The 53,745-nt window shown below is 68.0% G+C and carries 70 protein-coding genes and 3 other RNA genes (2 of these 73 only partly in view); 20 read left to right on the forward strand and 53 right to left on the reverse strand.

From position 1 onward, the window contains the following. Nucleotides 1–608 carry the 3' portion of a DUF6214 family protein gene (locus tag ACFYQA_RS22360; RefSeq protein WP_388920494.1) on the forward strand. Its footprint begins 28 nt before the window's first position, so 608 of the gene's 636 nt are visible here — the last part of the coding sequence; its start codon lies beyond the left edge, outside the window; it ends in the stop codon at nt 606–608. Here ACFYQA_RS22360 and ACFYQA_RS22365 read toward each other — a convergent pair. After that, the gene (locus ACFYQA_RS22365) at nt 600–1,268 is read right to left on the reverse strand and encodes a DUF305 domain-containing protein (RefSeq protein WP_388920497.1); all 669 of its coding nucleotides are present in this window, start codon (nt 1,266–1,268) and stop codon (nt 600–602) included. The two genes, ACFYQA_RS22360 and ACFYQA_RS22365, sit on opposite strands and share 9 nt — an antisense overlap. 190 nt (nt 1,269–1,458) lie before the next feature. Between ACFYQA_RS22365 and ACFYQA_RS22370 the strand changes: the two genes are divergently transcribed. Further along, entirely contained in the window at nt 1,459–2,961 is a 1,503-nt protein-coding gene (locus ACFYQA_RS22370) for an LVIVD repeat-containing protein (protein WP_388920500.1), read from the forward strand. On the opposite strand, the gene ACFYQA_RS22375 is transcribed toward ACFYQA_RS22370, so the two are convergent. The 4 genes from ACFYQA_RS22375 to ACFYQA_RS22390 all read right to left on the reverse strand — a co-directional run bounded on the left by ACFYQA_RS22375 (nt 2,949) and on the right by ACFYQA_RS22390 (nt 6,403). Then, the gene (locus ACFYQA_RS22375; protein WP_388920503.1) at nt 2,949–3,764 is read right to left on the reverse strand and encodes a TetR/AcrR family transcriptional regulator; all 816 of its coding nucleotides are present in this window, start codon (nt 3,762–3,764) and stop codon (nt 2,949–2,951) included. The genes ACFYQA_RS22370 and ACFYQA_RS22375 overlap by 13 nt on opposite strands. Nucleotides 3,765–3,970: 206 nt before the next feature. Beyond that, a complete protein-coding gene (locus tag ACFYQA_RS22380) occupies nt 3,971–4,657 on the reverse strand; it encodes a phosphatase PAP2 family protein (RefSeq protein WP_388920505.1) in 687 nt (228 codons plus the stop codon). A 139-nt stretch (nt 4,658–4,796) separates the two neighbouring features. Next, nucleotides 4,797–5,732: a M56 family metallopeptidase gene (locus tag ACFYQA_RS22385; protein ID WP_388920507.1), complete on the reverse strand. Its 936-nt coding sequence runs from the start codon at nt 5,730–5,732 to the stop codon at nt 4,797–4,799. A 101-nt stretch (nt 5,733–5,833) separates the two neighbouring features. Next, nucleotides 5,834–6,403, reverse strand: coding sequence for a DUF5134 domain-containing protein (locus ACFYQA_RS22390; protein WP_388920510.1), 570 nt, complete (start codon nt 6,401–6,403; stop codon nt 5,834–5,836). Between the two features lie 180 nt (nt 6,404–6,583). Between ACFYQA_RS22390 and ACFYQA_RS22395 the strand changes: the two genes are divergently transcribed. Both ACFYQA_RS22395 and ACFYQA_RS22400 read left to right on the forward strand, forming a co-directional pair. Beyond that, on the forward strand, nt 6,584–8,401 hold the full coding sequence (locus tag ACFYQA_RS22395; protein ID WP_388920513.1) for an FUSC family protein: 1,818 nt from the start codon (nt 6,584–6,586) through the stop codon (nt 8,399–8,401). Beyond that, a complete protein-coding gene (locus ACFYQA_RS22400) occupies nt 8,398–9,039 on the forward strand; it encodes a MarR family winged helix-turn-helix transcriptional regulator (protein WP_388920516.1) in 642 nt (213 codons plus the stop codon). Before ACFYQA_RS22395 ends, ACFYQA_RS22400 begins: the two co-directional genes overlap by 4 nt. 35 nt (nt 9,040–9,074) lie before the next feature. Here ACFYQA_RS22400 and ACFYQA_RS22405 read toward each other — a convergent pair whose 3' ends face one another. Continuing rightward, nucleotides 9,075–9,476: a VOC family protein gene (locus ACFYQA_RS22405; RefSeq protein WP_388920519.1), complete on the reverse strand. Its 402-nt coding sequence runs from the start codon at nt 9,474–9,476 to the stop codon at nt 9,075–9,077. A 153-nt stretch (nt 9,477–9,629) separates the two neighbouring features. On the opposite strand from ACFYQA_RS22405, the gene ACFYQA_RS22410 reads away from it, so the two are divergent. After that, entirely contained in the window at nt 9,630–10,172 is a 543-nt protein-coding gene (locus tag ACFYQA_RS22410) for a GNAT family N-acetyltransferase (RefSeq protein WP_388920522.1), read from the forward strand. 61 nt (nt 10,173–10,233) lie between these two features. Here ACFYQA_RS22410 and ACFYQA_RS22415 read toward each other — a convergent pair whose 3' ends face one another. Then, nucleotides 10,234–10,917 (reverse strand): glycerophosphodiester phosphodiesterase, encoded by a 684-nt coding sequence (locus tag ACFYQA_RS22415; RefSeq protein ID WP_386401306.1) that lies wholly within the window; start codon nt 10,915–10,917, stop codon nt 10,234–10,236. 252 nt (nt 10,918–11,169) lie between these two features. Here ACFYQA_RS22415 and ACFYQA_RS22420 point away from each other — a divergent pair, with 252 nt between their 5' ends. The 3 genes from ACFYQA_RS22420 (at nt 11,170) to ACFYQA_RS22430 (ending at nt 14,189) form a co-directional block, all read left to right on the forward strand. After that, the gene (locus tag ACFYQA_RS22420; RefSeq protein WP_388920526.1) at nt 11,170–12,588 is read left to right on the forward strand and encodes a DUF6421 family protein; all 1,419 of its coding nucleotides are present in this window, start codon (nt 11,170–11,172) and stop codon (nt 12,586–12,588) included. A gap of 87 nt (nt 12,589–12,675) precedes the next feature. Then, entirely contained in the window at nt 12,676–13,887 is a 1,212-nt protein-coding gene (locus ACFYQA_RS22425) for a helix-turn-helix domain-containing protein (protein WP_388920529.1), read from the forward strand. Nucleotides 13,888–13,976: 89 nt separating this feature from the next. After that, the gene (locus tag ACFYQA_RS22430; RefSeq protein ID WP_388920531.1) at nt 13,977–14,189 is read left to right on the forward strand and encodes a hypothetical protein; all 213 of its coding nucleotides are present in this window, start codon (nt 13,977–13,979) and stop codon (nt 14,187–14,189) included. Nucleotides 14,190–14,506: 317 nt separating this feature from the next. Here ACFYQA_RS22430 and nrdJ read toward each other — a convergent pair whose 3' ends face one another. The 19 genes from nrdJ to ACFYQA_RS22525 form a co-directional block, all read right to left on the reverse strand. Beyond that, nucleotides 14,507–16,606: a ribonucleoside-triphosphate reductase, adenosylcobalamin-dependent gene (nrdJ, locus tag ACFYQA_RS22435; protein ID WP_388920534.1), complete on the reverse strand. Its 2,100-nt coding sequence runs from the start codon at nt 16,604–16,606 to the stop codon at nt 14,507–14,509. Nucleotides 16,607–16,683: 77 nt separating this feature from the next. Then, nucleotides 16,684–17,058, reverse strand: coding sequence for a hypothetical protein (locus ACFYQA_RS22440; protein WP_388920537.1), 375 nt, complete (start codon nt 17,056–17,058; stop codon nt 16,684–16,686). Further along, nucleotides 17,055–17,438, reverse strand: coding sequence for a hypothetical protein (locus ACFYQA_RS22445; RefSeq protein WP_388920540.1), 384 nt, complete (start codon nt 17,436–17,438; stop codon nt 17,055–17,057). The genes ACFYQA_RS22440 and ACFYQA_RS22445 overlap by 4 nt, the downstream gene beginning before the upstream one ends. Beyond that, a complete protein-coding gene (locus ACFYQA_RS22450; protein WP_388920542.1) occupies nt 17,439–17,786 on the reverse strand; it encodes a hypothetical protein in 348 nt (115 codons plus the stop codon). After that, complete coding sequence (locus tag ACFYQA_RS22455) at nt 17,783–18,985, reverse strand: hypothetical protein (RefSeq protein WP_388920545.1); 1,203 nt, start codon at nt 18,983–18,985, stop codon at nt 17,783–17,785. Before ACFYQA_RS22455 ends, ACFYQA_RS22450 begins: the two co-directional genes overlap by 4 nt. Before the next feature lie 207 nt (nt 18,986–19,192). Then, nucleotides 19,193–19,399: a hypothetical protein gene (locus ACFYQA_RS22460; protein WP_388920548.1), complete on the reverse strand. Its 207-nt coding sequence runs from the start codon at nt 19,397–19,399 to the stop codon at nt 19,193–19,195. Next, the gene (locus ACFYQA_RS22465; RefSeq protein ID WP_388920551.1) at nt 19,396–19,731 is read right to left on the reverse strand and encodes a hypothetical protein; all 336 of its coding nucleotides are present in this window, start codon (nt 19,729–19,731) and stop codon (nt 19,396–19,398) included. The genes ACFYQA_RS22460 and ACFYQA_RS22465 overlap by 4 nt, the downstream gene beginning before the upstream one ends. Before the next feature lie 4 nt (nt 19,732–19,735). Then, nucleotides 19,736–20,398: a toprim domain-containing protein gene (locus tag ACFYQA_RS22470; RefSeq protein WP_388920554.1), complete on the reverse strand. Its 663-nt coding sequence runs from the start codon at nt 20,396–20,398 to the stop codon at nt 19,736–19,738. 14 nt (nt 20,399–20,412) lie between these two features. Beyond that, nucleotides 20,413–20,847: a CHC2 zinc finger domain-containing protein gene (locus ACFYQA_RS22475; protein WP_388920557.1), complete on the reverse strand. Its 435-nt coding sequence runs from the start codon at nt 20,845–20,847 to the stop codon at nt 20,413–20,415. Further along, a complete protein-coding gene (locus ACFYQA_RS22480; protein WP_388920560.1) occupies nt 20,844–20,969 on the reverse strand; it encodes a hypothetical protein in 126 nt (41 codons plus the stop codon). Before ACFYQA_RS22480 ends, ACFYQA_RS22475 begins: the two co-directional genes overlap by 4 nt. A 20-nt stretch (nt 20,970–20,989) precedes the next feature. Continuing rightward, a complete protein-coding gene (locus tag ACFYQA_RS22485; RefSeq protein ID WP_388920563.1) occupies nt 20,990–21,364 on the reverse strand; it encodes a hypothetical protein in 375 nt (124 codons plus the stop codon). 64 nt (nt 21,365–21,428) lie between these two features. Beyond that, nucleotides 21,429–22,313, reverse strand: coding sequence for an AAA family ATPase (locus ACFYQA_RS22490; protein WP_388920565.1), 885 nt, complete (start codon nt 22,311–22,313; stop codon nt 21,429–21,431). Further along, nucleotides 22,297–22,707: a deoxycytidylate deaminase gene (locus ACFYQA_RS22495; RefSeq protein ID WP_388920568.1), complete on the reverse strand. Its 411-nt coding sequence runs from the start codon at nt 22,705–22,707 to the stop codon at nt 22,297–22,299. The genes ACFYQA_RS22490 and ACFYQA_RS22495 overlap by 17 nt, the downstream gene beginning before the upstream one ends. 75 nt (nt 22,708–22,782) lie before the next feature. Then, complete coding sequence (locus ACFYQA_RS22500; protein WP_388920570.1) at nt 22,783–23,220, reverse strand: hypothetical protein; 438 nt, start codon at nt 23,218–23,220, stop codon at nt 22,783–22,785. A gap of 48 nt (nt 23,221–23,268) precedes the next feature. Further along, nucleotides 23,269–23,415 (reverse strand): hypothetical protein, encoded by a 147-nt coding sequence (locus ACFYQA_RS22505; protein WP_388920573.1) that lies wholly within the window; start codon nt 23,413–23,415, stop codon nt 23,269–23,271. Then, nucleotides 23,412–23,891, reverse strand: coding sequence for a hypothetical protein (locus tag ACFYQA_RS22510; protein WP_388920575.1), 480 nt, complete (start codon nt 23,889–23,891; stop codon nt 23,412–23,414). The genes ACFYQA_RS22505 and ACFYQA_RS22510 overlap by 4 nt, the downstream gene beginning before the upstream one ends. A 111-nt stretch (nt 23,892–24,002) precedes the next feature. Then, nucleotides 24,003–24,977 carry a hypothetical protein gene (locus ACFYQA_RS22515; protein ID WP_388920578.1) on the reverse strand — a complete coding sequence of 325 codons (975 nt, stop codon included), beginning with the start codon at nt 24,975–24,977 and terminating at the stop codon, nt 24,003–24,005. 5 nt (nt 24,978–24,982) lie between these two features. Further along, nucleotides 24,983–25,453 (reverse strand): hypothetical protein, encoded by a 471-nt coding sequence (locus ACFYQA_RS22520; RefSeq protein ID WP_388920581.1) that lies wholly within the window; start codon nt 25,451–25,453, stop codon nt 24,983–24,985. Nucleotides 25,454–25,716: 263 nt separating this feature from the next. Further along, nucleotides 25,717–26,169, reverse strand: coding sequence for a hypothetical protein (locus tag ACFYQA_RS22525; RefSeq protein WP_388920583.1), 453 nt, complete (start codon nt 26,167–26,169; stop codon nt 25,717–25,719). 131 nt (nt 26,170–26,300) lie between these two features. Between ACFYQA_RS22525 and ACFYQA_RS22530 the strand changes: the two genes are divergently transcribed. After that, nucleotides 26,301–26,654 (forward strand): hypothetical protein, encoded by a 354-nt coding sequence (locus ACFYQA_RS22530; protein WP_388920585.1) that lies wholly within the window; start codon nt 26,301–26,303, stop codon nt 26,652–26,654. 48 nt (nt 26,655–26,702) lie between these two features. Here the strand turns inward: ACFYQA_RS22530 and ACFYQA_RS22535 are convergent, their stop codons facing one another. The 27 genes from ACFYQA_RS22535 to ACFYQA_RS22665 all read right to left on the reverse strand — a co-directional run bounded on the left by ACFYQA_RS22535 (nt 26,703) and on the right by ACFYQA_RS22665 (nt 49,251). Then, on the reverse strand, nt 26,703–26,909 hold the full coding sequence (locus ACFYQA_RS22535; RefSeq protein ID WP_388920588.1) for a hypothetical protein: 207 nt from the start codon (nt 26,907–26,909) through the stop codon (nt 26,703–26,705). Between the two features lie 4 nt (nt 26,910–26,913). Then, nucleotides 26,914–27,954 (reverse strand): peptidoglycan-binding protein, encoded by a 1,041-nt coding sequence (locus tag ACFYQA_RS22540; RefSeq protein WP_388920590.1) that lies wholly within the window; start codon nt 27,952–27,954, stop codon nt 26,914–26,916. 17 nt (nt 27,955–27,971) lie between these two features. Beyond that, a complete protein-coding gene (locus tag ACFYQA_RS22545; RefSeq protein WP_388920593.1) occupies nt 27,972–28,283 on the reverse strand; it encodes a DUF2746 domain-containing protein in 312 nt (103 codons plus the stop codon). A gap of 38 nt (nt 28,284–28,321) precedes the next feature. Further along, nucleotides 28,322–29,599, reverse strand: coding sequence for a tail fiber domain-containing protein (locus ACFYQA_RS22550; RefSeq protein WP_388920595.1), 1,278 nt, complete (start codon nt 29,597–29,599; stop codon nt 28,322–28,324). A 26-nt stretch (nt 29,600–29,625) separates the two neighbouring features. Next, nucleotides 29,626–30,120 (reverse strand): hypothetical protein, encoded by a 495-nt coding sequence (locus ACFYQA_RS22555; RefSeq protein ID WP_388920598.1) that lies wholly within the window; start codon nt 30,118–30,120, stop codon nt 29,626–29,628. Between the two features lie 13 nt (nt 30,121–30,133). Beyond that, nucleotides 30,134–32,443 (reverse strand): hypothetical protein, encoded by a 2,310-nt coding sequence (locus ACFYQA_RS22560; RefSeq protein WP_388920601.1) that lies wholly within the window; start codon nt 32,441–32,443, stop codon nt 30,134–30,136. Further along, nucleotides 32,444–32,746, reverse strand: coding sequence for a hypothetical protein (locus ACFYQA_RS22565; protein ID WP_388920604.1), 303 nt, complete (start codon nt 32,744–32,746; stop codon nt 32,444–32,446). A gap of 3 nt (nt 32,747–32,749) precedes the next feature. After that, complete coding sequence (locus ACFYQA_RS22570) at nt 32,750–33,961, reverse strand: siphovirus ReqiPepy6 Gp37-like family protein (protein ID WP_388920607.1); 1,212 nt, start codon at nt 33,959–33,961, stop codon at nt 32,750–32,752. After that, nucleotides 33,962–34,816 (reverse strand): phage distal tail protein, encoded by an 855-nt coding sequence (locus ACFYQA_RS22575; protein WP_388920610.1) that lies wholly within the window; start codon nt 34,814–34,816, stop codon nt 33,962–33,964. A gap of 8 nt (nt 34,817–34,824) precedes the next feature. Beyond that, nucleotides 34,825–38,238, reverse strand: a complete 3,414-nt coding sequence (locus tag ACFYQA_RS22580; RefSeq protein WP_388920613.1) for a hypothetical protein — start codon at nt 38,236–38,238, stop codon at nt 34,825–34,827. Nucleotides 38,239–38,241: 3 nt separating this feature from the next. Next, nucleotides 38,242–38,568, reverse strand: a complete 327-nt coding sequence (locus tag ACFYQA_RS22585) for a hypothetical protein (protein ID WP_388920616.1) — start codon at nt 38,566–38,568, stop codon at nt 38,242–38,244. A gap of 80 nt (nt 38,569–38,648) precedes the next feature. Then, nucleotides 38,649–38,981 (reverse strand): phage tail assembly protein, encoded by a 333-nt coding sequence (locus tag ACFYQA_RS22590; RefSeq protein ID WP_388920619.1) that lies wholly within the window; start codon nt 38,979–38,981, stop codon nt 38,649–38,651. 123 nt (nt 38,982–39,104) lie between these two features. Continuing rightward, entirely contained in the window at nt 39,105–39,842 is a 738-nt protein-coding gene (locus ACFYQA_RS22595; RefSeq protein ID WP_388920622.1) for a hypothetical protein, read from the reverse strand. A 14-nt stretch (nt 39,843–39,856) separates the two neighbouring features. Next, complete coding sequence (locus ACFYQA_RS22600) at nt 39,857–40,354, reverse strand: hypothetical protein (RefSeq protein WP_388920625.1); 498 nt, start codon at nt 40,352–40,354, stop codon at nt 39,857–39,859. After that, the gene (locus tag ACFYQA_RS22605; protein ID WP_388920627.1) at nt 40,354–40,839 is read right to left on the reverse strand and encodes a DUF5403 family protein; all 486 of its coding nucleotides are present in this window, start codon (nt 40,837–40,839) and stop codon (nt 40,354–40,356) included. Before ACFYQA_RS22605 ends, ACFYQA_RS22600 begins: the two co-directional genes overlap by 1 nt. After that, nucleotides 40,839–41,171, reverse strand: a complete 333-nt coding sequence (locus ACFYQA_RS22610; RefSeq protein WP_388920719.1) for a phage head-tail adapter protein — start codon at nt 41,169–41,171, stop codon at nt 40,839–40,841. The genes ACFYQA_RS22605 and ACFYQA_RS22610 overlap by 1 nt, the downstream gene beginning before the upstream one ends. A gap of 5 nt (nt 41,172–41,176) precedes the next feature. Further along, complete coding sequence (locus ACFYQA_RS22615; RefSeq protein WP_388920630.1) at nt 41,177–41,653, reverse strand: hypothetical protein; 477 nt, start codon at nt 41,651–41,653, stop codon at nt 41,177–41,179. A 73-nt stretch (nt 41,654–41,726) separates the two neighbouring features. After that, complete coding sequence (locus ACFYQA_RS22620; RefSeq protein ID WP_388920633.1) at nt 41,727–42,773, reverse strand: hypothetical protein; 1,047 nt, start codon at nt 42,771–42,773, stop codon at nt 41,727–41,729. Between the two features lie 71 nt (nt 42,774–42,844). Next, nucleotides 42,845–43,372, reverse strand: a complete 528-nt coding sequence (locus ACFYQA_RS22625) for a hypothetical protein (protein ID WP_388920636.1) — start codon at nt 43,370–43,372, stop codon at nt 42,845–42,847. Between the two features lies 1 nt (nt 43,373). After that, a complete protein-coding gene (locus tag ACFYQA_RS22630) occupies nt 43,374–44,231 on the reverse strand; it encodes a hypothetical protein (protein ID WP_388920639.1) in 858 nt (285 codons plus the stop codon). Nucleotides 44,232–44,515: 284 nt separating this feature from the next. Next, complete coding sequence (locus tag ACFYQA_RS22635; protein WP_388920642.1) at nt 44,516–45,997, reverse strand: phage portal protein; 1,482 nt, start codon at nt 45,995–45,997, stop codon at nt 44,516–44,518. Nucleotides 45,998–46,030: 33 nt separating this feature from the next. Continuing rightward, on the reverse strand, nt 46,031–47,374 hold the full coding sequence (locus ACFYQA_RS22640) for a terminase (protein WP_388920645.1): 1,344 nt from the start codon (nt 47,372–47,374) through the stop codon (nt 46,031–46,033). A 16-nt stretch (nt 47,375–47,390) separates the two neighbouring features. Further along, nucleotides 47,391–47,702: a hypothetical protein gene (locus ACFYQA_RS22645; RefSeq protein ID WP_388920648.1), complete on the reverse strand. Its 312-nt coding sequence runs from the start codon at nt 47,700–47,702 to the stop codon at nt 47,391–47,393. A 28-nt stretch (nt 47,703–47,730) separates the two neighbouring features. Then, the gene (locus ACFYQA_RS22650; RefSeq protein WP_388920651.1) at nt 47,731–48,165 is read right to left on the reverse strand and encodes a hypothetical protein; all 435 of its coding nucleotides are present in this window, start codon (nt 48,163–48,165) and stop codon (nt 47,731–47,733) included. Between the two features lie 13 nt (nt 48,166–48,178). Continuing rightward, nucleotides 48,179–48,442, reverse strand: a complete 264-nt coding sequence (locus tag ACFYQA_RS22655) for a thioredoxin family protein (RefSeq protein ID WP_388920654.1) — start codon at nt 48,440–48,442, stop codon at nt 48,179–48,181. Then, nucleotides 48,439–48,669 carry a hypothetical protein gene (locus tag ACFYQA_RS22660; protein WP_388920657.1) on the reverse strand — a complete coding sequence of 77 codons (231 nt, stop codon included), beginning with the start codon at nt 48,667–48,669 and terminating at the stop codon, nt 48,439–48,441. Before ACFYQA_RS22660 ends, ACFYQA_RS22655 begins: the two co-directional genes overlap by 4 nt. 444 nt (nt 48,670–49,113) lie before the next feature. Then, on the reverse strand, nt 49,114–49,251 hold the full coding sequence (locus tag ACFYQA_RS22665) for a hypothetical protein (RefSeq protein WP_388920661.1): 138 nt from the start codon (nt 49,249–49,251) through the stop codon (nt 49,114–49,116). Between the two features lie 615 nt (nt 49,252–49,866). On the opposite strand from ACFYQA_RS22665, the gene ACFYQA_RS22670 reads away from it, so the two are divergent. The 11 genes from ACFYQA_RS22670 to ACFYQA_RS22720 all read left to right on the forward strand — a co-directional run. After that, nucleotides 49,867–50,229, forward strand: a complete 363-nt coding sequence (locus tag ACFYQA_RS22670) for a GntR family transcriptional regulator (RefSeq protein WP_388920664.1) — start codon at nt 49,867–49,869, stop codon at nt 50,227–50,229. A gap of 40 nt (nt 50,230–50,269) precedes the next feature. Further along, a complete protein-coding gene (locus ACFYQA_RS22675; RefSeq protein ID WP_388920667.1) occupies nt 50,270–50,461 on the forward strand; it encodes a hypothetical protein in 192 nt (63 codons plus the stop codon). Nucleotides 50,462–51,787: 1,326 nt separating this feature from the next. Further along, nucleotides 51,788–52,192: a hypothetical protein gene (locus tag ACFYQA_RS22680; protein WP_388920670.1), complete on the forward strand. Its 405-nt coding sequence runs from the start codon at nt 51,788–51,790 to the stop codon at nt 52,190–52,192. A gap of 37 nt (nt 52,193–52,229) precedes the next feature. Next, nucleotides 52,230–52,294: hammerhead ribozyme type II (locus ACFYQA_RS22685), an RNA gene on the forward strand. A 23-nt stretch (nt 52,295–52,317) separates the two neighbouring features. Next, nucleotides 52,318–52,533: a hypothetical protein gene (locus ACFYQA_RS22690; RefSeq protein WP_388920673.1), complete on the forward strand. Its 216-nt coding sequence runs from the start codon at nt 52,318–52,320 to the stop codon at nt 52,531–52,533. A 57-nt stretch (nt 52,534–52,590) separates the two neighbouring features. Then, nucleotides 52,591–52,863, forward strand: a complete 273-nt coding sequence (locus tag ACFYQA_RS22695; RefSeq protein ID WP_388920676.1) for a hypothetical protein — start codon at nt 52,591–52,593, stop codon at nt 52,861–52,863. Nucleotides 52,864–52,895: 32 nt separating this feature from the next. Beyond that, nucleotides 52,896–52,960, forward strand: an RNA gene (locus ACFYQA_RS22700) — hammerhead ribozyme type II. A gap of 22 nt (nt 52,961–52,982) precedes the next feature. Further along, nucleotides 52,983–53,318 (forward strand): hypothetical protein, encoded by a 336-nt coding sequence (locus ACFYQA_RS22705; RefSeq protein ID WP_388920679.1) that lies wholly within the window; start codon nt 52,983–52,985, stop codon nt 53,316–53,318. 26 nt (nt 53,319–53,344) lie between these two features. Next, nucleotides 53,345–53,409, forward strand: an RNA gene (locus tag ACFYQA_RS22710) — hammerhead ribozyme type II. A gap of 11 nt (nt 53,410–53,420) precedes the next feature. Beyond that, nucleotides 53,421–53,654: a hypothetical protein gene (locus ACFYQA_RS22715; protein ID WP_388920682.1), complete on the forward strand. Its 234-nt coding sequence runs from the start codon at nt 53,421–53,423 to the stop codon at nt 53,652–53,654. Nucleotides 53,655–53,656: 2 nt separating this feature from the next. Continuing rightward, nucleotides 53,657–53,745, forward strand: partial view of a hypothetical protein gene (locus tag ACFYQA_RS22720; RefSeq protein ID WP_388920684.1) — the beginning only. It continues 136 nt past the right edge of the window; only the first 89 of its 225 coding nucleotides appear in the window; its start codon is at nt 53,657–53,659; its stop codon lies beyond the right edge, outside the window.

Consider the following 53,745-nt stretch of genomic DNA (forward strand, 5'->3'; position numbering starts at 1 on the left):
GGGAGGGCGAGCACGCGACGCGCTGGTTCCATGTACGGCTCCTCTTCGCCGACGGGGCCGGTGTCGAGGCGCTCGCCCTGGTGTCCGGGCTCTGCGTCTGCGTCGAGGACGTACGGGCCCGGCCCGCGCTGTCACTGGAGGACCTGGCGCTCTTCGCCGACTGGATCGAGGAGCCGCTCGCACGGGCGTGCGGCGCCGAGGGCGGGCCGGGCCGGGAGGACGGGACGGCCGGCGACGGGCCGGACACCGGGGGCCGGGGCGCCATGTGCGCCCCGGCCCCCGGCCGTGAACCGGCTGCCGAGGGCGAGCCGGTGGCCGACGGCGAACCGCTCCCCGACGAGGGACCGGTCTCCGAGGGCGGCTCCGCCGTCCGGGCCCGGTCACCCGGCGCGGGAGAACGTCAAAGCCGTGCGGTCCGGCCGCGGGAGCCCGTGGGGAGACGCCTCGTGGCGCGGGAGTACCGCGCGGCCCAGGAGGAGGGCGCCGACCCGGTCCTCGCCGTGATGTGCGCGACCGGATACAGCCGGCGCGGAGCGCTCAGGGTCATCGGGCGGGCGCGTGATGCGGGCCTGCTGACTCCGCGTCACGTCCGGCGGGCGTCAGAGTAGGGAGCGCATCCGTGTGATCTCGCTCGTCTGCTGGGCGACCACGTCGTCGGCCATCTCCTCGATCCGAATGTTGTTGCCTTGCGCCTTCACATCCGTGGCCATGGTGATCGCCCCCTCGTGATGGGTGATCATCAGTGTGAGGAAGAGCTGGTCGAAGGCTTTCCCCTCGGCCGCGCGCAGGTTCTTGAGCTGGGCCGGGGTCGCCATGCCGGGCATCGTCGCGTGGTCGTGTCCGTGGTCGTGCCCGTCGGCCTTCCTGGACTTGCCGTGCGTCGTCAACCAGCCCTCCATCATCTTGATCTCCGGCTGCTGGGACGCGGCGATCCGCTCGGCCAGCTTGACGATCTTCGTCGACTCGGCGCGGTCCGGGACGAGTTCGGTCATCTCCAAGGCCTGGGAGTGGTGCTCGATCATCATGCGGGTGTAGGAGACGTCCGCGGAGTTGGGGGAGTCGTCCTCGACGCGCTGCTCCGCCGCCTCCTCGGCGGACAGGGTCCGGTTCGGTCCTCCGGGCTCGCCCGGCGCGATCACCGAAGGGCCGCTCGCGGAGGCCGACCTGGCGTCGTCCGTATCGGAGTCGCAGCCCGTGAGTCCGAGTACGGCCAGGGCGATCAGCCCGGTCGCGACGGCGGACGTGCGTGACGCACGGCGGTGGAACACGGGACCTCCTGTGGAAGGCGGGTGGCATGACACCTCGTGAGTGCTGACGACTGTCCTAGCACGCTTCCGCACGGCAGTGATCAAAAAACTTCGCTGCGAGCGTGTTGCCCACTGTTGATATGTGCATGTCCAGGACCATACTGCCGGAGCAGAACCCGTTCCGAGCCGAACGGAACAAGGGAGGAAAACAGTGATCCTGTTGAATGTTCCCCGAACCCGGCGCAGACGGCTGGGAGTTGCCGCAGCAGCCGGCGGGCTGCTCGCCGCGCTCCTGACCGCCGCGCCGGCCGCGGCGACCCCCGACCCCGGGGACGCGCCGCCCGCTTCGAAGGAGATATCGAAGAGCGCGCAGGCCGAGGCACGTGAGGCCATCGCCGCGGGCGAGATACCTGCCCAGGACGAGGTTGTCCACTCCGACAACATCCGCCACGTCGCCCACGTACCCAAGGACGCGCTGCCCGGCACCAATTCGGACCTGGCCTTCCAGGGCCGGTACGCCTTCGCCGGAAACTACGACGGCTTCACCATCTACGACATCAGCAACCCGAAGTCACCGAAGACGGTGTCACAGGTGCTGTGTCCCGGATCCCAGAACGACATCTCCGTCTCCGGTGATCTGCTCTTCCTCTCCACCGACTCCTCGCGCAGCGACAGCAGTTGCAACAGCACCACGCAGCCGGCGACCGAGAAGTCCTCGTGGGAGGGCATGAAGGTCTTCGACATCAGCAACAAGCGCAACCCGCGCTACGTCGCCGCCGTCGAGACCGCCTGCGGCTCGCACACCCACACGCTGGTGCCCGAGGGCAAGAACGTCTACGTCTACGTCTCCTCGTACTCGCCGAACGCCGCCTACCCCGACTGCCAGCCGCCGCACGACGGCATCTCCGTCATCAAGGTGCCGCGCAAGGCCCCGCACAAGGCGGCCCTGGTCGGATTCCCGGTACTGTTCCCCGGTGAGGGCCCCGACGGCGGCGGCAACCCGGGCGGGCCCACCAACCCGGGTGTCTCCAAGACCACGGGCTGCCACGACATCACCGTGCTGCCCTCCAAGGACCTGGCCGCCGGTGCCTGCATGGGCGACGGCATCCTGTTCTCCATCAAGAACCCCGAGCGCCCCAAGGTGATCGACCGGGTGCAGGACAACGTCAACTTCGCCTTCTGGCACTCCGCGACCTTCAACCAGAAGGCCAACAAGGTCGTGTTCACCGACGAGCTGGGCGGTGGCGGCGCCGCCACCTGCAACGCGGAGATCGGACCGGACCGCGGCGCGAACGGTATCTACGACATCGTGGGCAAGGGCGACAGGAGCAAGCTCGTCTTCCGCAGCTACTACAAGATCCCGCGTCACCAGGCCGACACCGAGAACTGCGTCGCCCACAACGGCTCACTGATCCCGGTCAAGGGCAAGGACCTCATGGTCCAGGCCTGGTACCAGGGCGGGGTCTCCGTCTGGGACTTCACCAACTCCTCGAAGCCGAAGGAGATCGCCTACTTCGAGCGGGGTCCGCTGAGCACCGACCGACTCGTCACCGGCGGTTCGTGGTCGGCGTACTACTACAACGGCTACATCTACTCGAACGACATCGCCAAGGGCTTCGACGTCCTGAAGATCGACGACCGGCGCACGGACCCGGCTCGCGGGGTCCATCTGCGTGAGCTCAACGCGCAGACGCAGCCGGACTACTTCGACTGAGCATCCGGCTCGGACCGACGGGCGGGCGTCGGAGACTCCGGTGCCGCCCCGGTCGCGAAGAACCGCGACACATCCGTCCGGTCCGGCGCGTCCGTGTCACCCGTGCCTTCCGAGCCGGCCGTTCCACTCGAGCGGTTCGATCCGTCCGGCCGTTCCGTGTCGCCGGAAGGGCCGGACGGGCCGCTCGCACCCGTCCCGCCGGGCACCTCGGTGTCCGGCGGGACACCCAGTTCCCGGTCGAGCCGGTACCGCTTGAACAACTCCTCGCGCAGCACCGCGACGGGCATCGGCGCACCCGGCATCAGGGCCGAGTACACGGCGCCCATCAGCAGGGCGCGCAGCATCGGATAGTCGCTGTCGACCTGCGTCGAGCCGTACCGGGCGACGGTGTCGCTCAGCAGTTCCGCCAGACGCCGCTGCTCGGGGCAGGGCAGGAAACCCTCGGCCTGCAACAGCCCGGCCATGTGCTGGCGCATCAGTACGGGCTGGTCCCGGGCCAGGCCCAGGATCGCGTCGATGGCCCGCGCCATCCGCTCCTGCCCGTCGGCGGTTCGCGGTTCGCGCTCCAGCGCCTCATCGAGCGTCCGGTGCATCAGGCGGTGCACGGCGGACTGCACCAGCTGGCGTTTCCCCGGGAAGTAGTACGACACCAGGCCCCGCGCGGAACCCGCGCGGTCGGCGATGTCGCCGAGCGTCGTCGCCTCGTAGCCGCGCTCGCTCACCAGCTCGACGGCGGCCTGGAGGAGCCGCTCCTTCGAACGTCTCCGCAATTCTTCATTGACCGAGGCGCTGCGCGGGGACATGCTGGACTCCTGCGTTGACTGGCCGACAGCCAACTATACTCAGCGCATCCGGCCGGGCCCCGCGTGGGTCCGTTCCGGGCTGCCGTCCTCCTCGGGCGGCGCGGGGGATCGCCCGAGGAGAGCGGCGCCGTCGGCGCGGGCCCGCTCGTCCAGGAGACCGGGGCTTCGGACCAGGGGGATGCCGGGGCACCGGGACCTCTCGCGGTCTAAGGATGCCGGTGCCCATGGATCCGTACCGCCACGGCCACGGCCACGATGCCGAGGAGCCAGCCGGCGAGCACGTCCGTGGGCCAGTGGACGCCGAGCCAGACGCGGGTGAGGCCGACGCCGGTGACCGAGAGCGCCGCCAGGGCCACGGCCCAGCCCCACAGGGCCCGGCCCACACCGTGCCGGCGCAGCAGCCAGAGCAGGAGGCCGAAGGTGAGGGTGGCGGTCATGGCGTGACCCGAAGGGAACGCCGCGTAGTGGGCCGTGTCCACCGGGTCCGGCCACACGGGGCGGGTGCGGCCCACCGCCGCCTTCAGGGCCTGCTGCACCATGGCCCCCACGGCGCACGTCACCACCAGCCACACCGCGGTCCACCGGGCCGCGTACCGGTACCACAGCAGCAGTGCGACCGCCCCGCACAGCAGGCGCATGCTCCATGGGTCCCAGACCCAGTCCGTCAGGACACGGGCCGTCTGCGTCAGCCCCGGTTCGTCGACCGCCCAGCGGTGGACGGCCGAGGCGATGTCATGGTCCAGGCCGGTCAGCGGGCGCCACTTCGTGGCGACCAGGATCAGCAGAAGGACCGAGCACACGGCCGGAACGCCGAGGAGAGCGGCGGACGGACGGTGCCCCGGTGGGCGGGGCGGTGCCTCGGGGGCGACGGGAAAGGTGTGGGGGGAGGGCATACAGCGATACTCGCCGACTCACGGGACTCGGAGCCAGTCCCCTCGCCCGCCGGCAGTCTCGTGGGCCCGGTCGGCCCCGTCACCACCTCACCTCCGGGCCCCCGCGCTCCCGGAGCCCCCGTGTGACGCCGGACGGGCCCTATCCCAGCGCCCTCAGCCCCGGTACGAACGCCACCAGTACCGGGATCACCGGCACCAGTGACGCCACGGCCGTCAGCCGCAGCCGGTGCCATGCCGGCAACCGGTTCGGGGGAGTCAGCAGCCGGTGCACCCGGGCCGGGACCTGACCCTGCGGGGACGGGCAGGGACCGAACACCCCGCGGTGCTCATTGAGCTCGACCAGCGCCAGGGCGGTGGTGAGCCGGCCGAAGCGGCGGGAGGCCGTGTCGTCGGCGGCGAGTTCGACCAGCCGGTACATCTCGTCGCGGAACGCGGCGAACACCGACACCTGTGGAAAGCCGTCGGCGAGCGCGGAGGAGCAGTGCTGCAGCCAGTCGTGCCGGGCCTGCGCGTGCCCCCGCTCGTGCGCGAGGACGGCGTCCAGCCGACGGCCCTTCAGCCGGCGCAGCGCGGCCGTGGTGACGACCAGCCGGGGCGGGGTGCCGGGCAGCCACCACGCGTCGGGGTGCTCGCCCTCCAGGACCACCAGCCGGCCGGCACCGGGCTCCTCGCCGGGCAGCAGCGGCGCCCGCACCAGAAGCTCGGCCCGGCGGGTCCGCCGCCGGGCGCGGGCCCGTAGGACCTCACGGACCAGCATCGCCGCGGTCCACAGCCCACCGCACGCCAGCGCGACCGCGGTGGTCGTCGCCAGGGGCCCGGCCGTGCCCAGGGCGTAGGCCTCCACGACGCCGCGCGGTGCCGTCGCGAACACGGGACGGCCGACCGCGTCCGAGGCGGCGGCCGCGCTGAACGTCATCGACAGGGCGCAGCACAGCAGAACCGCCGCGACCACGCACTGCCACACCCACAGCGCCACCACCGGCTCACGGTCCGCCCAGTCGGCCCGCGCCAGCAACCGGGGGCCGGTGACGGCGATCAGGACGCCGAGCAGCAGCAGCGCCGCGGGGAGCATCATGCGTTCAGCCTATGAGCGCGCACCACCCCCGGGTACGGCTCACCGGGGCAAAGTGACGTAGGCAACGGCCTTGCCCGTCGGCCGGCCGTCGACTGCCCGCCTCACATCGTCAACAGCATCGCCACCATGGCGATGCCCATGGACAGCCGGCACGCCCGCGCCAGCTCCGGCCGGTCGCCCCAGCCCGAGACCCCGCCGGCCCTTGGTGCAGGGTTCCCCGCCACGGCGGCCACCGGCACCAGGCGTACGCCTGTGACCAGCACGTATCCGGTGAAGTAGAGCAGCAGGACGCCGGTCAGCAGGGGTGTGCCCGAGCTCCCGTGCGGGTGCCCCTGCCCCGCTCCGGGGGAGGCGGCCATCGCCACCGCCATGTAGACCATGGCCCCGGCGCCCAGTGGATGGTGCAGATGGCGAGTGCCCGCACGGGCCGCCCACAGGGCGTGCAGCCCCGCCGTGCCGAACACCACCGCGTAGACGGGCCACGCCCACGAGGGCGGTGTGAAGGCCGCCGCCGGTACGGCCATCGCCGCCATGCCGAAGCCCATCAGCGCCTCGCCGCCCGCGGCACGGCGCTGCTCCTCGACGCTGCTGCGCATTCGCAGCAGGCAGTAGGCGCCGGTCGCCGCGCAGAGCGCGACCAGCAGCCAGCCGGACGCCGCCGGTCCGTGCACGTGAACCTCCCTCTGGGACCGCCCTCGCCGCCCGGGCGGCCCCGCTCTCCGGTCGGTCAAGGCATGCCCGCGCTCGAAGGCGTGCACGCGAGCGCACAGGGGTACACAGGGGGCATTCGGGGGAGCATCGCAGGTCACGGAGATATTTTACGAGTAAAAGATCTGGTAGTCTTGTACGTCATGAGCAGTGCGACCCCCCATCCCACCCCCACCCCTGAGACAGAGCCGGCGCGGAAGCCCCGGCGGTTCCCGCTGGTCGACGTACTGCGCGTCGGGCGGCCCTCCAACATCTGGTTCAAGCCCGCCTTCAGCGTGGTGGCCGCGGTCGCACCTCCCAGCCTGATCCTGGTCGCCCTCGGCCGGCTCGACCTCGCGGTCTACACCATGGCCGGTTCCCTGTGCGCCCTCTACGCCCACAACCGTCCGTACGCCGCCCGCGCCAAGGCGCTCGTGGGAGTGGTGCTCGGCATGGTCGGGGGCCTCGCCATCGCCCTGGTCGCCGCCTCGCTCACCAGCAACCCCGTGATCCTGGTCGGCATCGGCGCCCTGCTGGCCGCCGTGCAGAAGGTGCTGTGCGACGTCACGCGCATCGGTCCGCCCGGCAACGTGATCCTCACCTTCGTCAGCTCCGCCTCGCTGTTCGTTCCCCAGACCCTCGGACAGGTCCCCGGCCATGTCGCACTGGCCGCAGTGGCCGGGGTCTGGGCCTGGCTGGTCGGCATGGCGCCCGTACTGGTCCGGCCGCACGGCCCCGAACGCCGCGCCACCGCCGACGCCCTGAACGCCACCGCCGCGTACATCGATACCGGCGGCACCGGCGACGGCCACGCGCGGGCCCGTGCCTCCGCCTACGCCGCCGTGCAGGCCGCCTGGCAGTGTCTGCTCCTCACCGGGCCCCGCTCCGTCACCACCCGCCGGGCCCTCGAACGGCTGGTCGTCCGCGCCGAGATCGCGCTCGCCGCGCCGGCCGACGCAGACCCCGCGCGGCTGCGTGCCCAGGCCGGTGAGCTGCGCGGCACAGGCCGTGTCCCGGGCGTCGGCGACCCCCGCTCGGAGGCCGACGAACTCCTCGGTACGGCCGCCGAGCGCGCCGTCACCCACCGCTCGCTGTGGTCCCGGCTGGGACCGCTCACCCCCATCGCCGTACGCACCACCCTCGGCTGCGGCCTCGCCGGATACGCCTCCCTCGCCCTCGGCGTCGGGCGGCCCTACTGGGCCCTGACCACAGCCGCCGCGCTCTACCAGGCCAACATCACCCTCACCTGGAGCAGGACCGTGCAGCGGGTCGTCGGCAACCTCGTCGGCGTGCTCCTCTTCGCGGCCGTCGCCCCGATCGCCAACCTCGGACCGCTCGCCCTCGTCCTGTGCTGCCTCCTGTTCAACTTCGGCGCCGAGGCCCTCATAGGCCGCAACTACTGGCTCGGCAGCGTCTGTGTCACCCCGCTGGCCCTGCTCGTCACCGAGTTCCCCGGCTACCAGGAGACCGGCTCCCTGGTGGCCGACCGGGTGGTGGACACCCTGGTCGGCGCACTGGTCGGCTTCGGCGCGGCCCTGGTCGTCACCAACCGGCGGGCGGGCAACCGCGTCGCGACGGCGCTCACCACGGCGGGCCTCCGGCGCGAACACGCGGCCCGGCTCCTGGCCGACCCGCAGGCCGACCCCACAGCCCTGGAGGCCGCCCGGCGCGGCCTGGCCGCCGCCCTCGTCGATCTGCGGGCCACCGCCGACGCGGCCGCGGGCGAATGGTGGCTTCGCACACTGCCGCAGGAGCAGGTCGTGCTCGCCGAGCAGGCGGGACACCGTACGCTCGCGGCGATGGTGCGGCGCCAGGGCCTGGCGGCCGGCTCCGGCGCGGAGACGAAGCAGAGCGCGGGCACCGGCACGAACCCGGACGCGGGTCCGGGCGCAGGATCGGGCATGAGTCCGGGCACAGGCACCGGCACCGGTGAGGGCACGAACGACGACACGGGCAACGACACGGAGGACGTAAGGCCATGAGAGCGACCAAAGGCCTACCGGTCGACGGAGGACGTCCCGTCGAAGGGACCCACCGGGCCGGCGGGGGACCCCCGGAGGACGAGGCTCTCCCGGCCGGCGCGGGAGTACTCACCGGCGAAGGCGCACCGGTGTCCGGCCAGGACACCGTCGCAGAGGTGGTCCGGCAGTGGCGGGCGGTGTACCCCGGCCTCGACACCGGGCCCATGGAGATCATCGGGCGCATCAACCGCTGCGCCGCCCTGCTCCGGCAGGCCGAGGACGCCCCGCTCGGCCGGGCCGGACTGACCCGCCCCGAGTTCGACCTGCTCGGCGCGCTGCGCCGCACCGGCCGCGAACTGACCCCGGGCGAACTGGCGCGCGAGACCTTCTCCTCGGGCGCCGCCGTCACCAAGCGCCTCAAGCAGCTCGCCGCGCACGGCCTGGTGGAGCGCCGCGGCGACCCCCGCGACCGTCGAGTGGCCCGGGTCCGCCTGACCGACGCCGGGCGGGACACGGTCGACGGGGTCATGCCCGGACAGCTCGCCTACGAGAGCGCCGTGCTGTCCGGCCTGGACGGACCGACGCTCGGCGAGCTGGCCCCGTTGCTCGCCGAGCTGCTGGGCCGGCTGGAAGGACGCCTGGGCGCCCCGCGGACGTGACGAACCCCGGCCCGCCGGGATGCCCGTACCCGGTCTCAGATCCCCGGCCGGTACCGCAGCGGATGATCGGCCGGGATCTCCACGAGGACGATCGGCGTGCCGTCCGGGTCGGCGATCCACATCTCGATCAGGCCCCACGGCTCCTTCACGGGCGGCCGGACGATCTCGACGCCCTTGTCCTTCAGCTCCTCGTGGGCTGCCGCCACGTCCGCGACCTGGAGCCACAGCCTCGTCGTGGGGTCCGCCGTGTCCGCCGGGGTGTCGGACCGGCCGGACAGCTCCAGGAAACCGCCGCCGAGGAAGTAGACCGTGCCGCGCTCCGGGCCGGTGGCGAACTCGCGGTACACCGCGAGGCCCAGTTGTTCGCCGTAGAAGACGCGGGAGCGCTCGGGATCGGTGGGACGGAGAAGGATCCGGCTGCCCAGTACATGCACCATGCGGCCGAGCGTAGCGGCCGGGATAACCTCGTCCGTGGCCGAGCCACGCCGACAACCGGCACAGCCGATGCGTTTACGGACTGCGGGCCGCGGGCCCGCGGTCTGCGGACGACCTGAGTGAAGAACCTGAGCGAAGAAGCGGAGAAGTGCCCCATGGAATCCGTCACCGAGAGCGCGCTCACCTTCCGTGACGCCACCGACGCCGATGTGGACAGCCTCGTCGAGCTGATCGAGTCGGCGTACCGGGGCGACTCCAGCCGGGCCGGGTGGACCACCGAGGCCGACATCCTCCAGGGGCAGCGGACCGACCCGGAAGGCGTACGGGGGGTCGTCACGTCGCCGGACAGCCGGCTGCTGACGGTGGAGCGCGAGGGCCGGATCGTCGCCTGCTGTCAGCTCGAGCGCCGCGGTGACCACGTCTACTTCGGCATGTTCGCGGTCAGCCCCGGGCTCCAGGGCGCCGGGCTCGGAAAGACGATCATCGCCCACGCCGAGCGGCAGGCGCGGGACACCTGGGGCGCGCGAGAGATGCACATGACCGTGATCACGGTGCGCGAGGACCTGATCGCCTGGTACGAGCGGCGCGGTTACCGCCGTACGGGCAGCACGACTCCCTTCCCGTACGGCGATGAGCGGTTCGGCATTCCGCTCCGCGCCGACCTGCGGTTCGAGCTGCTGGTCAAGGAACTGTCCTGACGGCCGAACGCACGGTCCCGGCCGCCGTTGGCCATGGCCCCGGGCGGAGCCGGCCCGGCCGTCACGCGGTGAAGCGGCCGGTGCGTTTGATCTCCGGGTAGTCGGTGGTCGCGCCGTCGAGCCCGAGGGCCCGGACCAGTCTGAGGTGGTCCTGCGTGTTCACCACCCAGCCGATGATCCGCAGGTCCGCCTTGCGGGCCTGCTCGACGATCTCCAGGGTGAGGCGGCGGATGTTCAGGCAGACGGTCGACGCGCCGGCACCGACCGCGCGCTCCACGATCTCCGTGTTGTAGCGGCTCGCGATGAGCGCGGTGCGTACCCCGGGCACCAGACGGGCGATCTCGGTGATCGCGTCGTCGTGGAACGAGGACACCTCGATCCGGTCCGTCAGATCTCGCCGGTTCATCACCTCGGCCAGGGCTTTGGCCGCCTGCACGTCCTTGATCTCGGCCTGCAACGGTGTGTGGACGGCGTCCAGCACCTCCTCGAAGACGGGGACGCGCTCACCGCGTCCGGCGTCCAGGGCGCGCAGTTCGGCGACGGTCCGGTCGGCGATCGGGCCCGTGCCGTCCGTCGTGCGGTCCAGATCCGTGTCGTGCATGACGACGAGCGCGCCGTCCTTGCTCAGATGCAGATCGAGTTCGATGACGTCGAGACCGGCCTCCTGGGCGGCGACGAAGGAACGGAGGGTGTTCTCGGGCTCGACGCCCATGACTCCGCGGTGACCGATGGTGAGGAAGTTCAAGATGCGACTCGCTTCCGTCGACGGCGACGCGGGACCGCGTCCCTGCGGCCCTCCTGGACCGTATCGCCTGTGCCCGCCCCGTCCAGATGCTGAACATCGAAGTCGAAGAGCGTCACTCAGTCGCGTGATGGACAGGAAAAAATGCGGTGACAGCCGGGGTGGCGCAGGATAATTTACGGAGGTGGCCCTTGCTGGGAGAAACCTCGTATGTATACGGTCGGCGTACGCAGTTTCTTCGCTGGAGGATGGGAAATGACGGAAATTCTTGCGCAGGTGGGTACGGAGGGGCGCGTTCCTTCGGCGGCCAGGGTGGTCGAGCACCCGGCGTGGCCCGTGCTCAAGGATGCCGTGGAGCGGATCAGGCCCTGGCAGTCGAAGGATGGATCGATCGACCTCGACGCCGAGGGAACCCCGGCCCGCGCCGAGGCCGAACTCGAGGTGCGCCGGGTGCTCGACGCGCTCGACGAGCTGTCCCCGCTCCTCCCGCACGACCGTGCCTACCATGAGGCCCTGGCGAAGGACCTGACCCGCTGGGCCGAGGGCGGCTTCGAGGTACCCGACTTCCTGGACTCCCTGCTGGCCTTCCACCCGGCCGCGCACCGCGAGGACGGCCTCCAGCACCTGGTCGTCTTCCCGATGTACACGCAGAACGGCAACCCGGACCGCAACCTCGAGGCGGTCGTGCTGCGCATGGTCTGGCCCGACTGGCTGGCCGAACTGGAGCGCACCCGCTACGACAACCCGCTGTTCTGCGGCATCTCGTTCGAGGACTTCACCGCGGGCTACGACACCAACTCCGCGGTGCTCTTCCCCGAGACCATCGCCGTGCGCGAGGCTCCCGAGCGGTTCACCTGGGGCGGAATCTTCTGCGACCGCGAGGCCGCCCGCTTCCGCCGGGTGTCCGCCGCCGCCGTCGACCTCCTCGGCCTCGAACTGCCCGATGACGTCGCCGCCCTGGTGTACGACCAGAAGCGTTCCGAAGAGGCGTTCGTCCTGTGGGACATGGTGCACGACCGCACCCACAGCCACGGCGACCTGCCCTTCGACCCGTTCATGATCAAGCAGCGCCAGCCGTTCTGGATGTACGGCCTGGAGGAGCTGCGCTGCGACCTCACCGCCTTCAAGGAGGCCGTGAAGCTCGCCGGCGAGGGTGTCCCACAGGCACGTGACGTACAGGTCGCGGTGCTGTTCGACCGCATGTTCCGCTTCCCGGTCACCGGCGAGCGGGTCCGCAACTACGACGGCCTCGGCGGCCAGCTGCTCTTCGCCTACCTGCACAAGCACGACGTCGTCCGCTGGACCGACAACAAGCTCACCATCGACTGGGAGCGTGCCCCGCAGGTCACCAACCAGCTGTGCGCCGAGATCGAGACGCTGTACCGCGACGGCATCGACCGTCCCAAGCTCGTCCACTGGTTCGCCGGGTACGAGCTGGTCTCCCGCTATCTCTCCCCGCACCCGGGATCCAAGTGGGCCAAGGGCCCCGACGCCCTGGACCTGACGCAGCCGCCGCGGAAACTCGTCGATGACGTGCTTCCGGACGAGTTTCCGCTGAGCATGTTCTATGAGGCACTGTCCAAGAAGCTGAAGAACGTGATCGCCTCGACGAAGGGGATTCGCCGGGACGCTTCAGGTTTCACCTTCGAGATCGGCGCCACGCAGAGCGCCTGACCAGCAACGACAAGGGGCCCTCGCCACAAGGCGGGGGCCTTCTTGCATTCGCGGACGATCTACTACCGCAGGCCGTACCCTCGAAGCATGGCTGAGCACCTGGGGGACCGCCTCGCACGACTTCGCAGACTGGCCGACCTCACACAGGAGGCCCTGGCCGAGCGGTCCGGCGTCTCTGTGGACGTCGTCAAGAAGCTGGAGCAGAAGCGCAAGCACTCTGCGCGCCTGCCCACCCTGCACGCCCTCGCCAAGGGCCTCGGCGTCGAGCTGACAGCCCTCCTCGGCGACCCGCCGGGCGTCCCGTCGACCGGGGACGTCGACTCACCCCAGCTCGTCGCCCTACGCCGCGCCGTCATGCCCCCCATGTTCGCCCCGCCGCCCGACCCCAGCGACACCGAGCGCCTGACCGTCCCCCTCATGCGCCGCGAACTCGCGGACGCCTGGACGATCTACCACGACGCCAACTTCAGCCAGCTCATGACCGCACTGCCCGGCATCGTCAACGACGCCCGCTTCCTCGCCTCCGTAGGCACCCCCGAGGACCGCGCAGCCGGCCAGGCCGCCCTCGGCAAGGCCCTCCAGCTCGCCGGCCACCTCGCGATCCGCCTAGGCAAGGTCGACCTCGCCCTGTCCGCGCTGGAGCGCGCCATGATGGCAGCCGATCAGTCCTCCGACCCCCTACTGGCGTCGATGATCTCCAACTCGGTCGCCTGGAACTACCAGCGCCAGAACCGACTCGACGACGCCACGCACCTCGCCGTCTACGCCGCCGACAAGGTCGAGCGCGAGCAACAGGACACCGCAGAGAGCGTCCGAGTGTGGGGAGGGCTGGTGATGTCCGCCGCCACGTCCGCGGCCCGCTCCGGGGACTACGACACCGCCTCCGACATGATGGCGACCGCCGAGAAGGCCACCAAACGCCTCGCGAAGCTGCCCCCACCGACCGACGGCAAGCTGGTGTCCGTCTTCAGCCGCTCCTCGGTCAGGATCGAGCGGGTACGCCTCGCAGTGCAGCACGAACGACCCGACAAGGCACTACAGCTCGCCAAGGGCATGCGACTGAGCGCTGACACGCCCCCGTCATGGCGTACGTGGCTGCTCCTGGACGTCGCGCGGGCACACACCGACCTCGGGGACGCCGAGGGCGCCGTAAGGGCCCTGACGAGGCTCAAGGAGGTTGCGCCGGCATGGATGAGGCACCACACCCTCGCCGTCGCCATCGTCTCCGACCTATGGGCGGGACCGGCACGTCCTCCGGGTCTGCGGAAGCTCGCGGAGTTCCTGGGGGTGGCGGCGTAAGGACGCCAAAGGGGGACGTTACGTCCCTGTAGTGATTCCTGATCTCCCGCGAGTCTGTCGTGTGACGGACGACACGAGGGGTAGGCGTCATGGCACACAGCGCGAGGGAAGCCCTGTCGGAGGCCATCGAGAGGTACGGCACCGACGGCATGTTGCTGGTCTTCCACGACCCTGACGACCCGTGCGGCACCACCGCGGAGGGTGCGGACCTGCCCCCGCTCGCACGGGTGGGCAAGCCGGGGACGGAGCTGAGTGAGAGGGTCGGGCAAGCCAACGCGCGGAGCCGCGGCGAGTTGCTGTAGTGGCGCACGCGGACCCCCGCCCAGCCGCCGCCATCACCACCGCACTCTGGCACTGGGGCGACCTGTGCGGGACGTGCACTGGCAAGGGCGTCATCTGGTGCCCGATCTGCTTCGGCTTCGACGGCTGCCACGCCTGCGGCCGTACACGAATGGCGGCGTGTCCAACGTGCTCCTACGGGCAACTGGAACCCATACGGTGGTGAACGCCACCCCTGAAACTGGCCCCGTTCGAGCTGACCCCCCGTGCCGCTCGGGCGGGGCCTCCAGACGGCGAAAGACCCCCCACCCATCACGGGTAGGGGGTCTTCGTCATATGGTCACCGGACCGGGCAAGCTCCACTTGCACAGTCCTCGTCGGTGGAGTCCTCGATGGACGTCACCTCGTACTCGGCGAACTGCTCGGCAGTCAGCCGCTCGTAGGGAGCCTGCTCCCGCGTCCCGTCAGGCATCAGGGTCGTGCCCTTCAGCTCCGGCAGGAACGACTGGATGATGCCGGCCGCCTCCTCGACCGTGTACTCGCCTTCCGGGAAGTTCACGGTGAACGAGACGGCGTTGTCCGCCCATTCGGTCTGGTACACGCTCTGGAAGTTGAGCATGTCGTACAGGCTGATCTCGTCCGCGGACTCGACAACCTCCGGGTCGTAGCCCAGCTCCTCGACCTCGGCAACCAGCTTCTCCTTCGTCGGGAACGCGACGACCATCGTGTTACCGCTCTGGTCGTACACGTCCTTCTCGACGAGGAAGCCCTGGTTCACGTAGCTCTGGACCGTCGCGGCCTGGGCCGGGTCGGGCATCGAGAACCGGACCCGACGCAGGAAGTGCCTGGCGTAGATCGGGTGGATACCCTCACTCACTCCGGGGAGCTTCGCGATCGAGCCGGTCGGCGCCACCGTCGTCACCTTCACCGGCTCCGGTACACGGAGCTGGAATGCATACTCTCGAGCCTCCTCGCGGACCTCGTCGTACAGCTCGTTGAGCAGGTTGCGGAACCGGTACGAGTGCGGCGCCTCGCTGTACTTGACGCCCTGCTTCGCGAGGAGGCCCTGCACTCCGAGGTGGCCGACACCGATGCGGCGCTCGCTATGCATGACGTCGCGCTGCTGGTCGTCGGTCATGTCGCCGTACGTCGCCCGGATCAGGAAGCGGGTCATCATGCGGTGCGCCTTGACCAGGCCCAGGATGTCGATCGGGCCGTCCTTCTTCTTCGGCGCGAAGTGGTCGAGGTTGACGTGGCCGAGCACGCACGCACCGGTCTCGGGGAGTGCGATTTCGCCGCAGGGGTTGGTCGCGATGACCTCGTTAACCTCGCCCTCGTTGGAGTACGAGCTGTTCCAGTAGCCGGGCTCGCCGTTCCGCAGCATCCCCTCGACGACCGCGTTGTGGACGCGGACCGCCTCAGCGTGCCGCCCGTCCGTCACCTCGTTGAGGGCCTGGATGAAGCGGTTGTCGATCTCGACCGAGATGTTCGTCGTCCAGTGCTTCGAGCCGTCCTCCTTGCATGCCAGGAAGGCGTCGATGGACGGGTCATCCCAGGCGCAGATCGCCATGCGGGCCGAGCGTCGGACGCCGCCCGAAACCACGCACTCCGCGATGGAGTGCGCGATCTCCATGGCCTCAACCGGAGTCAGGTGCCCGCTTGCCGGCGTGGTTGCGCCGATCGGCAGGTTCGCGTGCGACTTGCTCAGGATCTCGGCGGTCTCGATCATCATGCGGGCGAACGGGCCGGGGCCGCTCGCGGTGCCGCCGAACGTCTTCAGCCTGGAGCCCTTGCAGCGGACACGGGACACGTCGTACACGCGGTCGGCGTGCTTGACCTTGCGGTCCGTCATGAACGTGTCGATCAGGTCGACGAGGGCGGATGCCCAGCCCTCACGGGAGTCCTCGACCTCGTAGGCGCCGGCCCAGTCGGAGTCGTACTCCTCGGACAGGACGCCCGCGGCCTTCATCTCCTCGTAGTCCTGGTGCATCGGGTCGCACACGATGTGCGCGCGCAGGGCTCGGCGCGGGGCGCCGTACTGCTCCAGGTACTTCGAGCTGTAGTTGGCGCCGACTCCGCCGCCCTCCATCAAGCGCATGAACTGGAATTCGAAGTGCCGGGACAGCTCCTCACCCCAGGGGGCGACGTGGCAGTTGAAGAGATACTGCCTCCCCTTCACGCCGGTCGCCCACAGGTGCCGGCCTGCCGGTATGACGGCGAACACGTCCATGAACTTGACGAGTTCGTCGTACTCCTCCTTCACCTCCTGCGACCAGGCATCCATGTCCCGACCGTGGACGAGGGCGAGGTTGCCGGCCGCGACGCGGCGGACGGTGTCGGGCCAGCGCTCCTTCGTGCCGTCGGCCAGAGTCCGGGAGTACGTGCGGTTGTAGACGAGCTCGCCGGTCGGGCCGTACGGAACGTCGAAGGTACTGCTCACTGGGTAATTCCTCCTGAAGTAGTTGGGTCTCTCACTGCCGCAAGGCGGCAGCCCCGAAGGGCTACCGCCAGCGACACTTACACAGGTCGTCCGGTCAGTTCGCCGAGCACGACGATCACCCGCTTCAGGGTGCCCGCGCTGTACGCGGCGAGATCGGACAGCACCTTCATCTGGGCCGCCGTCTCCTCGGCCGTGGGCTCCGGCGTCTCGAAGTAGGCCAGGCTCAGGTCGATCCGCTCGTCCAGGTAGCCGATCGCCTCCTCGGCCTGAACCCGAAGGCCATCGAGCTGGGCCCTCTTCGCCTTGCCGGCGAGCTCCGCGCCGTCGTAGGGGCGGGAGTAGACGACGTGCGCCTTGCCGTCGCGCTCGTCGCGCCAGAAGTACAGCTCCCGCTCGTCGTCGTAGTAGTCGAAGCGGTCCTCGGTCATGCCCTCGGGCGGGACCTCGCTCACGCTGCTTCACCCTCCAACTGGTCGTATCCGTCGATGTACTTGTCGCCGTTCAGGTGGGCGGCGAGCTTCCCGACCGCGCGATCGGTGGCCTCTTGGGCTGCCGACTTCCGCACGCCTCGCACCTCACCGATCTCGTCGTAGGCGTAGTCCAGGCCGTACCGCAGGAGGATGGACTGGCGCTCGATCAGCGTGAGGTCGGCCTGGCGCCAGCCCTGGCGCACGTCGGCGAGGCAGGCAGGGAAGTCGCTGCCCTTCCGCTTGTCGACGAAGCCCTTGGGCATGTCGGCGTCGGGGGCGAGGTCGTTCTTCACACCGTAGGCAGCATCGGGATCGAAGACGGCGGACAGGGTCCGCTCGACGACCGCTCGGGTGTACGCCACTCAGTACCCCTGCGCTTCGAGCTGGCCCTGGTTAACCTCCCACGACTTGTGCTCCGACCGGCGCTTCTGCTCGGTCAGGAACTTGTTGCCGATGCGCTGGACGAGCCAGCGGTTGAGCATCCCAGGGCCCCCGGCGAGGGCCTGGCGGGCCGCCCTGGGCCTGGTGGCCAGGAAGACGACCGCCTCCTGGTAGGTGTCCTCCACCTCCAGGGTGTGCGAGTAGTCCCTGGCCATCTGCCTGGACACTGCGCGGGCGACGCTCTCGACGTCGGACTCGTCGAGGATGGACCAGTCGGCCAGGGCCTCCTCGGCGCTCCCGTAAGCGTTGGTTACTTCGATGATCTTCACTGGGATACAACCTCCTTCACGGGTATGCGCCCGTCCTTGGCTACTGCGACGATCAGTCCGGGGGCGCCCTCCGCGCCCTTGCTGTGCCGGTACCACGTCGATTCGGACTCCATCGACGGGACCTGAATGAACGTCCGCGGCCCGTCCCCTTCGATGAACTCGTGGTGCAGGTGGCCGGCGAGCAGGACGTCCGCCTGGTGCATGGCCGAGCTGCGCCCGAATGCCTGCCCCTTCCACCATTCGAAGTGCTTGCCCGGCCGGAACTGGTGGCCGTGGGCGTGGGCGACGACCGTGCCCGAACACTCGACCACCACGGTCAGTTCATCGGTGGCCGGGACGAAGAACTCGACGTGACCGAACCGTTCGGGGTTCAGGTCGGCCGCGTCCTTGACCGCGATCAGGGACTCGGTGTCGTGCGAGTCGTCGTACCGCGTCACGCCCTTGCCCATGAACCGGACGGCCTCACCGTGGTTGCCCGGCACGGCCACCATGGTCACGCGATCAGCCAGCGGCGCGAAGAGCAGGAGCGCATGGAGCATCACGCGGCGAGTGAGCCGGATCTGCTCGTTGAGCGTGAGCTGCGTACGCCAGGTGTTCGCCCCGCCCTGCGAGACGAAGCCCTCGACGTGGTCGCCCAGCCACGCGATGTGAACGTGGTCGATGGCGTACCGGTACCGGTACACGCCCAGCAGCTCGGCCGCCTCGTTGAGGCAGTCGATCGTGCGCTGAAGCGTGCCCTCGACCCCGTCCCCGTCGATCTTCCCGAACTGCATGTCGCCGAGGGCGACGATGAACGTTGCCGGCTCGTCGTCCACTCGCGGGCCGGCCTCGGTGGGGACGGTCGGGGTCGAGTCGATCGCCGCCAGGAGCTCGTCGATGGCCGGCCGATCCATCGCTACACTTACACTCTTACGGGCGAAGGTGAAGCGCGTGGACACGCCCGTGTCCCCGTTCGCCATCGTCCACTCCGAGGAGCGCAGGCCGGTGACCGTCCAGCCGGCCGGGTCGAGGCCCTGGCCCTGGAGGACCGCGGTGGCCGCGCTCTCGTTGTCCTCGAAGGACTCGCCCCGGACCGTGACGTCGGCCTCGTCGCCCTTGATCTCGATCTGGCGGGTGAAGTCCTTCTCGGGGTCCGTCTGCCTGGCGGGAACGGCAGGGCCGATCGGCTTGGCCAGGAGCTCGTTAAGCAGCTCGCTCACTGGGGCCTCCTTCCTGCCGGAGTGCCCGGCGATACGTGCGGATGGTGGTAGCGGACACGTCGTGTCCGTGGATGCGAAGGACAGACGACAGCCAGTCGGCCGAGGTCTGTCCGACCAGGTGAGGGACGAGGGCTTCCCGCTCCTCCTCGGCCAGTACGGAGAAGATGTCGATCAGGGTCGGGCCAGGATCTCCGGGGAGCCCGGTCATCACTCGAACACCCCCAGCTCGGAAGCCCAGTACGCCTGGACCAGCTCGAAGGTCTCCTCCTTGGTGAACCCCTCGTCACGAAGGGCGACCCGAAGGTCGCCCACGATCGAAGCCGCCCGCTTGATGTTGTCGAAGGGGTCGAAGACCGGCCTCACCGCGCCCCCCTCCAGCCCCTCCGGGAAGGCGTACTCCTCCTCGGCGCTCACTTGCCACCGTCCAGGCGCTCAGCGGCGACCAGGCAGGCGGCGGCGAGCTGAGTGAGGGAGTAACGCCGCTCGGCGTCGTTGAGGCCGGCCAGGGCCTCGAAGGCGAGCGACAGGACCAGCCCATCGAGCGTCTCGCTCTTGTAGTAGTACCGGTTCCAGGCCGCTGCACGCGTGTCGTAGTGCTGCGCCTTGATGTCCGGGTGCAGCTCGATGGAGAGGTCGCCCAGGGCCTTCATCTCGACCCTCACGTCGTTCAGGAGCTGCGTCACGGGGTCCGGCTTGCGGGGGGTCTTCTTCGGGGCGGGCTGGGTCGTCTCGATGTCGTCTGCCACTGGGTCAGTCCTCCTTCTTCTGGACGAGGGAGAGCAAGTGCTCCGCCCCGTGCTCCATGTACGTGTCGGTTACGTCGGCCCTCAGTCGCACGGCCTTCGCGCTGCGCAGAGCGCGGGTGATCTTGCCGGTGAGCTCGGCGCCCGCGTCGTCGGGGTCGGCCCAGGTCCATATGCGGTTGAAGCCGGCGAGCATCCGTCGGTGCCGGCCGAACCACATGTTGGCGCCGGGGATGGCGACCGCATGCAGGCCGATCTTGTTCAGGATGACCGCGTCGAGCTCGCCCTCGGTGACGTGGATCTCTTCACCGGCTCGGTGGACGGCCCCGACGCTGAACATGCGAGGGGTGTCGTCCTTGATCGTGTTGTACTTGCCGTGGAAGTAGTCGCGGTGGTTGTGCTCGACCAGGCAGCGGAACCGCACAGTGAGCGGCTGCCCGTCACGGCCGAGGTAGGGGATCGCGAGCATCCCCCGGTACTTCTCGTGACCCGGTGCCGGGTCGGCGACGACTCCGAGACGGAAGGCCAGGGCCTCTTCCCGCCCGATGCCTCGCGCCATCAGGTAGCCGGCCGTGTCGGCGTTCAGGTGGGCCTGATAGGTGCTCACCGCCTCCTCCAGCATCTCCTTCTGGGACGTCGAGAGCGGCGTGAGCGGTTCGTGCTCGGCCAAAGCTGTCCTCCTCCTTACTTCCTCTTCCAGGCCGGCACGTAGCCGCTGCCTGCCTTCTTGCCGGGCTTCTTCTGGGCGGCCTTGCGGCCACCTCCGTACCGGCTGGTGTAGCTGTCGCTCTCCTTGGCGACCGCGCCCTCTTCGAGGCCGTGTTCCTTGGCGTACGCCTTGGCCTCCTTGAAGCCGATCGCCTTGCCGAGCTGCTCGGCGTGGTACTTCTCGATCAGGCTGAAGCTGTCCCCGCCGTTCCCGCAGGAGTGGCAGTTCCACAGGCCCTCGTCGAGCCGATAGGACATCGAGGGGGTGTTGTCGTCGTGGAGCGGGCACTTCGCCATGCCGGTGTTGCGCTGGTCGTTGAAGTCGACGTCGAAGTGGTGCATGACCGCATCGAGCGTCGGCTTGGAGTCGTCGCCTCCGCTGCGGTCCGAGTCGATCCGGTGGAACCTCACGGCTCCACCCCGTACGCCTCCTCGACGATGAAGATCAGGTCGAGGTCGGATTCCGGATCTTCGATGAAGGCGAAGAACGCCTCCACCTCGTCGTACAGCTCGTCGCGTTCGGCCTGGGTCATGTCCCAGTCCATGAACCCGATCACTGCGGGTCCAGCCCGAGATAGTCCTCGACGGTCGTCAGGACGAACGCCTGGCGCCAGTTCTTGCCCCGGCGCTTGACGACCACGATGGACTCGACGTCGTCGAGGTCCAGGCCGCGGTGCTTGGCGAAGTTCTCCCGCTCGACGATCGCCTGCCCGAGGAAGACGCCCGGCTCGAACTTCGCGTTCTTCGCCTCGATCACCAGGTACTGGCCGTCGCCGTCCCGGATGACCATGTCGCCCTCGTCCTCCTTGCCGGCCAGGCGCAGGGACTCGACGTCGAAGCCCTCCTCGCGCAGGCCGTTGCGGAGGTCGCTCTCCCAGTCGGCGCCCTTGCGCTTGTTCTGCCGGTTCCTTGCTGCGATACTGCTCAACTTACACACCTACCTCTCAGTAAGCCGAGCAGGGCGCCCGGCGATGTCTGCGACACTATCACACTTACGACCCCAAAGACAGCGCAACCTTGACCGGACTCCACTCCTCGGCCGGCTTCGGCTTGGCCGCCTGGATGATCTCCCGCCGCTCGGCCTTCTTGAACCGCGTGTACTCCGGCTGGCAGATCATCGTGGCGTACCGCTGCGCCGTCGGGTCACACGGGCCCATGCGCTGCTTGATGCATGCCACGTTGTACGCCAGCGACGTCGGGTCCAGGGCCACGGAGAGCGAAAGCTCAGGCTTCTCCGACAGGCCGCCCTTGACCTGGTCGCGGGACGGGGGAGCCCAAGGGTTCGTCTTGGCTTCCCAGTTCTTGTCGCTCGCGTGGTGCAGGATGATGACCGTTGCGCCCGTGTGGCGGGCCAGCTCGGTTGCCCCCTGCATCACCGCCATCTGCTCGCTGTAGTCCGACTCGGCGTTCTCGAAGTCCATCAGGTTGTCGAAGATGATGACCTGCGGATACGCGTCCCACAACTCGACATAGGCTTCCAGCTCCTCGTCGACCGCCCGCCAGGTGATGGGGGAGCCGAACGCGAAGGTGATGTTCGAGTGGGCCAGCGCGTCGATGTACGCCTGCCTGTACTTGCCGCCCTCCGCCATGCCGGCCTCGACCATCTCGGTCGTGTCCATCGTGGCCATGGAGGCGAGCCGACTGGACGCCGTGAAGGCGGACATGTCCGCGGAGAAGTACAGCGACGGCAAGTTCATCTGCGCCACCCAAAACAACGCGAAGCCCGACTTCTGCGTGCCGGAGCGGCCGGCCACCATGACGACCTCGCCGTGCCGGGGCCGCACGCCCATGGCGTACAGGTCGTCGAACGCCTCTACGCGAGGCAGCTCGCGGCCACTCTCGGCGTTCTGAGCCAGTGCCCTACCGGGGGTCAGCACTCGGGATCTCCTCTCTGTAGCGGACGTTCCGCACGCCAGCGGCGCGGATCAGGGTGGTGCAGGCCGGGCACGGCTCGCGGGTCACGTACAACGTGGCGCCTTCGAGCTCGTACGGGTCGGCGTAGTAGATGGCGTTCGCCTCGGCATGGATGGCCGGGCAGTTCGAGTAGTCGCTGTTCGCTGCGACCTGCTCATACGAGAGCTGGCCACGCGGGCAGTTACCCTTCGAGGCACAGCCGGGGAGCCCGGCCGGCAAGCCGTTGTACCCAACGGCCAGGACACGATGTGTCCGACTGAGCAGGACCGCCCCCACCTGGGAGCGCGTACAGTCTGCTCGGGTGGCGACAACCTCCGCGAGGTTGAGCGCCCACTCGTCCCACGAGGGTCTACCCACTGGGACCTCCTCTCCGCAGGCACCTGCCTGCACATGCCCCTCCCCTCTCTCGCAGCTACACTTGCACAGTCTGGGTTAGTCGAAGTCCGGGGCGTCCGCGACGGCCGCCTCCGCCTTGGCCTCACGGTCGTTGGCGTACGCGATGACCTTGGTCCGGGCATCCGCATCGTTCAGCGGACGCCACACCCACGCCGGGTGCGCGCCGGGCTTCTTCGGGGGAACCTGGTCGAGGGTCACGATGGTCGCGCCGCCGACGATGGTCTCCAGGTCACGGGCGAGGATGGTCTGCTCGATCCGCTGCCCCTTGGTGACCTGCGGAGTGCCGGCCGCGAGCGAGGCCGCGTCCTGGAAGACGGTCACGTCCGCGAGGATGGAGTCCTTCGGGCCGTTCGGGGTGGGACGCTGACGGTCGAACGAGTGAACCTCGATAAGGATCGCTACCGCGTTGAGGTTGTCCTTCGGCTTGAACCAACCGCCGCCCTGGACCGGGATGTCGATGAGGTTGAGAGCCACTGTGTTGATCTCCTTCGTTCGTTGCCCACGCGGGCAGTTACGGTGCGATTACTTGTTGATGCAGCGGGCCGGCATGTCGCCGGCCTTCGCCCAGGACCACAGGCCGCACGGGGCCGAGGTCCAAATCCAGACGCTCGCGACGAGCATGACGATCAGCGCGACCACCGCGGCGAGCTCTTCGCCCTTGGACTTCACGCTGTCTGGAGCGCCTTGCCGCGCGCCTTCCAGGCCGTCATCACCGAGGCGTCCGAGAAGAAGGACTGGTTCTCGGCCCAGAGCTTCTTCAGCTCCTGGACCGTGCCCTTCTTCTCGATCTCCCCGAGAATCCAGGCGTTCGGGTCCTCGGCCTTCGACTGCTCAGCGACACTTGCACTCCCGGACCACGGTGCAGACGACTGGGTGGCCGCAGCCGCCCACGGGTCCTCGGACGGCTTGGCCGGCTCCGCCTTCGTCTCCTCGACGACCGTCGCGCCGAGCGCCGTAGCAATCAGCCCCTTGCCGTGCGCGACGTTCGTCGCGTTGACGACGACGCTGCTCAGGGACAGGCCCTGCTGCGTGGCCGGGTCCATCCCGAAGTAGTCCAGGATCTCGGCCCTGACCTCCTGCGGTGGCCCCTCGAAGACCGTCCAGGTGTCGTCGTACCCCTTGCCGTACTTGATCGTGACCTTCACGAAGTGTTGTGCTCCTCTCTCGCGCTGTCGTTGTCCACCGTAGCCGATTCTCGGTCAGTGTGCAACCTTCGCTGTGCGCCTCCGGGGCGCTCCCCTTTGACGTTGTTCAACTTACACACTTTGGGGAAGGGAAGCAACCTCAGTCTCTGTGGCCTGCATCACGAAGGGCTTCAGCGCGCCCTTCGTCGACCGCGCCTGGCGGATCGTGAGTGCCAGGTTGGCCATCGCCCACCCGATGCGCAGGTCGGCCCAGTACAGGTCGCACGTCCCCGTGCCCTGCGGCAGGTGGACGACGATGCCCCAGTCCTGGTTCACAGGAGGCAGCGGCGAGTAAGCCTGTGCGGCCTCGTTCGCGGTGAACTCCCGCTTCTTCCACTCCTTGATCGCGGCCTTGTCGTCCGCGTCCACGGGGAAGAGCGTGTGGTCGTACAGCTTGCCACGCGAGTACACCGCGAGCTGCGACGCGATCTTCAGCTTGCCGTACTCGACCGAACCGGTCTTGGTGTCCGTGATGAAGTTGCCCTTGATCGGCTTGCCGTCCGGGCCGGGTCCCTCGTAGTACGAGAGCCGGTCGAACGTGCCGCCCACGGACAGCTCGGGCACGATGACGAATTGCTCGATGGCGACCACCTTCAAGGGGGCGGTCGCCATCATGTACGCGGCCATGTCGTCGAGGTCCGCCCCCGAGATGGCCCTCGGGAGCGGATCGCCTCGGTCGACATACTCACTCAGGTCGTGCAGGTACGTGCCCTTGCGGCTCTTATCGTTCGCGCCGGCCGCGTCCTTCGCCTGCTCCACGAGAAGGTTCAAGGTCTTCTTGTCCGCCGCGTCATCGGGGTTCAGATCGCGCGCCTTGTCGACCAGGTCGGCGCGCTTGGTGGCGCCCATCAGGACCATGCGGCCCTGCCAGTCGATCAGGTTCGACTTGTCCTCGATGCAGTCGATGAACGTCGTGGTGCGGGTGTGGCCCTTCGGCTTGCCGCCGCCCTCGGGTACAGCAAGGGGCCGGCCCCAGCCATCGCGGGGAACCGACAGGTTCGGGTGCAGAGGCTTGGCCTGCTGCGGTATCTCCATCAGGTTCAGCACTATTTCTAGAATCCTTCCGTCGTGATTGGCGTGACGTTGTGGCGATGGTCGGTCACCGTGGGGAAGTCGCTGTAGTCGTGGTGGGACGGGCTCGGGATGAACATCGCGCCAGTTGCACAGGCGGCGAGTACGAAGGCGTACGCGGCGCGCTTGCGCCCCTTCCCGCCCGCCTTGACCGGCTGCACCTGTGGGGGCGGAGGGACACCCTCCACCAGGTAGATGCGGACGGTCCCGTCCTCCAGGATCTCGGGCTCGCACTCGTCGTCATCCATGAGCTCCAGGCCGTGGCGCCTCGCCGAGGCCAGGACCACCCTCATCTCCGTGGCCGAGTAGCCCGGCCTCGCGTCGATATGGAAGTCTTCCTCGTTCTCGTTCACGACGAGCTTGATCAGCTTGTCAGGGGAGATGTACTCCCCTATCCATCTTCCGGGCTCTTCCGGGTCTTCCGGGGGGCTCACTGCGAGGTTGGACTGCATCTGGCGGCCTCCAGGTGTGCAAGTGTCGCTGTCGAGATCCATCTTGCATGGGTGATCGCTGACTGTCAACCCTTGCTTACTGAGGTGGACCTTCAGGTTTTGGGCCTACGCACCAAAACCTACGCTGCCGGAACCTACGACTCCGGAACCTCTCAAATGGTTGCATGAATATTTTGAGATTCACATAACTCACCGCTACTCTTGACAACGCAGAAGCCCCCCGCACTTGCACTGCGGGGGGCTTCGGTGATCCTGACCTGGGACTATCGGTCAGCGTTGAGGCGAGGCGTCGTCTTCTTCTCCGGCCGGCGGATGATGTCGTCATCCGTCGACTCGCGAGGGATGTAGAAGAACCCGTCCTCGGTATCCGGGTCGTAGTGAACTACGACGTTGTGCTCCTCCAGCATCTCCTTCCAGGAGGCCAGCCGGTTGAGGTCGTCCTGGGTGGCCTTGCCTTCGCGGTGCCGGCCCTCGGCCCGGAGCATCGCCAGGGGATAGGCCCAGCGGTGCTCCTCCTTCACGAACCAGGGGATGAGGTCGTCGTTTCGTACGATCCTACGATCGAGCCCCCGGCGTCGCCGGAAGTTGCCCCACATGGAGGAGACGGTGTCGATGCCGTACTTACGCTTGTACTCATCAATCATCCACTGGTACGTCCTACCCTCCTCGAACCAACGAATGACCTCCTGCTCGTCCTGAATCTTGCGCTTACCCATGCGTCCCCCTACCTCGGTGTGAATGTTGATCATGATCTTGTGACGTGGTGACACTTCCACAGTACTCCGCCACGAGTCAAGTCGTACGGGTATCGTGGATGCCTCACCAAAATGCACACCGAGAGGGACGCATGAAGCTGAAGGTCGACGTGACCGCCTGCGACATCGACAAGCGGTGGCCGGCGAAGACTTACACCATCACAGCGGACGACGGCCGCAGCATCTCGAAGGATCTGTGCGAGGAGCATGCCGAACCCATCGAGGAGTGGCTCGAAGAAGCCGAGCTGATGGAGGAGTCGGAGCCCGAGCCTGAGCCCGATCCGAAGCCTGAGCCCGAGCCTGATCCGAAGCCAGCCGCCAGGCCGGCCGCGAAGAAGGCCCCCGCGAAGGCCCCGGCGAAGCGAGCTGCGAAGAAGGCGACGCCCGCACGGCGAGGCCCAAGGATCATGAGCCTGGAGCAGATCGAGGCGGAGAAGAAGAAGTGAGACGACGAGAACGCCCCCACCGACACAGAGTCAGTGGGGGCGTTCTTGTTACTCGCTCTTGCCGTTGGGCTGCACGTACACGCCCAGGGCAGTCAACACCTGGAGGACCGCGGCGACCCTCGGCTCGTCGGCGAGGTACAGGGCAGCCACCCCAGCCAGGGCGCCGACCGTCGCAACCGCCGCCTTGGCGTACGGCTGCACTCGCTTGGGCAGGAGAGGCAGGACCAGCGCCGCAGGCTTCGAGTGCTTACCCATCGTCCTAGCCGGCCTCCTTCTGGAGCTCGATGAAGCCCTTCGGGCCGATCGCCGGGTCGTACGAGCCGGACGACAGGTGCGGGTTCTTGTTGTGGAACCGGGCGACCGCCTTCTGCGTCTCGGTGCCGTAGAGAGTGGTGTACGCGCCGGGGATCGGGCCGTAACCGGCCTTCACGAGAAGCCGCTGAAGATCCTTCACCTGGGCATGCGTGGCGCCCGGCTTCACCGCACTGTTCAGTGCGACGGTCGTGCTCTTGGGGGCTGCGGCCTGCTTCGGGGCCGCCAGCAGGCGCTTCCAGGTCTCGGCGCCGGGGTAGCCGTCCGCGTCCGCGCCACTCCAGCCCTGCGCCTTCTGGAACGCCTGAGTGGCGTCCTTGTCAGCCTGTCCGAACGTGGGGCCGGGGCCCACCTTGTAGAAGCGGCCGTAGCCGTGGGCGATCAGGCGCTCACCGAGCTTGGTCACGGCCGGGTGGCTCTTGCCGAGCTGGAAGGCGCTCGCGCCGGGGAAGGACACGCCGTCCCAGCCCGAACCACCCGAGGGCGGAGCCTCGTAGCCAGCGGCCGGCATGCCGGCCCTCACCCAGGCGAGCAGGTCAGGACCAGGGCACTCGGTCGCAAGGCCGTCCGAGTGGCCCTTCTTCGCCAACGTGCGGCCCGTCCGTCGGCACGCCTCGTCATACAGGGCGCGAGCGGCTGCCAGCGCCTTGTCAGACGCCTTCTCACCACCCTTACCGACGGCGATCAGCACGCCGAAGCCGCTGATGTTGAAGCCGGGACAGTGAGCGCCTTGGAGCCCCCACCCGCGGCCCTCATAGATGGTGCCGTCCTGGCCGATGATGAAGTTGTAGCCGACGCCCGCCCAGCCGTTGCCGTTGATGTGCAGCCGCTCGACATCGCGGGGGAGGGCGGTACCGGACGAGTGGGCAGGGATGCCGCCGTACCAGTGGATGAAGAACTCGGTACGGCTGCTCAGGCTGACGCTGGCAGGGGTGCCGTTCCAGGGCCGGGCGCCCCAGGCGGAACGGGAGACGATGCTGACGGACAAGGGGTGAACCTCCTGGGTTAGGGGGTGGCCGAGACGATGTGGCCGTCCAGGCGCTCTTCGACGGACAGGCGCTCTCGGCGCTCGTGCGCGAGGTCGTCGCGCAGGTGTGACAGCTCGCGGCCGTGACGGTCCAGCGCCTCGCCGTGGCGCTCCTGGCCGTCGATGACGCGGTCGATGCGGAACATCAGGGAGTCGAGGTCGTCGCGGAGGTTGGTTTCGTGGGTGTTCGAGACCTGCTCCCGAACCTCGGCGAGGGTGACGTTCTGGCGGCGCGTGAGTTCGGCGAGTACGCCGATGACGGCGACGGCTACAGTGCCGCCAGCCGTCACCAGCGCAACTTGCACACCTGGCTCAAGAGCGATAGCGATCACGCGCGTTCCGCCTCCAGCGCGACCAGGCGCTCCCCCAGCGCGGAGATCTGATCGGCCTGACGCTGGACGACCGGAAGCAGGGCGACACCGAGCAGGTCGTACCGCAGGCCGTCGACCTCGCCGTCCAGGTAGTTGACGAGCCAGTCGAGGCCGGCCGCCTCCACCTCCTCGGCGATCAGGCCGACCTCGTCCTTGCGGCCCTCCTTGAGCTTGCCGGTCTCCTCGTCGACCTGGTCCTTGCGGTCGTAGAGCTTGGGCTCCAGCGACAGGACCGCATCGACGTTCACCGCATAGTCGCGGACGTTCTCCTTGAAGCGGATCGAGGAGGTGTTCCGGGCGAAGGTGCCGTCGCCCTCGACCCACACCGCGTACCAGGTGCCGGAGCCGGAAGCCGCGTTGGCGTGCGGCTTCTTCGAGCCGTTCGCCCAGGAGACCGTGCCCGAGCTGGAGACGTAGTCCGAGTGGGAGTGGGAGGACGGGGCGAACGTCGAGGGCTTGCCCGTGATCGACGACCACGAATGCGAATGGGAGGACGGGTTGAACGTGGACGGCTTGCCGCTGATGTCACCCCACGGGTGCGTGTGCGCGCTCGGGGCGAACGTCGAGGGCTTGCCGGTCACCTCGCTCCAGGCGTGGTTGTGAGCGGCCGGCGTGAACGAGGCGGGGCGCCCGTCGATCGTGGTCCAGTCGATCGTGGGAGCCAGGTCACGCCAGCGCGCCCCATCCCAGAACTCCCACTGGTTCGTCGAGGTGTTCAGACCCAGGCGCCCGATGCGGGGATTCGCCGGACGGGTCGAAGTCGCCCAGCCGCCCACCGTGTTGCCGAGGTAGACCCGCTCCGGGGAGACGTTGCCGGACGAGATGGTCGCGGAGCCGACCGAGACGGTCACCGTCGCCAGCGGGAACTCGTAGATGCCCGTACTGGTCTGGGTCAGGGCGGGAACGCCGCCACCCGAAGCGCCCTGCACGACGGCGATAGTGATCGAGTTGGCGGTCGGGTCCAGCCGCAGGACGATGCGGTCGTAGCGTGTCGCCGAGCCGGCAGCCGCGATCGGAATCGTCTCGACCGCGGTGGACTGGACGGCGTGGCCGCGCACGATCGCGAAGCCGGGGTTGACCTTGACCTGCATGCCGGAGCTGTCGCCGTAGACGCGGAAGTCGGGGCCGCTCTCACTGTCGGCGATACCGGAGTGCGAAGCCAGCTCGCCGAAGAGGCGGCTGTACTGCCCCTCCGAGACGGGCTGGCCGTCGAACGGGTAGGAACTGATGGACACGCGGGGGGTCCTCCTTCGGGAGAGGGTCAGGCGGAGTACGGGCCGACGTCTTCGACGGCAAGGTGAGAGCCGGCGTTCGTCAGGAAGCGGACCTGCCCGTACGTGGCGGCTGCGCGACTGGCCCGGATCGAGATGCCCACGGTGACCTGGCCGGCCGGAGGGTTGAGCAGGTAGGAGGTGCAGTCGGCGCCCAGGGAGGTAGAGGAGTCGTCGTCGAAGGCCGGGACTCGCTGGGCGCCGATGTTCGTGCCGGAGATAGTGACGGTGGACCCGGAGGCCCACCGGCACCGGATGATCGCGCCACTCTTGGCGTAGCGGATGGCGTCGTTGGCGTTGTCGCCCACTCCGTCCGCGTCCACCGAGTACGCCTGGAAGTGCACCTTGTAGATCCGCTTCGGTGCGGCGATGAACGGGAGCCGGTAGACGACCGTCTCCGTGTCGCCGACGTAAGCGGTGGTGTCGAGCTCGGTGATGATGCCGACGACACCGCGCGGCATGTAGCCAGGGAGTAGGAGTCCCACTTGCACACCCCCCTTACGCCAGAGCCATGATGATCGGGTCGTGGTTGAGCCGCATGCTCGACGGCGTGATCGAGCTGGGGAGCGTCGTCTGGGACGCGAGGTACCCGGCCCGCATGAACGCCGTACCGAGCAGGTGGAAGTTCGACGGGTTCGACGGGGCCTCGTTCTGCACGTGGAAGTAGTAGAAGTCCGTCGCGCTTCCGGCCGTCATGTTGAACGCCGCCCAGTACCGACCCGGCTGGAGCGTGACGGTTCCCGTCAGGTTGAACGGGACCGCGCCCACATGGTTGTCCTTCGCGTCAACCGGAGAGCCTGCTCCCTGACTGGCCCCGCCCACGTTGGACAGTGCCGTGGAACCCGTCCACGCCACGCGGCTGCCGGACTCGTTGTAGATGCCGGCCATGAAGCGGGCGGTCGGGGCGAGGGTCGAGCCGGCCCAGCCCCGCGCGAAGACGACCACCCGGTTCACCGGCGTCGGCTCGCTGATGTAGATGCCCGCGAAGTACAGCCGCTGAATCGCGGCCGCCTTCAGTGCGGTCGGGTTGGCGACCGCAGCCGGGTCCACACTCCATGCCTGGAAGCCGAGCGCCTGCGGGGTCCAGGTGTTGCGCGGAGCCGTGGAGGGCGTCTGCGCGGCCGGGAGCCGGCTGTCGGGCCCGAGGGAGGCGAAGCCGTTAGCCGCTCCGCGGTCCGTCCAACTGATGCCGCCAAGGTCGTCGAGGCCGATGGTCACATCGCCGGTCTCGCCGTTCACCGAGGAGACCGAGCTGGCGCCCGCAGGCTGCACCTGGAAGACGGTGCCGTTCCCCTGCTTCACATGCAGCAGGCCGCCCTTGGAGTACACCTGGGCGCCCGCGCTGGAGGCGGCCGGGTCAGCCGTCAGGTTCCGCACGCCGACCGCGCCGTTCACGGTCAGCCTCGCGTCACCCATCAGGGCGGAGGTGCCGACACCGACCGCGCCACTCGACCGCTTGGCGAACAGGGCTGTCGACTTCCAGTTGCCGGCGTCATCGTGGCCCGCCAGGGACCAGTCCGAGCCCACGTCCGAGCCGGTCTCCGAGGTTCCGTTGATCTGCATGACCCAGCGGGTCTTGTCGAGCTTCTTGTAGTACCAGGAGCCGTAATCGGTGTCGCCGGGGGCGTTCACGCCGAAGGAATAGTCGACCGTGCCGCCCCACGTCGGGACGGCGCCGACGTCTGTGGCGTTCAGGCTGACTACGCCAGTCTTGCCGTTGACGGACTGGACTGCGCCCCCTTCGGAGCCGCCCGCGCCGACCTGGAAGACAGTGCCGTCACCCTGCTTGACGTAGGGCTTGCCCTCCTTGGCGTAGAGGTAGACACCCCCGGTCGCGTCGGCAGGATCGTCGCCGATGTCCTTCACGCCGACAGCGCCACCGGAAGTGACCGCCGCCTCACCGTGCTTGGCTTCGGTGCCGAGGGAGACCTGACCTTCGGCCCGACTGACGTGCAGCGCAGTCGAGGCGACGGAACCGTCGTCCTTGCGGGCCGTCAGCCGGAAGTTCGTGCCCGTGTCCGAGCCGGTCTCGGTCGCCTCGTCGGTGCCGATCGTCCAGCGATCCAAGCCGGACGACTGGATACCGAAGCCCCGGACGGTGCCGGCTGCGGCGTTGACCCTCATGCGCTGCGCGTTCAGCGTGGCGTCCGCGTCGTTCGGCAGGGCCCCCATGTCGGAGGCGCCGAGGTTGACGTGGCCGGTCTTCCCGTTCACGGAGCTGACGGGGTGACTGAGCGGCTGCACCTGGAAGGAGGTGCCGTCCGCGTTCTTGAAGTACGGGACCCCGCCCTTGGAGTACAGGAAGACGCCGCCCGAGGCGGTCGCCGGGTCGCTGCCGACGTCACGCAGGCCGACCGGGCCGTTCGACGTGACCTGAGCGCTGCCGTGGTGCGTAGTCAGGCCGAAAGCGACCGTGCCGTCTGAGCGGCGCGCGTGCAGGGTCGTCTTGCCGTACGTGCCGTCGTCGTTGCGTGCGGAGATGCGGAGGTCGGAGCCGGCGTTGGCGCCGGTCTCTTCCTCGCTGTCGACCTGGAGTTCCCAGCGGCTCGTCGACGAGGACATGAAGCGCAGGGCCCGGTAGTTGCCGGGGTCGCGGTTGATGCTCAGGTACGCGGCGTCGAGCTGGGCGTTGCTGGTCGAGGGGAGCGCGTTCACGTCGCCCGCGTTGAGGACGACGTCCTTCTCGCTCTTCCCGTTGACGGACTGCACACGGCCGTCCGCGCCTGCCGGGCCAGTCTTGCCCTGCGGGCCTTCGGGACCGGTAGGGCCGACCGTACCGTTGTCGTAGGGGTACACAGTCAGCGGCACTTACACAACCTCCACTCCGCTTATGTGGGCGTAGGCCGTGGCCGAGTTGCCCTGAATACTGATCGAGTCGCCAGGCTCGAGAACCTGCGAGAGCCTGAGCGAGAGCACGCCGTTCGGGGCGATGCCGATGTTCGCCAGCGCGGGAACTCCCGCGATCTTCAGCGAGATCATCGCGCTCACGTCGCTCAAGTTGGAGGCGATCACATCCGTCACGATCGCCTGGCCAGTGACCGGCGTCGTATAGATGATCGTCTCCTCAGCGGGCAACTGCCCGCGCCAGAACGCCTTTGGCGCCGTGGCCATCTGTCACCACACTCCCATGATCGACATCATCTGGTTGTCCGCTGCGGCGCCCACGTCTGACGACCGCTCCAGCTGTGAGACACGCGCCTCGGTGTTCGTCACACGCTTCGAGAGCGCCGCGTCCGCGGAGAAGCCGGTCGGGTCGCCGAGCAAGACACCCACGCGGAAGCCGTCCGAGTCGATCTTCATGACCACGCCGGTCGCGTTGGACACCAGCTCCTGGTCCTCGACGACGACGGAGACCTTGTCACCCAGGTACCAGTCGTGGCCGAAGCGCATGGCTCCGTCCTCCATCGGTACGACCTGGACGTTGACGGCCGTGAAGCCCTCCTCCTCCATGAGTTCGTCGCCGGCCTGCTTCAGCTCGTCCCAGTTGTCCGTCTGGCGCTGGTCGACGAACCGCTCGATGCGGCGCCCCCAGTCAGCCTCCGCGGCGATGGACTCGGGCGTCTGCACCTGGAGGAACTGGCGCTTCACCAGCTCGCCCTGACCGGCCACGATGGCGCGTGTGACGCCAGGGGGAGTGACCGCGACGCGCTGCCCGGCAAGCGACCCGTTGGCCACGTCGAGCCGGATGAGCGACGTGCGGTCGGTGATCTCGTAGGTCTCGAAGACCAGGCTCGTGCCACGCTGCACGACACGGAAGCCGAGGTTGCCCAACAGGGCCAAGTCCGAGAGCAGGTTGCCCAGCACAGGGAAGCGCGCGGACTTGATGACGGCCGGCCCGCGGCCCCCGCTGGGCCCGTCGATCAGGTATGTCTTGCGGCGCTCGGTAGGGGCTGTCGGACCGATGTTCGCCATGACGAAGGAATGCATGACGTCCTCGGCCTTGCCCTGCCTGACATCGTGCGCGAGTGTCTGGCTGGCGCCGTTGGGGTTGCGTGGGTCGGGGAACGCGAGGGCGTCCGAGAGGGCGATGGTGTCAGACACGCCCGTGAAGGTGATGGTCCCTCCGGGGTCATCCTGCGTGGCGGCGAACTCGGGCTTCACCGTGGGGCCGGACATGATGACGTCGTTGGGGCCGGTGACGATGACGCCCGCGCCGGGCTGGCGCAGGATCTTCGCGAGCGGGTCCTCCGCTACGAGGGTCAGCTTCCATTCGCCGACGTTGTTGAAGTTGTCCGTGAGTTCGAGGTTCAGCTCCTCGGGCCGGACGAGGCCGCGACGAATCAGTGACTTGTCGCGAACCTCGACCGTGACGTCCTCCAGCCGCACTCAGATCACCATCCACTTCCTCGGCCGCCACGAACAGGTGATCTTCGAGGCGGCCGAGATGTCTTCGAGCTGAGCGGTTGCGGTGGACAGGCCCGGCTTGATGGACCAGAAGCGCGGAGCCTCCCGGAGCTGGGCGTAACGGTTGGCTCCCTTCTGGTCGACGACCGTTCCCTTGCGGGTGTCGATGATCAGCCGGTCGTTCGCGGCGAGCGTGCCGGACCAGGCCAGGCGCTCACCCTTGGGGGAGACCGCGAGGAAGTTGCGGCCGGGGCCGGTGATCTCCCAGACGGGATACGCCTCCGCGGTGCCTCGATTGTCGAGCTGGATCTCACCGATCGCCTGCGAAGCGGAGACCTCGACCTGAGCGAGGTTGGAGAGGAAGGCGCCCGCCGTGCTTCCGCCGACGTACCGGAACTGAGCCTCCGAGGAGGTCCAGTACGGATCTTCGGACCGGAAGGTGACGACCGTTGAGAACTCGCGCTCGCCGATCGTGTCCACGCCGTAGGAGTAGTCGCCCCCACCAGTGCGGAAGACGTCCGTCATCCATCGGGTGCCGTCCTCGTCGAGCAGGGTCAGAGTGCACCGACCGTCCAGCGCGAGGGCCAGACGGTCGGTGAGCTCCTGAAGGTGCTGACGATCCCGAGCCAGGATCTCCAGGCGGAGGTCGATGTCCCGAGTAAGGACTCGACGCCTGCGGAAGGTGGCGCCGTCCCCGGCGCCTTCGAGCCACTGGACAGAGACGGGGGGAAGGCCGAAGCCTGTCGCCCCCGTCAACGCCTGGTAGCCCAGGCCCTTGTCCATGATCTCGTTCAGGTCGAGCGTGTCAGTCTCGCTCGCCAGAAGGAGCTTCGGCATCTACCGGATCACCATCCAAACCTGGCCCGGTTGGCGGCGGCGAACAGATCCTCTTCGGACCCGAACGAGCTGCCAGGGGCCGCGTAGTAGTTGAGAACCTTCGTGCTGCCACCCCCGTTCGAGCCGGCGAGAGCGAGCCCGACCGCAGAAGCCAGGCCGCCCGAGACGCCACCTACGGCCGCGCCAGGGACGCTGAACTGCGTTGCGCCGACGTCGTCCGTCAGGCCGGCGAGCGACCTGCGGACCGCGTCGTAGCGGGACTCCAGGCCCTTGATGAAGCCGTCGATGACGAGCCGGCCGGCGCCCACCAGGAGCACGCGGTCGAGCGTCTCGGGGCCCTTCCAGTCCGTCAGCTTCGAGGTGAGCTCGCCGAGCTTCGACTTCACCGAGCCGAACATTTCGGTGATGCCGGAGATGAAGCCTCGGATCAGGGACTTGCCGGCTTCCTTCAGCGTGGAGCCGAGCTTGCCGAGCGCTGCCTGCGCCTTGGCGGGCAGCCCCTTGATCGTGGTTACGGCCTTGCCGATCCACTCAGAGATCGTCGACACCAGGGCCGCCAGCTTCGAGCGGGCGGTCGTCTGGACCTTCGTCCAGGTCTCCGTGAAGAACTTCCTGATGGTCGCCAGTCCGTCGGAGACGATCTTCCGGGCACCCGTGAAGAACAGAGTGAAGTACCCGCGAATGGCTGCGAAGCTGTCCGTGAAGAACTTCCCGACGGCCTTCATTCCGTCGGAGACGATCTTCCGGGCGCCAGTGAAGAACAGCGTGAAGTACCCACGGATCAGGGCGAAGCCTTCCGTGAAGATCTTCCCGACCCACTTCATGCCGTCGTCGAAGTAGCCGCGCACGCCCGTCATGAACAGGCTGACGTATCCACGGATCGCCGCGAAGGCGCCCGTGAAGACTCCGGAGATGGCCTTCCAGGCGGAGGAGAACAGGGTTCGCAGGGCGGTGAACGCCTTACCTGCCGCGCCGATGATGCCGATGTTCAGGAAGACCGCCAGCGCACCGATGATGACGTCCCAGGCACCCTTGAAGATGCCCTTGATGCCTTCCCAGAGCTGGGCGAAGCCCTCGTCGAAGGTGGCCCAGTTACCGGTGAAAATTCCCTCGAAAATGCCCCAGATCATCTTGAAGTAGCCGACGATGTAGTCCCAGACGCCGACGAAGAACGTCTTCAGGCCCTCGAAGACCAGGGCTACGCCGTTGACCGCGGCGATCAGGGAGCCGACCAGGATTTCGATCAGGAACTGAATGATCGGAACGAGGACCGGCATGATGAAGTCGACGATCGCGATCAGGGCCGCAAGGAACGGCTTCAGGGCCTCGATCTGCCGCTTGAACGCGTCGGCGAGCGGGGGAAGCAGGGAGCTGACCAGGTTGGACAGCATCGGCATTAGCGGGGTGAGTGCCGCACTGATCAGCTCGAAGAACATCTCCACAACCGGCCGGAAGGCCGCGATCAGCTCGCCGACCACCTGCACCACGACGGCCAGGATCGGAGCGAGCCCGCCGACAAGCTGCCCGATCAGAGGCACGAGCGCCCCGACGACGGTCATCAGCAACGGGGCGAGAGCGGCGAAGATGCCGGTCAGTGCGCCGCCCAGGAGCTCAACAACCGGGATCAGAGCGGGAGCCAGCATGGTCACGGCGTCCGCCAGAGGCGTGAACGCCGTAGTGACGAGCTGCCCGAAGACCGGGAGCATCGCGGCGACCACTTGCATGATCGCGCCGAGCGCCAGGCCGAGCGGGGCCATGAGGGGGGCAAGCAACTGCACGGCCTCGTTGAGGCCCGTGAAGACTGCCTTGACTCCCTCGGTCACGGCCGGCTGCGTGAGCGCCGAAGCGATGGCGTCCATCGCCGTGCCGATGATCTCGCCAGCGACCGGCAGGATCGTCGTGAACAGTTCGCCGAGCTCGATGAAGAGCTGCTTCACCGCCGGGCCCGCGCGACCGGAGATGTTGTTCATCGCGACGTGCGACGCGTTGAACACGTCCACGAGTCCGGCCTGGAAGCCCTTGGAGTCGACTACCTCGTGGATGCCCTTGAGGGTGTCGCGGAGCATCCCGAGCGTGGAGCCGCCAGCCTCGGTGGCTGCGCGGGAGAGGCCGGCGAGGATGCCGCCCGTCTCGAAGAGAATGCCGCCCAAGTCCTTCAGGGACTGGATGCCCTGGTCGATCTCTTCCCGAAGCCCGAGCTGGCCCTTCTTCTTCAGCCAGTCGTCGAACTGCTCGGAGATATTGACGAACCAGCCGGCCAGGTTCGGCAGGTAGGACGTACCGACCTCGCCGAGCTGGGCGATGATCGAGGCGAAGGTGTCCGTACCCTTGGTCGCCGTGGTGATCGACTCGTTGAGGTAGCCGAACATCTCGTCGACCAAGTCCGCGTTCAGGGCCTTGGTGAGGTCGTTGGCGAACGAGGCGAAGAACGTGCCCGAGGCGGTCGCCGTCTGCTTGAAGCCGGTGGCGAAGCGGGGCATGAGGACGTCGACAAGCTCCTGGATCGGAGCCTTGGCCTCGGCCCAGAAGTTCGAGCTGATCTGGTTCTGGAGTTCGGAGAGTTCCTTCTTGACCTGCGGCAGGACGGTGTTGAAGTCCTTCAGTGCGGCGATGGTCACGCCGATGCCGACCGCGAAGCCGCCGAGGATTCCGGGCAGTGTCAGGGACACTGCTCCGATCTGCGCCAGCGAAGCGGACAGGGCGAAGAGGTTCGACGTCGCCGAGATAGCCCAGCCGGCGAGGCCGGCGATGGCCGTGGCCAGCGTGCCGATGATCGGCACGTTCTTGTCGAGGTTCTTGATCGTCCTGCTGAACTTCTCGAAGAGGTTGTCGACGACACGGAGACCCGACAGGGCCGCGATACCGGCCGCGACCTTCGCCATCGCGCCCTCGTTGAGCATCGGGATGATCGGCACCGTGCGAGGGCGAGTCAGGAAGGCGAGACGAGCCGAGGTTGCCGCGCCCGCGATGGCCGACAGGTCCGGCTCGATCTTGATCTTCAGCGGGGAGTTGTCATCCCGCCAGTCCTTGAGCTGCTCGGTCATGTCCCGCAGCGACTCGTCGCTGATCTTCAGCTTCATGTCGCCCGTGTTGAGCTCGGTCGGGAGCTGGATCTTCGCGCCAGTGCGGGCCTTGTTGTTGTACGTCCGGATAGCCTTGGCCAGCTCGCCCGTCATGGTGCTGGTGTCGATGCGCGTGTAGAGCCTGATCTTCCGCGCGTTCGACTGCCGGTTCTGCTGGTTGATCTTCCGGACCTCGGACAGCATCTCCGACAGGAAGCCGGTCATGACCGGCTTCACTTGCACCTTGACTTCGAGCTGCTTCTCGGCCTTGTCGAGTTCCTTCTGCGTCCGCCTGCGGAAGTCGCTGGTGTCGGGGAGTACGCGGACGCTGACGCGACCGATTACCTGACCCTGGGGCATGCCTTACCTCCGGCCTGTGAACCTCTTGTAGATCTCCGCCACGGAGACCCGCTTGCCGGCCTTCTTCTCGCCGCCGTCCTTGACGGGCTTCTTCAGCGGCTTCGGGCGAGGCCAGGTCGGGATCTTGGGCGCCTTACCCTTGCCCCAGTTGCCTGTAGCCCTGGTGTTCTGGTTGATCGCGTCGAAGATGTCGGCCTGTATGTGGCGATCCACGCCCCAGCCGAAGTGCTCCCGATCGCCCGACGCGAGGGCGATGGTCAGAGAGGTGTCAGGTAGCCTCCGCGCAAGCGCGAGGACGAAGTACGGGGAAGGGCCACGCCCCTCGATCACGTCCACCAGGTCGATGCCGTAGTGGAAGCGGAGGTCGGCGTACAGCCCCTCCCCGAAGTCGTCGATCAGCTTGCAGAGGCTCAGGCTTCCCCCACCTGAGCACCCTTGCCGTACGTCTCGAAGATCTGCGCCAGGACGGCGAGGTCGTCGCCCACCGCGGAGAGCAGGGCGTCAGCCTTCTTCGGGTGGTCGGCCACCAGGCGGATCGCCTCGGCCAGAATCTCGCCCTGGTCGACGTCCTTCTCGTCCGAGTCGAGCTTGTCCTGGAGTCCGACGAGTTCGGCCCGCTTCTCCTTGGGCAGGCGGAGCGGGTTGAGCAGGTGGACGGTCGTCTTCTCGTCGACCGCGATGTCGGTCGAGCTGTACTTCGCGTCGGCGGCGGTACGGATGTCGTCGAGGGTGTAGCTGGCCATGGGGTTGCGGACCTCCAAAGTCGTAGGGGTTGCAGTGCGGTGCGGACCATCGGGCAGGACCCCCGAAGGGGCCCCGGCCGTGCAAGGAGGTCCGCGTCACTTGCACAGCCGGGGAGTTCAGAACTAGGCGGCGGTACCGGTGGCCCAGTCGAGGCCGTCCCAGTGGGCGCTCGCCCCGTCGCCCAGCACGACGTGCTGGCCGGTGGTCCACGCGGTCTCGGGATCGGCGGTGATCAGGTCGAGGTCGGCCAGGTCGTGCGGGGCGATCGAGCCGGCAGGCGTGAAGACGCCGGGAGTGCCGGCGGTCGCGCCGGTTGCGGGGGCCGAGCCCAGCGGGGTGATCGCGTACGTCCAGTTGTTCGCGCCGTGCGTCATGGGCTTCACGCCAAGCGGCAGGCCGGCCAGGGACTCGGTGTCACCGAAGGACACGTCGTCGGACCGGTAGATCTCCGCCTTGGGGGCGTAGAACGCGAAGTGATTCTCGCCATCCACGAAGACCGCGAGGAAGGCGCAGGTCGTCGGGATCGGGTCGGCCGGGACGCCGATGAGGCCGTTGGGCAGCTCGGGGGCGTTGGAGCCGTAGTACAGCTTCAGGCCGGCCTTGTCGAACTGCTGGAGGATCAGCGCCATGGTCTCGGTCCGCGCGCTGTACTTGGTGCGCAGGGACTTGTTCTGGAGCGAGCCGATGACCGTGGCCTCACCGCCCTCGGAGGTGATCGAGAAGATCTCCTCCAGGCTGGTGTGTCCGACCGGCTCCCAGGGGGAGACCGGCGCCAGAAGGTCGACGGGTATGTCGGTCCCGGTCGGGGCGGTCAGGTAGTTGCCCGAGCCGATAACGAGGGTTGCGTTGTCGTTCAGCACGAAGGGGGGACTCCTTACGGGGTGGGGTATGGACGAGTGCGGGGCTTGCGGATCTCGATGTCGTAGGTCGCCTCGTAGCGCCAGACACCGGTCGGCAGGTCCGCGTACTGGACGGGGCCCGTGGAGGTGGCCCAGTCCGTCTGCCGTCGAGGGGCGGAGGCGAGGTCGACGCGCGTGATGTGGCCGAGCCCCGGATAGACCGTCTGGTTCAGCCAGGCATCACGCAGCACGACGCGTACGGCCTCCGAGAGGATCGCCGCGTCCTCGTCGCCGTCAGGGTCTTCGCAGAAGACGTGAACCCCGACGCGCGCCGCGTCGAGGAATCGGGCATCGCCCGTCCAGGCCCCCCAGGAGGGGTCCCGACGCGCCAGCACGAGCGGGAAGGTCTGGTCCTTGGAGATCAGCGTGTTGACCTGGATGCCGGGCAGCCCCTGGCGGAGCACGGCCAGCATCAGATCCTCGACGGGCGAGAGCTCAGCCAACGCCTTGATGTGGGCGGGGAGTCCGGCCATCAGTCCTGGCCCCCCTTGCGCTTCTTCGACCCGGACTTGACCCGGACCCGGATCTTCCTGGACTTGACGCGGAGGTTGCGCTGCTTCTTCGGCAGGTGCGAAGCCTCGGTGAGGATGTGCAGGCCCTCGGACGGCGAGACCTCGTAGGTGCGGACGATCTGGCCGCGCTCGTTGACGAGCTCCACCTCGTAGCCGGAACGGCCGAACTCGATCGAGGCGGCGGAGTTGGCGTACTTCTTGTTCTTGGTGGGCGTCTGGTTGCTGTTGGCCTTGTCTTCGAGCACCACGTAGCCGTCGATGTCGCCCTTGAGCATGTCGATCTTCGCGACGCCGTCGACCCGGTGCTGGACCAGGGCGGCCTCGGCTCGCGCGGCGATCTCGAAGGTGCGCTCCCAGATCTCGCCCTGTACGCCGTCCAGCTCGGCGACGAGCTTGTGTAGGCGGTCCTGCTTGTCCGGCTTGGGCTTCCAGTAGAGTTCCGCCATCAGCTCGGCCTCTCCCGGATGTCGATCGACCAGTGCCTGGTCTTCCGATCTCCGTGGTGGTAGGCGGGCGGGGTGACGATGTCCCAGACCGAGCCGAGGACTTCAACGCGCGACCAGAGGGTCACGCCTTCGAGGTCGGCGGGCACGATCATGCGGGTGATGTTGATCTGCTGCTGGCCGGGGATCTCGGCTCGGGCCGAGCGCTGGGGAATCAGTGCACACCGCACCTCATGCGGGCCGTCGGCGTCGGCGACCACAACCTCGTTGCCGCGGTTGTCGATCCGCCTGACGGTCTTCCAGACCTTCGCGGTGATCCCGCGCCTGCGCTGCATCGAGCTCACCAGGGCTCCACCTCATCGGCGAAGTAGGGGAACGGTGCAGCGTCCGGGGCCGGCTGGGTGACCGGCACCATGCCGGCCGCCAGGGGGCGGCTCCGCGAGTTCCAGGCAGTGACCTCCGCCGACCACAGGCCGCGCCTCTTGCCGCCGATCTCGGCGAGCATCGCCTGCTCGTCCCTGGTGAAGTAGACGGTCCCGGCGTCCTCGCCCTGGTCGTCGCTCCAGGCCAGCGTCTCGTCGCCCGCTCGGGACTGCGTGTAGCCCGAGGGGTTGTTCATGTGCCGCTTGCACGCCTTCAGGACCAGGGTCCGCACCAGGCGGGGCGCAGAGGCGGTGTCCGGCCAGTCGCGGCCGGAATACATGCGGGCCAGGTCGGATGCGTCCTCCAGGGCCGAGGTAGCGACGCGCTCCTCGTCAGCGTCGAGCGTCCAGTCCAGGCGGGCCTTCAGCTCTTCGAGTGTGGCGAAGTCCGCCAAGGTGGTTCTCCTTCACTCACGAGGAGGGGCGGGGCGTGCGTCACTTGCACACCCCGCCCGCTCAGTGGAACGACTAGGCGATCGGAGCGCCGATGCCGGTGATCGCGGCCAGCTCCTGAGCCTTCTCGTCCGGGCCGTCCGAGTCGGGCAGCACGTCGTCGGTGCGGTCCAGGTCGAGCTTGATCGCGCGCACGAAGTGCTGGTGCTCCGAGACGAAGCCCTGGCTCGGGGTCTCCGCGTTGCGGCCGATCAGGGTGTCCTCGATGATGCGGAAGCCCTTGTACGTGTTGACGATCGAGCGGTCCATCAGGCGCGTGGAGTCGTAGTCACGAATCCACCGCAGCGCAACGCCGTTGTAGCTGGCGCTCGCGCCGAAGGGGACGGACTGCGGGACGCTCGGGGCGCCCGTCGCGAAGATGAACGCGCTGGACGTCAGCGCCACGGCGAAGTCGGCCGGCAGCTCGTCGGAGACGACGATGTTGAAGCCGTACCGGCGGCCGAGGGACGCTTCCTTCAGTGCGGACACGGCCTCGGCCTCGCCCACGTTGGAGGCGAGGTTCAGGTCCGGGTCGGCCAGGAGCTCGTTCTCCCAGGCGGAGCCGACCAGGAGGGTGCGGCCCTCCTTGGGGACGCGGAACTTGTTCAGCACCTCGCGGGCCCGGATCAGGGTCTTGCGGTAGGAGCGGCTGGCGACCGAGCCGCCCAGGGTGACCGCGTACGGCGCCTTGAGCAGGTAGTCGACGGCCTCGTACTCCAGGCCCTTGCCGACCGCTTCGGTCTGCTTGGCCATCAGCTTGGCCCAGCCGTTCAGGTCGAAATCGTTCTGTTCGTCCGTGAGCTGGACGCCCGAGTAGACATCCCCACCGAAGGTGACCTGGACGGTCTTCTCGGCGTAGGTGTCGAACTGAAGCTCGGTCGACCGGTCGTTCCTCCAGCCGTACGTGCGGTACGGGAGGACACCTTCGATCTTGACGTTGATCGCGTCGCCCTTGGCGCCCTTGAACTGGTCGACGCCTTCACGCTGGAAGACGGCCGGGACGACAAGGGACTCTTCGAGAGCGACCGCCGCGGTGGCGGCGATCTTCTCCGGCTTGATGACGTCGTGCGGGGTGTACGGCACGGGGGTGGTTCTCCTGTCACTTGAGGAAGGGGGGAGGCTCGGCGTGCGTCACTTACACACCGGGGGGTGGATCAGTAATGGCGCTTGCGCGCGTTCCGAGCGGCCTTGACGGGGTCGAAGTCGTCGCCACCGTCGTCGGGGGTGAGGCCACCGCCAAGCGATTCCGGAGCGGCCGGCGCGAGGTGCTTCTGAAGCTCCTTCGCGTCCGCTTCCAGCTCGGCCTCGGTGGTTCCCGTCAGGCGCTTGGCCAGGACGGGCGGCAGCTCGAACTTCGCCGCCACGCTGTTGAGCAGGATCTGCCGTTCCAGCGCCTCGACCTGCCCGCGAAGCTCGGAGGTGGCCGCCTCGAACTCCTCCACCGTCTTGGCGCTGGAGAGTCTGGCTTCCGTCTCGCGGAGCTTGGTGCGGTAGTTCGCCGCCTCGGCGTTCGCATCGGTGAGCTTCTTGCGAAGCACCTCCGGAGGGACGCCCTCATCGGTCGGCTTCTGCTCGGTCGACTCTCCGCCTTCGCCCTTGGGGGCCTCGCCCTCCGGGGGCGTTACGACGGTCTCTTCGGCCGGCTTCTCTTCGGTGCTGGGGGTCTCGATCTGCTCGGGCACTTCACGCCTCCTGGACGCTCGTTGTGGATCGCCGAGCCTCCTGGGCTGCGGCCTTCTGTTCCTGCCGGATGAACCGGCGCCAGGCGGACACAGCCGCCTTGCCGGACAGGCCGCGCGTGACCTGGGGCCAGAGCTCCGCATACCTGCGGTTCAGCTCGTACGCGGGACTGTCGTACTGCCCGTTCGAGAACACTGGCTCGGCGTAGCAGTGGCAGTTGTCGTGGTACTTGTCGCCGTCCGCGAATTCGCCCGAGTCCAGTTGGGACAGGGTCGGGCCGGCCGCCCGCTGCGAGCGGTAGGCGTCACTGCGGACGAAGCCACGAGAGATGAGCATCGCGCACCACCCGCAAGGGGTTCCGGTGCGCGAGAGTCGGATGTAGCCGATGGCTCGGCGGTCGCGGCCCATGTGGTTCCAGATCGTCGAGCGTCCGCCGTTCATGGCGACGCGCTCAGCGGCTGCGGCCTGCTGTGCACCGGCTTGCCGGTGGGCTTCCCCGCGGAGGCCGTCGACCTCGTCAGCGCTCCGGGCGCCGTCGAGCTTGTCGACCTTCCTCTGAAGGTTGTTGGGCCCGAGGGCTTCCAGCACGGTGCGAAGCTCTTCCTCGGCCTCGCGCTCGATCCGTTCTTCCTCCTGACGAAGGCCCTCGATCTCCTCGACCAGGATCTGATCAAGTTCGTCATCCGACGCCTGGTCGGAGTCATCGAGAGCCGCCTCGTCGGCTTCCCCAGCACGGCCGGTCGCGGCCGACGAGGCGGAGTCCGGGGCCTCGGTGGGGGCGTCGCCTGTACGCCCCTCCTGGGGGCGCTCAGCGCCTCCGACCAGGGCGTTGAACTCCTCGCGCAGGTGCGTGATGGTCACGTACCTGGGCTCGGGGGTGTACGGATCAGCTACCGTCGTTCCCGTCCGCAGTGCGCGGATGAGCCGGTAGTAAGCGCGGGCGAGATCCCGCGATTGGCGCCTACGCCCCATCACCAGGGTGACGGCCCGCCTCAACCAAGAGGCCGCGGTGGGCGCCCGGCTTGTGGCCGGGACGCCTTCCCACAACGTAAGCGCGTCGGCGACGGTCTCGGCCCCGATCTGGGTGAGAGCCACCTGGAACGCAACGGCAGCGCGATCAGCCTCAGCCTGTCGGGCCGGGGTTGTCACGCGGCGACCGCCTCACGATCGAGGGCGGCCGGCGACGAGCTGGTGGACGGGGTCGCCCGGATCAGCGCGTTGGCGAGCAGGCCCGTGGAGTCGTCCTCCTCGGCCATCTGCTCCCAGTCCTCGAACTCGGACTGAGTCACGCCGGGCACCCGCTTCCACAGACCGCGCTTCGGGATGCCGAGCTGGTCGGCGAGCTTGCCCAGAGCGTCAGCGGCCTGCGCCAGCGAACGGGACTCCATGTCCCGCCAGTCGACCTCGCCATGGAAGTCCTCGGTGCCGGCCACGTCGCCCTCCATCTCTGCGGCGATGCGGAAGACCCGCTCCCAGGACTCTCCGAAGAGGGACTGGAACTCGGCGATCTTCCGGGCCAGCGAGGTCTCGGCGGCGAGAAGAGCCTCCGCGGACAGGTTGGCGATCTGGCCGAGCATGTGGTGCGGCGGGGTCTGCGAGATCGCAGCCCAGTGCCGGATAGACATGTCGACCGACTCGATCAGGGGAGTGATCGGCCCGGCCGGCAAGGACCCGAACTTCACGTCGGGGTCCTCCGCGAACAAGAACCTTCTGGCGTTGTGGTTGATCTGCGCAGGCACCGGGTTGCCGGCCGCATCGAGCTTGGGCCGGCTGTCGACCGCCAGCTCGGGGTCGGTGGTCACGTTGCCGTTCTCGTCCACCCACTCCATCTGGAGAGGCGGCGCCATGCCGGTCGCGTACCGCACCTCGTGCGAGGTGTAGGTCTGCGCCACCAAAAGGTCGAAGATCGTTTGGTTGATCCGGTTCTGGAGCGGCATCATCGGCTCGACCACGCCGATCGTGCGGCCGTCGAGGTCCACCTGAGCGGCGAAGCGCGTGACCGGGCACTCGGTGGAGCCGTGCGTCTTCTTCCCGCCGATACGGACCGAGTCCAGGTCGCTGAGCGACTTGAACGTCACCGCATACTCGAGCCGCCTGTCGAACAGGCGGGCCTTGCCGGGGGTCTCGCCCTTCGGCCAGGCCGTGACCGTCAGCGCGGCGTACGGATCGTCATCGTTGGCCGGGTCCTCATACAGGGCTGCGGTCCGCTTCGCGGACAGGCCCTTAGAGATGACGCCCTTCTTGGTCTTCTCCGTCAGAACGAAGGAGTGACCGAAGCCGAGGGCGCCCCGGTACACCGCGGCCTGCCGGGCGTCCATGCGCGAGCGCTGCCAGTGCGACCAGGCCGGACTCTTCGAGGACTGCGCCGAAGGCAGGCCCTCGTCGGAGCCTCCCGGCCGGAAGCCGTCCACGTACAGGGCCTGGGCCGGCGTCCCGATCAGGAGCGGCATCCAGTTGGACACCGCCCGCTTGGCGAGCATCCGGTACTCGTCGTCCGCCTGGGGAGGCATGTACGGGTCGTCGTGCTCGCCTCGGATGTAGTTGTCGATCCGCTGGAGCCGGCCCTTGTCGCGATCGAGGATGGCGAGGAGTTCCTTAGCCAGCTTCGATGGGCTGGTGTCAGCCATGCCTCACCACCTTTCGGTTACACTTGCACAGGTCTACATGAAGTAACCCCGACCGGTCCGCTTGCGGACCTTCTTGCCGCGCGAGCGCAGCTCGTACAGGGCTTCGTGCGCGAGCATCAGCGCCGCGTAGGCGTCGATCTTGCGCGGGGAGTCCCTCGACTCCTTGCCGAAGGAGAGGCCGTAGTTGTTCGTACGGCGCCGAGCGTTCAGCACATGCCGGCGCAGCGTCAGGTCACCGTCATGGGACAGCTTGGCGTCGAAGATCGTGCGCATCAGGCGCTCGTGCGCCATCGTCACCGTCTTCTGCGAACCACGCATGTCCCAGCCGATCGCGTCCTTGCCGACCGGCGACTTCACACCGAGCTGATCGCCGTACGTCTCCGACCAGTCGGCGATGTAGCTCTCCCACAACGCGACGTCGGCGAAGAACGCCCGCACGTCGAAGAGGCGGAACGCCTCGTGCACCGCGGAGTCGACCTCGTGTCGAGGGACGGTCCAGTGCTTGCCCTCCTCGCCCTCCGGGTGTTCCCAGATGTTGAGGAGGACGGCGTGCATGTCCCGCACGCGCAGAGCCACCAAAGCAGTCGAGTCCGAGGTCTTGCCACCGTCGAAGCCGAGGACGATCTCGTCGCCCGGCTTCAGCGTCTTACCCTCGTCCGCAAGCGGGTCCCACTCGCCCGGCCCGTAGATCGCATCCTCTTCGGCGACGACCTGGTTCAGGTACATACGCCGCGAGCGCGAGGCCGAGATGGTCAAGTTCATGACCGACTTGATGATCGACTCGATCTTCAACCAGACCGCGTCGCCCCTGATCTTCGGGAGGACGATCCGCAGCGCCTCGGGCGTCAGCGGAGTCTTCGGGTGCGCCTCGATCGAGTCATACATCGTGCCGACGTCAACCGCGCGACCTTCGAGCACCTTGTTGTGCGCCTCGCGCGTACGCTCGGCCACACTGTCCTCGCCGGGCAGGTAGGCGTTCGTGATCGCCAGGTACCGGGAGTCCATCTTGGTGGCGTTACCGTCGATGGTCTCGAACATCTTGTGGCCGCCGTTGCCGGCGACCCAGTGATGCGTCTCGTTGAGCAGAGTGAAGGTCGTTCGCTTACCTTCGATGGCCCGGTACGAGCTGGTCACGGCCTGGAGCTTCTTGCGGCCCCGGTCGGCGCGGATGAGCTCGGCGCCGGCCTTGATGCCGTAGGTCTGTATGAGCTTCGGCCCCATCAGGATGGGCAGGTAGCCCATCGTGTTGGTCGTCTGCTCCTGGTTCACGGCCGTGATCTGCACCCACGCCTGCGGGTGCGACTTCGCGACCGGGTTGCCGTCCTCGTCCCAGTGGGAGAAGCGCGACGGCCCGACGAACTCGACGAGCGAGATCACCGCGAGGAGCGGGTCCTTACCGGGGTAAGCCCCAACCCTTCAGTCGTTGAAGAACGCCGGTTCGGTAGATGAACTCGCCGTCCTCGTCGATCGCGTACCACCAGAGCAGGAAGCGAAGCTGCTCCCTGGTGAACTTCCAGGGCACTCGCTTCTCGTCCGTCGAGCCTTCACCGTCCAGGTACTCGGCGCACCAGCCGGCGATCTGCCAGCCAAGCGTGTGCTCCGGGAGCTTCCACCGGCCGAAGGCATCCTTCTGCCAGGTCGGCCCCAAGTACTCGGGCTCCAGGGCCTCGATCTCTTCGAGAGTCAGGGTTGAGATGGGTCTCACCTCCTCTCAGGGACGAGGGATGTGAGCCCTACTCGGCGATACCGAGCTCCTTCTTGTAGTCAGCGATGGCGACTACGGCGGCGGAGTCCTGCTCGGGTACGGGCTCGGTCAGTTCGATGCGCACACGGCGCCGGTCGCCCTCGGTGACAAGCAGTCGCTCGAAGGCGGAGTAGATGGTCTGGAGCATCTGGCCCGACCGCTTGCCGGCCTTCTTGTAGTAGGACAAGTCCTCGCAGAGTGAGAACGCGAAGGCCCAGTCACTGTTCTGATAGAAGTCGGCCTGGCCGGAAGTCTTGAGCGAGTCCCACAGCTTTTGGGCGATGGGGTGCCAGTTCCGATCCGCGTTCGGGATCTTCACCGGCTTCAGCTCGCCCTTGGTTACGGACTGCTCGTCGGAGCCCTTGCGCGACCGGGGGCGCGCGAGGTCATCTTCACGGTTCGGGACGGGGCCGCGTGCGCCCACCGGTCACCTCCTTTCAACGCAGGACGCGAAGCGCGTCCTGTAGTGAAGAACCGAGGAGTGCGCCAGTGAAGCGACTGATCTCCTCGCCATCCCGCTCGATGACGACGGTCGGAGTACTCGACACGTCGTAGGAGTCGGCCTTCGCGAGGCCGGCGTGGGTATCGACGAGAACCGTCTCCGCCTCGACCCCCAGCTCGGCGAGCTCCTGCTTCAGCAGGGGCCCGAACGAGCGGCAGGGCCGACAGTACGGAGAGGTGAAGTACAGAACCTGGGTCACACCGCACCGCCCGTCAGGAAGTGGGCGACGAGCCAGGCCAGGCCCATGACCAGAACGGCGCGTCGCGCCTGCGTGGTCTTGTCGGCCTTCTGGCCCCTGGCGGTGTGGAAGATCTTCCAGACCTGCTCGGACAGGGTGTCACCCTTGGCCTTGCGCTTCAGGGCGATGCCCTCGATCACAACGAAGGCAGCCGCCCAGGCAGCCCAGGCGACCTCGAACCCGCTCACCGAAGGCCGGCGAGCGGACAGCCGGCGCACGGGCCGGGACAGCCAATGCAAGGCATGGGCGACACCTCCTCGAAGTTCTCGGGCGTTACGACGCTCGGCCCGGTAAGAGCGGGTGGGCGAGTTGATTCCGTCAGTGTTGCCACCATCACTGCCGTCTGTGCCCACCCCGCCAGCAGGCGGGGCAGAGTCCCGGTGCACTTCGGGGACCTCACGGTGATGTGCGCCGAACGCAGGGATCATTCCGGGGCTTACGTGAGCTGCGCGGGATCGAACCCACGAACCGGGACGCGTGCACCGGTTGCGAACCTGCCAGCTCTCCCGCCGTCGCGGGAAGTCTCAGACCCCCTGGGGTAGCGATCCAGGGGGCCGGCGCCACACCCGAGCGAGAGGAGGACTCGGGGGCGCTCGCGCTCGACAGGCAGGGGAGGGGCCTGGAGCGCGGGTTCAGAGGAGCCCAGGGTGCTGTTCGGTTCGCTTGAACCGTTTGGCGATCTGGCGCCGCTTGGCGTGGATCGCCGCCGCACCCTCGCGGCTCGACTTGACCTGGTGGTGATACGAGCACAGGGAGCGTAGGTTCTCCATGCTGTGGTCATCGCCAGGTCGGATGTGGTCCACGTCGGATGCGAGCGAGACGCAGCGTTCACCCGCTTGTGTAAGCGCGGTGCACTGCCCTCCGTCTCGTCGCAAGACACGGAGCCGGATCTTGGACCAGTCCTTCGGTAGGCGCGAGCGCCTGTCGGACCCTGCCCAGTTCGGCATCGTCACCCCCGACGCGGAAGTTGGGCCCTCGGTGACGTCCTACCTGAAGAGGTAGCTGCCATGAGCTGTCAACCCGAGGGGGCTTGTACGTAAGTTGCTACGTTCAGTGGGGCGCTCCGCGCCCTTACTGCGAAGCCGTAAGTAGCTTCATCCAGCGAGGCCCGACAGGGCCTCCAGCCTGCTACTTCGCCTTGCCGCTAGCCTCTTACACTTATATATACCGAGCCAGAGGTGTGATAGTCCGGATGGGTTTCAGGTGATCGTAGTCACACTTGCACAGTGAGGCTTCGAGGCTGGGCCGCCTGGCGGCGGCCATAGGGCTTGAGGGCAACGGCGAAGGGGTGCAGGGGCGAAACGGCTGGGAGCGCCCTACCGGGCGCCACAGAGCGGAGCCGCAAGCCGTAAGCTGCTCAACCTGTCAACCGGGGAGGTGGCGGCGTGTACCACGCCGAGCAGCCGAAGTACCTGCGCCTCGCAGAGGCCCTGCGCAAGCGCATCACCGAGGGGGCGTACCGCCCCGGCCAGACGATCCCCAGCGAGCCCCAGCTCGCGGCCGAGCATGGCGTATCGCGGCCTACGGTCGTCCGGGCCCTCGACCTCCTGAAGCGCGACGGGTGGATCGAGGCACGGCAGGGCTACGGCACCGTCGTGCGGAACCGAGACGCCGGCCAGAGCGCCCTCGACCAGCTCTCAGCCGCCGTCGAAGCCGTCCTCCAGGTCGCCGCGGACCCGCAGGAGCGGGCTGGCCTGCTCGCCCGTGCCCGCGAGGTCGTCGCCCGCCTCGACGAGGCCGCCCAGTAATCGAGTGCCGGTTGTCAGACCCCCGGCTTACGCTGGAGCCATGCACAACGACACCGACCTCCGCTTCGCTCTTCAGGTCGCCGGCGCCGAGCTGGCCGACACGCCCCCGGCTCCCGATTCCCCGCTCGGCCGGCTGCGTCTCTTCGCCGCCGCCAATCCCGGCACGACCCTGGAGGCCGGCCACGTCCGCCAGGCCCTCGCCGGCACCCTGGGGCGAAGCCTCGGGAAGTGAGGCCGCGGAGCATCCCATCAGGGCGTCGTCCACTGCGGGCGGCGCCCTTCCGCGTTGGCCGGCGCTTCGCCGGCACCCCTCAGATCGACCCTGAAACCGTGGCGCAATCCTGGCCGCTAAGACGTAGCGGTGGGCGAAAAAATCCACCGGGGGGTACCCCCCACGGGTACCCTGCTCCGCAGCGTGTGCTATCCTCGCGCGCTGCGCGCCCCGCGCTCCCTCACCACAGCGCCCCGCCAGCGGGCCCGCCAGCGCCCCGCCAGCGCCCCGCCAGCGGGCCCGCCAGCGCACGGCCAGCGCACGGCCAGCGGGCCCGCCAGCGCACGGCCAGCGCACGGCCCGTACCGAGCGCCCCGCGCCCCGCCAGCGCCCCGCCAGCGCGCGCGAAACGGCCTCTGACCTGCGGATTTGCTTTCGGTGTGCAAGGTGTGCGAGTCTTTGGACGTCGCCACAACGGGACGCACCGCAAGCCGTAAGGCAGGCGGGACGGACCAGGACAGCGACACTTGCACAACGGGTCCGACTCAGGTAGAGTCGAGCTCAGCAGGGCAGGCAAGCGAGTGAGTGAACCGGGATGCTGAAGGTCCGGGGAACGGTCGCCGTACCAGCGGACAGCGGCTCACTCGCATAGTGCCTGGCAGGACCCGGAGCGACTGTGATAGTGTCGCTTCAGCGCAGGGCCGAAGGGCCCAGCGCACACAAACTTTGATCGTCGCCGGAACGGCTTACATGCCGCCCGGTAAGAGGCTACCGGCCCGAAGGAAGCGCAACCTAGGAGAGGGTGATCCTCTCCCGCAATGGTGGGCAGCCCGGAGGCTATCCGTGAAACCCTGAGGAACCCTTCTAAACCAGCGCGGCGCGGACTTGTCCGAGTGTGCGACTCATAGGCTACTTGCGAAACCCGCACCCTTCGGGGTGCGGACGGACCTGGCAGAGGACACCCGAAACCAGGCAGCAGGGACAGAACCGTGAGACGACTGGAGGTTGTGTTCCCCAACCCGAGAGGGTTGGCCGGAAGGGCCGGAAGACTCGCAAGAGTCTGGAGGCCCGGAAGGACCAACCAGCCCAATCGGGAAGGGGACCGGGATGGCAGTCACCCGGTCCGAAGAACCTGCCAAACCGGCTCGCAAGAGTCGGGGGAGGGCCCGCAAGGGCCCTTCCGCGTAGACCCCTCGGGACCGCCCGTAAGGGCGGGGCCCGTAGCATCGAAGCGGTCGGGGTCACCGGGTCGCCTCCAGCCGGAGGCTTGACCCCTTGCACTAAGTGTGCAAGTGTAGCAACTAGCGGGGCCGGATCGTCCGGCCTCCACTCCGGAAGGGGAGCCCCATGTTCTGTCACCTCTGCGGCGACGTCGCCACGCACTACTACCGCACCACGTCCGGCCAGAACTCCGGCCGGTGCGGCTACCACGCCGAACAGTTCGGCTACCCGCAGTACCTGGTCGAGATCGCCCCCAAGCGTCCGGCCATGCGCACCCCGGCCTACCTGATCCAGTTCGCCGACGGTAAGGGCGACATCGACCCGATCAGCGACATCTGGCCCTTCGACCAGGACCAGGCCGCGTGGTGGGTCGATAACGTCACCGGGTGCGGTGAGCGTGAGGCGGACCTCATGATCGCCGATGCGATCTACGACGCCTACCGGCCGCAGTACCTGGAGGCGCAGTACGTCACCGCGGAAGTGACCCGCGTCACGCTCCTGCCGGTGCTGGACGACTGCTCCGCCTGGTAGTGTGATAGTGTAGCGACGGCGCCCCTTCGGGGGCGCCTGGCGAAACACCCTCCGGGGTGTCGTCCCAGCGTGGTGGCTGGGGCCTGACGATGCCAGCCTGTATCGCTTCTGTAAGGAGAGTAGCCATGTTCGAGAACCTGTTCCTGGCCCCGGTGGTCCTGTTCACCTGCGAGTGCGGCGACGTGTTCGCCGGATACGAGAACGGCGACGTGATCAAGCTGCACGACGCGGAGTACGGCGACCTGGGCGGACTGTCGCTCGGTCCGATCCTGTACATGTACCGCGAGGACCCGGACTGCACCGGGTGTGGCGGCGACCTGGTCTTCACCGCACTTGTGTAAGTGTAGCAACTCTGCTAGTCTGTACCCATCACCCCAAGCCAGCCCGAAAGGCGCATCATGACGCAGAACTCCGACACCCGCACCCCGAACTACTCCCGCTGGGGTGGCTGTCGTCCGGCCGCTTACGTCCGCAAGGTCGACATCGAGATCGAGCCGGGCGAGATCCTGCCCGGTGACACCCTGCTCGACGGTGACGGCGTCCCGTTCGCCATCGTGGTCAAGCGCACGGGCCGCAAGGCCGTGAAGGTCACGACGACCGCCCTGGATGGCGTCACGCCGTTCTTCCCGGTCCACTTCCCGGCCGGAACGACGGCGATGGTGCGTCGCTGAGGGTCAGAGTGTGATAGTGTAGCGAAGCAACAAGGCGAAACCTCCTGGAAGGAGGTCCGGCCGGGTGGTTCCCGGTCGCTGACGATGCCAGCCTGTATCGGTCCTGAGAGGACAACATCATGAGCGTTTCGCTGGACAAGACTGCCCAGTCCATTGCCTACGGCCGGATGCATGCCGCGATCAATCGCGGGGTGCGCAGGAACAACCTCCTGGCCCTGTCCCTGGAGTTCTCCGAGCGTGCCTACCGGGCCGAGGTCAAGGCGTTCGAAGCGCACAAGTCGGCCACCCTGGTGGGGGAGTGGGGGTCGACCGTGACCGATGCCAAGGAGTGCGACGCGGTCGGTTGCTGGGCACCGGTCCGGTCCTACGAGGACTTCTGCGGCGACGCGTGCTGGGACGCCTGGCACTACGAATTCGACCGCGAGTCGTACGACCGTAGGCTCTACGGCGCCTGACAGTGTGATAGTGTAGCGAAGCAACAGGGCGAAACCACCGGGAGGTGGTCCGGCCAGGGTGGTTCCTGGTCGCTGACGATGCCAGCCTGCACGATGGAGGGAATGACCATGGACCTGCGGAGGAGAGCTGTCCTGTTCGCGGCCGGCCTGGGGGTCGGTATCGCGGCTGGCTTGGGTATCGGCAGCGTGACCCTGCCTGTCGGCGGGGGTCAAGTGGCAGTGTTCAACGAGGGCTTCGTCGAAGCCAAGCAGGACGACTGTAACCAGGGGGCCACGGTCGCCTGCGAGTGGATCGTCGCGTACTACGGAATCCCTACCGGCCCGGAAGGCAAGTAACCATGATCGACGTCAAGATCTCCCCGCGCTACAGCGAAGAGAAGTACCGCATGCGGAGCGTGCCCGGCGGCTACCCCGGCGACATCGTCCG

Source organism: Streptomyces sp. NPDC005774 (assembly GCF_042871645.1).
Lineage (GTDB): Bacteria > Actinomycetota > Actinomycetes > Streptomycetales > Streptomycetaceae > Streptomyces > Streptomyces pratens.

Coding starts and splice junctions, on each gene's coding strand:
- ACFYQA_RS22375 (WP_388920503.1), bottom strand. CDS start 3,764: ATGTCCCCGCGCAGCGCCTCGGTCAATGAAGAATTGCGGAGACGTTCG.
- ACFYQA_RS22380 (WP_388920505.1), bottom strand. CDS start 4,657: ATGCCCTCCCCCCACACCTTTCCCGTCGCCCCCGAGGCACCGCCCCGC.
- ACFYQA_RS22385 (WP_388920507.1), bottom strand. CDS start 5,732: ATGATGCTCCCCGCGGCGCTGCTGCTGCTCGGCGTCCTGATCGCCGTC.
- ACFYQA_RS22395 (WP_388920513.1), top strand. CDS start 6,584: ATGAGCAGTGCGACCCCCCATCCCACCCCCACCCCTGAGACAGAGCCG.
- ACFYQA_RS22400 (WP_388920516.1), top strand. CDS start 8,398: ATGAGAGCGACCAAAGGCCTACCGGTCGACGGAGGACGTCCCGTCGAA.
- ACFYQA_RS22405 (WP_388920519.1), bottom strand. CDS start 9,476: ATGGTGCATGTACTGGGCAGCCGGATCCTTCTCCGTCCCACCGATCCC.
- ACFYQA_RS22410 (WP_388920522.1), top strand. CDS start 9,630: ATGGAATCCGTCACCGAGAGCGCGCTCACCTTCCGTGACGCCACCGAC.
- ACFYQA_RS22420 (WP_388920526.1), top strand. CDS start 11,170: ATGACGGAAATTCTTGCGCAGGTGGGTACGGAGGGGCGCGTTCCTTCG.
- ACFYQA_RS22425 (WP_388920529.1), top strand. CDS start 12,676: ATGGCTGAGCACCTGGGGGACCGCCTCGCACGACTTCGCAGACTGGCC.
- ACFYQA_RS22430 (WP_388920531.1), top strand. CDS start 13,977: ATGGCACACAGCGCGAGGGAAGCCCTGTCGGAGGCCATCGAGAGGTAC.
- ACFYQA_RS22480 (WP_388920560.1), bottom strand. CDS start 20,969: ATGACCCAGGCCGAACGCGACGAGCTGTACGACGAGGTGGAGGCGTTC.
- ACFYQA_RS22520 (WP_388920581.1), bottom strand. CDS start 25,453: ATGCAGTCCAACCTCGCAGTGAGCCCCCCGGAAGACCCGGAAGAGCCC.
- ACFYQA_RS22525 (WP_388920583.1), bottom strand. CDS start 26,169: ATGGGTAAGCGCAAGATTCAGGACGAGCAGGAGGTCATTCGTTGGTTC.
- ACFYQA_RS22530 (WP_388920585.1), top strand. CDS start 26,301: ATGAAGCTGAAGGTCGACGTGACCGCCTGCGACATCGACAAGCGGTGG.
- ACFYQA_RS22535 (WP_388920588.1), bottom strand. CDS start 26,909: ATGGGTAAGCACTCGAAGCCTGCGGCGCTGGTCCTGCCTCTCCTGCCC.
- ACFYQA_RS22565 (WP_388920604.1), bottom strand. CDS start 32,746: ATGGCCACGGCGCCAAAGGCGTTCTGGCGCGGGCAGTTGCCCGCTGAG.
- ACFYQA_RS22575 (WP_388920610.1), bottom strand. CDS start 34,816: ATGCCGAAGCTCCTTCTGGCGAGCGAGACTGACACGCTCGACCTGAAC.
- ACFYQA_RS22580 (WP_388920613.1), bottom strand. CDS start 38,238: ATGCCCCAGGGTCAGGTAATCGGTCGCGTCAGCGTCCGCGTACTCCCC.
- ACFYQA_RS22590 (WP_388920619.1), bottom strand. CDS start 38,981: ATGGCCAGCTACACCCTCGACGACATCCGTACCGCCGCCGACGCGAAG.
- ACFYQA_RS22600 (WP_388920625.1), bottom strand. CDS start 40,354: ATGGCCGGACTCCCCGCCCACATCAAGGCGTTGGCTGAGCTCTCGCCC.
- ACFYQA_RS22605 (WP_388920627.1), bottom strand. CDS start 40,839: ATGGCGGAACTCTACTGGAAGCCCAAGCCGGACAAGCAGGACCGCCTA.
- ACFYQA_RS22610 (WP_388920719.1), bottom strand. CDS start 41,171: ATGCAGCGCAGGCGCGGGATCACCGCGAAGGTCTGGAAGACCGTCAGG.
- ACFYQA_RS22635 (WP_388920642.1), bottom strand. CDS start 45,997: ATGGCTGACACCAGCCCATCGAAGCTGGCTAAGGAACTCCTCGCCATC.
- ACFYQA_RS22665 (WP_388920661.1), bottom strand. CDS start 49,251: ATGGAGAACCTACGCTCCCTGTGCTCGTATCACCACCAGGTCAAGTCG.
- ACFYQA_RS22675 (WP_388920667.1), top strand. CDS start 50,270: ATGCACAACGACACCGACCTCCGCTTCGCTCTTCAGGTCGCCGGCGCC.
- ACFYQA_RS22680 (WP_388920670.1), top strand. CDS start 51,788: ATGTTCTGTCACCTCTGCGGCGACGTCGCCACGCACTACTACCGCACC.
- ACFYQA_RS22690 (WP_388920673.1), top strand. CDS start 52,318: ATGTTCGAGAACCTGTTCCTGGCCCCGGTGGTCCTGTTCACCTGCGAG.
- ACFYQA_RS22695 (WP_388920676.1), top strand. CDS start 52,591: ATGACGCAGAACTCCGACACCCGCACCCCGAACTACTCCCGCTGGGGT.
- ACFYQA_RS22705 (WP_388920679.1), top strand. CDS start 52,983: ATGAGCGTTTCGCTGGACAAGACTGCCCAGTCCATTGCCTACGGCCGG.
- ACFYQA_RS22715 (WP_388920682.1), top strand. CDS start 53,421: ATGACCATGGACCTGCGGAGGAGAGCTGTCCTGTTCGCGGCCGGCCTG.